Below are 57671 nucleotides of genomic sequence, written 5' to 3'. Positions count from 1 at the left end.
TGTGACCCGTCGCCGAAAACGGCGAACGGCCGAGAACCTCGACGATTTCGCATTCCTCACCGCTTCAGAGGGCGATGGCGAACGGGTAGCGGATTCCGTTCATGTGTCGGCATTGTTGGGCGGTCTGTCGGAGAAGCACCGTGATGTCGTCTTTCTGAAGCACTTCGCGGGGTGCACCTTTGCCGAGATCGGCGAGATCGTCGGGATTCCAAGATTCACCGCGGCCAGCCGCTACCGCTCGGCCATCGGACGACTTAAACAACTTCTGGGGGGTGATCATGACACCCGATGAAAGAGACCCGACGATCAACAGGCTCTTCGAAGGCCTGGAGACGCCGGAGCCGCCTCCGCACCTTCGCGCGCGGGTGCTCGCGGCGGCACGTGATACGGCGACGGGGACGCCGGACGTGTGGAGCAGAATCTGGCATCACCGCGGCCTGCGCCTGGCATGGGCGGCGACAGTGGTTCTGCTCCTTGCAGGGCATCTCCTGACGCTGCCAGGAAACGGCTCGGGAGCACGGCCGATCGATCCGAATCTGATGGTCGAGAACCGGCCCGACGAGTTCCTCGTCGAGTTCCTGCGCCCGGTACGAATCGCCGAAGATGTTCATCCAATGGTCGGTCTGCTCGCCGATGCCGGCGATGCCTCTGATTTCGAGGTGAAAGGAAACCCGTCATGAAATCGATGACCCAAAGATCGAAGATGTGGCCGGTGATGTTGGCCGCGGCCGTCATAGTGATTCTCGCCGGCTCCTTGGGAGCCCGCATCGTCGCCCGGGACGGTAGAACGGCTCCCATGCAGGCCCCGCGGGCCATGGTGCCGGAGGCTGCGCCCTTCGAGGTCGCCGACCTCGAGGTGCCATGCTGGACCTGCCCGGAGAATTCGGACTGGCCCCTGCGTTTCCAGACCGATCTCGACCTCCTGGCGCCTCTGGGCAACGGGACCGCCAATGCCGCCGAGTGGTTCGGCCCCTTCGCCAAGGTGGGCGGATCCCGTGCCGACGAAGGGATCGCCGCCGCCAAGAGGGGCGTCGAGGGTCCGGAATGGCTGGGAAACGTGCTGCCCCCGGACGACCCTCTGTTGCTGGAGGCCGAGCCGTGGTGCGACCAGGCAACCATGAGCTTCTACCCCGACGTCTATCCCCTCGAAGGCTACTCGACGCGGATCACGAATCTGCTCTTCGCAATCAAGCTCGTCCGCTCCTGGGTCGCTCGGGGCGAGGCGGCCGAGGACAGCGAGGCGGCGATGGAGGACTTCAGGCGGGCCATCAGGTTGGGCCGGCTGCTCCGGCAGGAAGACGTGGTCGTGATCTCGGACCTGGTTGGTCTGGCCTGCATCCACATCGCGACGCAAGCGGTTTACGACCGGGCTCTGGAGGACGGAGATCTCGAAACGGCGCTGCTGGCGTCGGTGGTACTCGGCGAGGTGGCGCCGCAAAGGCTCGGGACCAAGCAGCACCTCACCTCGACCGATCTCCTGGACTCCTTTACGCGGAACGATGCGGGAGACATCGTCTTCGAGACGCGACCAGGAAAGCTCGACGCGGTCATCGAAGCCGCGTTGAACGCCCCTGATCGTCGCATGCGGTGCGAAGCGGTGCTCGGCCTCAACATCATCCGCAGTCTCGGATCGCCCGAGGAGCGGGAGCGCGCCTTCGAGGTGCTCGAGGACATCGCCGACGATCGAGACCCGAAGGTCGCCGAGGGTGCACGGTGGAGCCTCGAGCACCCCACCACTGTCGATGTCCTGGAGACATGGGGAGCGGTCCCGCCACGGAAGAAATAGGGCAGCAGGGGATACCCCGGCTCGCCTTCTCATCACCGGGCGCGCGAGTGCCCGGCTTTTCCCCCGACCACCCGCCCGATCCTCGATGCTGGATACTGGATACTCGATCCGCCCTCCCACCCCTTGACAATCTAGCCTGACGACTTATCGATTCGTTGAATCCAACATCCAACATCCAACATCCAACATCCAACATCCAACATCCAACATCCAACATCCAATATCCAATTTCCAACATCTAACATCCAGCATCCAGCATCGAGCATCCGACAATGTCGGATGTCGGGAGATTGAGGTCAACGAATCGCCCTCGCCAGTGCGTCATTACACCAGTGGACGATGAATCACGTCTCGTGCGGCGGGCGATCGACGGTGACCGGGAGGCCTTTTCGGAGTTGGCGGCGGCCCGTTGGTGACGTCTGCTGGCGCTGGCGCGGTCGAGCGTGTCGGGGCCGAGGTGAGTTACACGCCGGCGCGAGAGCAACCGGAATGTGCGTTATTCGTGCCAAAGTCCACGACCCCGATACGCAGAGGATCATCCAGTGCCCTCAAGTATTTGCACATGCGGGCAGCGAGGCGAGGGTGCGCACCGGGCTCGTGATGCCGAGTGGGGAGCCGTCGGTCCTCAGTATGGGCTGTCCGATCGCGGAAGGCGGCAAGGGCGTCAGGTACTCCTGGCCCCTGACCACCGATGGCGAGGTTGTGAGCTCGCACTCCGCCGAGTTCGAGCTGTACCCGTCCACGCACCCGACCGGGAAGACGGCCAAACGAGTTATCCCACCCGCCCACCGACGACCCTGCGGCGTGGACTGGTCAGATCGCCGAATTGGCGGTCGAGCCATTTGGCCAATAGGCCGTGAGGCATGATCAAAACCCTGATTCCATCGAAGTCCGAAGAGCCTTTTTGGAACTTTCTGTGCGCTTTTGTGTCTAAACTGGTGCCATGCGAGCCACAACAGGTTTTTCCAGCTCACGACAGATCGTCCTTTTCACAGCCCTTCTCGTGACCGTGGTTTCGGCCGCATCTCTGCAGCCGGTGACCATGTCCGGAGCCGGTCACGACCAAACACCGGTTACCATCACCGGAGGGGATGATCCAGTGAGCTGGGACAATGTCGACCGCCTGATCTCGGAGCAGAAGTTCGAGGCCGCCTCGGAGGCGGTGGCGGAGATTCTCGAACAGGCCCGGGCGGAAGGCAATGCGCCCGAGTGGACCCGCGCACTGGTCGAGGAGACCAGGCTGCGGATGGCGCTGCACGGTTACGAGACCGCAGTCCGCTATCTGCGCACCGAGGGATGGCCCGAAGACGCCGTGTCGAAGGCGGTTCTCGAGCTCTACTACGCCAACTCCCTCGCCACCTACGCACGTGCCTATTCGTGGGAGATTCGCCAACGAGAACGGGTCGAGACCTCCGGCGAGCTGGACCTCAAGAAATGGGATCTCGAGCAGATCGTCGAGGAGGCGGATAGGGCCTTCCTCTCGGTCTGGTCCGGCCGCGAAGAGTGGGGCAGCGAGTCCATCGGTGAGTTCTCCCGTTACATCCATCAGAACAGCTACCCTCCCCGGATTCGGGGCACGCTGCGGGATGCGGTCACCTACCTGTGGGTGGAGCTGCTGGCCGACACCTCCCTTTGGAGCCCGGTGGAGTCCAACAGCGTCTTTCAGCTCGATACTACAGCCCTTATCGAGGGTGACCCGGAGACGTCGGCCGAACTGGATCTCGCGGATCCTTCGATCCATCCGCTTCTGAAGATCGGTGCCCTGCTCGACGATCTTGAGGCATGGCATTCGGCGCATGGCCGCGCCGAAGCCGCGCTCGAGGCCCGGCTCGAAAGAACACGCAGGCTCCACGCAGGCTTCGAAACCGAGCAGGACAAGTTCGCAGTCCGGCAGCACCTGGAAGGCATTCAGGGCGACTTCGACCGCAGCCTTCCGTGGTGGTCGATGGGCCAGGCGACCCTGGCGAATTTCATTCGCAGCGAGTCGACTCCGGATGCGTTGGTCCGGGCTCGCGAGGTAGCGCTCGCGGGTCGTGATCGGCACCCTCGGAGTGTCGGCGGCCAAAGGTGCAACCACATCGTGGCCTCGATCGAGTCACCATCCTTCGGCCTCGAGGCGATGGCTGTGGACGGCACCGACAGGCGATCTCTCAGGATCAATCATCGGAATGTCGCCAGTCTTCATTTTCGGGCCTGGCGATACGACCTCCGCGAGATGGTGGAAGGCTCCGACGACTACAGCCTGCTGCCGACGTATCGCGAGGCGGAACGGATCATGGGGTCTGAGCACGATGCAGAATGGTCCATCGAGCTGCCGCCGACCCCCGACTATCGGTCGCATATCACCTACGACGTTCCGCAGCTCGACGAGCCGGGGGCCTACCTCCTGGTGGCCTCGATGCGGTCCGACTTCGCCGATCATGCGAACCAGATGCAGGCCGCCAATTTCATCGTTTCGGATCTCGTTCTCATCAGGCGCCACGTTGGGGAGGCGTACGAGATCACGGCTCGTTCGGGGCGGACCGGGCGCGCACTCGAGGACGTCGAGGTGTCGCTCTACCGCTACGATTACCGGCGCGGCCATCGGGAGATCGAACGCAGGCACACTGGTGATGATGGCCGTGTTGCCTTCAATCACCGTCTCTGGGAACGGGAGCAGTACTTCCTCGTGGCGGAGAAGGACGGCCAGATCGCCCTCGACCGAGACCGCATCTACCAGTTTGAAGAAAGCCAGCGTGAGACGACGTCTTCGGTCCTCGTCTTCACGGATCGCTCGGTCTACCGTCCCCGGCAGACGATCTTCTGGAAGGTCGTGGCCTACAGCGGCGGCGGCGAAAATCTCCGTTACGAAACGAGGCCGGGAGCCTCGATCGAGGTTTCGCTGGTGGACGCCAATTACGAAGACGTGGCGACGGTGACGGTGACGACCAACGGGTTCGGGTCCGCGTCCGGGTCGTTCGAAATTCCATCCGGTCGGCTGCTCGGCCAGTGGCAGCTCCGCACTTCCGATGGCGGCCTCTCTCGGTTGCGCGTCGAGGAGTACAAACGGCCCACCTTCGAGGTAGAGATCGCCGATCCCGAACACCCGTTGCGCCTCAACCGGGAAGCCGTGTTGTCGGGTTCCGTTCGCTACTACTTCGGCCTGCCGGTGGTCACGGGCTCGGTGAGCTGGCGGGTGACTCGTGAGCCGCTGTATCCGAGGTGGTGGTACTGGTGGAACCCGTCGCCATCGGCCCAGCGCCAAGTGGTGGCCGCGGGCGAGACGACCCTCGACGAGGATGGCAATTTCCGCGTCAGCTTCGTGCCGGCGGCCGATGAGCGGAAGGCGAAGCGTGGAGTCACCTACCGTTATCGCTTCGCGGTCGACGCCACCGACGAAGGCGGTGAGACCCGCTCGGCAGAGAGGAGCTTTCGACTCGGATTCGTGTCGGTCGAGGCTCGCATCATTTCTGACCTCGGCTTCCTCACCGGTGGAGAGTCCGCGCAGGTCCGCGTCCTGCGGACCGATCTCGACGGTGTTCCGCGCGCTGGTGACGGCAGGTGGCGCTTGGTCGAGCTCGATCAACCGGAGGAGACGCTGACTCCCGCCGACCAGCCCAGGCTGCTACCGGATAACGACGGTGACGTGTACCGGACGGAGGGTGATCTCCTTCGACCTCGCTGGGACCCCGGATACGACCCCGACGCGATCCTCGCCTCGTGGCCGGAGGGTCGCCAGGTGGCGGTGGGCGAGGTTTCGCACAGCGAGGATGGCTCGGCGGAGGTGAAGCTGCCCGGACTGGCGCCGGGCGCCTATCGCCTGGTGTACAGGACGGAGGATGATTTCGGAGCCGAGTTCTCGACAAGCCAGGACCTGGTCGTAGTCGGAACGCGCCGTACACCACTCGCCCTGCCGGCACTGCTGGCGTTCGACAGGACTTCGGTGGGTGTGGGGGAGACTGCTCGCCTCGTGGTCTTCACCGGCCTCAAGGCGCAGGAGATGGTGCTCGAGGTCTTCCGCGACGGTCGCCGGATCGAACGGCGGGCGATCAGCGCGGGCCGCTCGGGTGTCGTCGATTTCCCCATCAGCGCCGAAGACCGGGGCGGATTCGGGGTGGCGCTGACCCTGGTTCGGGATCACCAGCTCATTCGCCGAACCGCGAGGGTTTTCGTGCCCTGGGACGACCGCAGGCTGGATCTCGAGTTCAGCTCCTTCCGCGACACGATGCGCCCGGGCACGAAGGAGAGCTTCACCGTTACCGTGCGTGGTCACGGAGACGAACCGGTGGACGCTGCCGCTGCCGAGCTCCTCGCCTACATGTACGACCGCAGCCTCGACATCTACGGACCCCACAGCCCCCCGAGTCCGCTCTCCCTCTATCCAGCCCGCAACACTGTCGGCAGCCTCTGGGACAACCTCGGCATGGCGCGCCACGCGTGGGCCCACTCGAGTCTGCCCGGCCTCCCCGGATATCCGCATCTGCAGGGCGACAGTCTAGCGACGCTCGACGGCTACGGCATCGGCGGCCCTGGGCGGCGCCAGCGTTTCGCCATGAAGACAGGAGCCGTCGCCGAGTCGCGCATGGAGCTTGCCGACGCCGCGGCGCCAATGGCCGAGGAGCAGGAGGCGAAGGCTGCATTCGTCGGTGGCAGGGGAAGATCCGACCTTGATGAGGCCGAGAACGATGGCGCAGGACCGACGGAAACACCCGCGGCCGAGATTCGCTCGGATTTCTCCGAGACCGCTTTCTGGGAACCGCACCTGAGACTGTCCGAGGACGGCGAGGTGACGGTCTCGTTCGAGGTCCCCGACTCGGTCACCGACTGGAATCTGTGGGTGCACGCAGTCACGACGGATCTGCGCGGCGGATCGGCGAGCCGGCAGGCGGCCAGCGTCAAGGAGCTGATGGTCAGGCCATACCTGCCGCGCTTTCTTCGCGAGGGAGACACCGCGGTGCTCAAAGTGGTGGTCAACAATGCCGGGGAGAGCGCCTTCGACGGTCAGCTCGACCTCGAGATCCGTGACCCCGAAACCGATGAGGACCTGCGCGGCGCGTTCGGCCTGACGGCCGAAGCCTCGACCGGTGTGCCGTTCTCGGTCGATGCGGGCAAGGGAACCGACCTCGGCATTCCCATCACGGTTCCGGCGCGGGTCGGCACGGTCGCCTTCAAAGTGACCGCCCGCGCGGGCGCGTTCTCCGACGGTGAGCTTCGGCCGCTGCCGGTGCTTCCGAGCCGTCTCCACCTCATGCAGTCGCGATTCGCCACGTTGCAGAACGCGGATCGGCGCGAGCTCCACTTCGCCGACATGGCTGCCGACGACGACCCGACCCTGATTCATGACCAGCTCGTGGTGACCGTCAACGCGCAGCTCTTTTACAGCCTGCTCAATGCCCTCCCGTACCTCGTGAGCTACCCCTACGAGTGCACCGAGCAGACCCTCAATCGCTTCCTATCGACCGGTATCGTTGCCAGCCTCTTCGATCGGTACCCGTCGATCGAGGAGATGGCGCAGAAGCTGTCGAGCCGAGACACCCGCTTCGAGACATGGGAGGCGGATGATCCGAACCGCGCGATGGCGTTGGTCGAGACGCCCTGGCTGCAAACGGCTCGCGGCGGTGAGGAGGCGGCGGAGGATCTCATCAACGTGCTCGATCCCCGCATCACACGAGCCCAACGCGACGCCGCCCTCGCCGAGCTCGAGAAGAACCAGACCTCGGCTGGCGGCTTCCCGTGGTGGCCGGGCGGTCCGCCGTCGCCATGGATGACGCTGTACATCCTGCACGGCTTCTCGAAAGGCCTCGAGTTCGGGGTCGACGCACCGGAAGATGTCGTCGTCAGAGCCTGGTCGTACATGCACCGCCATTACATCGACGTGATGGTCGACCGGATGATCGCCAACGACTGCTGCTGGGAGACCATCACATTCCTCAATTACGTGCTCTCGAACTACCCGGACGAGTCGTGGACCGGCGGTGTTTTCACCGCCGACGAGCGCGCCCGCATGCTCGACTTCAGCTTCCGCCACTGGCGGCGGCACTCACCACTGACCAAGGGCTACCTGGCGTTGACCCTCGAACGGGCCGGCCGCCACGATGATGCGGTGCTGGTCTTCGATTCCGTGATGGACGCGGCCAAGACGGATCGCGACCTCGGCACTTTCTGGGCGCCCGAGGACCGCGCCTGGCTCTGGTACAACGATACGATCGAGACCCACGCGTTCGCGCTTCGGACCCTCTCGGAGCTCGAGCCCGACGACGGTCGACGAGACGGCCTCGTCCACTGGCTCCTGCTCAACAAGAAGCTCAATCACTGGAAATCGACCCGGGCCACGGCCGAGGTCCTCTATTCACTGGCTCACTACCTGCGGCAGGAAGAAGCGCTGGCGATTCGTGAGGAGATCGATGTGACGGTCGGACCTCGGTCCGAACATTTCGTGTTCGAACCCGACGAATACACCGGGGCGCATAACAGGGTGATTGTCGCGGGCGAGGATATCGACCCGAATACGATGGCCACGATCGTCGTCGAGAAACCGACCAAGGGCTTCGCCTTTGCCTCGGCAACCTGGCACTTCTCCACCGAAGAGCTTCCCCCGGAAGCGCGTGGAGATCTGTTCGGCGTGACGAGGCAGTTTTTCCGCCGCTTCAACGACGACTCCGGCTGGGTTCTGAGGCCACTCGCCGACGGTGAGCGGATCGAAACTGGCGACCAGATCGAGGTCCACCTCTCGATTCGCGCCAGGCACGCTGCCGAGTACGTCCACCTGCGAGATCCGCGCGGGGCGGGCTTCGAGCCTGAAACGCTGCACTCGCAGTACAAATGGGACCTCGGGATCTCGTGGTACGAGGAGGTGCGGGATTCCGGCACCAACTTCTTCTTCGAGTGGCTGCCGGCCGGGGAGTACACCTTCAAGTACCGCCTGCGCGCCAACATGGCGGGCGCCTTCCGCGTCGGCCCGGCGGTCCTCCAGTCCATGTACGCTCCTGAGTTCACCGCCTACTCCGCCGGCTACCGCCTGGAAGTCGCGGCTCAGTAGACATCCGATTCCGATCCCGTTCCCAATTCCGATCCCGATTCGGCCAGCAAAGCTGGCCATCGTCACGTCACCCCCCGCCCACCCGCCCTCAGAAACTCGCGTCGGCTTGTGCTTCGCACTGCACCGCCGCGATATTCTGAGAGGTGGGAGTGTTTCCCTGGGAAACCCACAGTCAGGAAGAGGATGTCCGGAGTAGGTTTTTTGTGACCTGGCGCCGGAGTCCCTTCCGGTTTTTCAGGGGCCCGGGTCAAAGATCCATTTGGTGAATTCTTGGCGAACTTGGCGTCTTTGCGGTGAAAACGCTGCCCGTTTCGAGAAATCGCTGGTTGAAAGAGGCTGGAGCTTCATACAATCGAGCCCATGGAACCGTTGGCCTCTCGAGGCTCGGACCGATCTGTACTGGCGCCGGCGATCCTGATCGGCGCGGTGGCCGTCTTCGTTCGCGTCTGCAACCTCGGCACGTTTTCGCTGTGGCTGGACGAGGTCAAGACGATGCAGTTCGCTTCGATGCCGATGCTCGAGGCGATCTCTGCCTGCGCGGCGGACGCGGACAATGTCCCGGTCTATGTGATCATCACCCGCCTTTGCCTCCTGCTCGGCCTCGATGACCCGTGGATCCGCCTCGTGCCGATCGCTGCGGGCGTGGCCTCGATCGCCTTGCTGGCCATCTGGACCGACCGTCACTTCAGTCGGACGACGGCCCTCCTGGTGGCGGCCTTTTGCGCCCTCTCTCCCTTTCATATCCGCACCTCGCAGGAGCTTCGCGCCTACCCGTACCTGATCCTGGTCTGCACCGTGACGTTGCTCGTTGTCGACCGACTCCGAGCCGATCCGGGATGGAAGACGACCCTGGGCCTCGCGGCTGTTGTCGCGACCGGCTGCTACACCAGCCTTTCGTATGGTCTGATCCTTTTCCCGATGGCCGGATTGGTGTTTCTGGGTCGAAGCTCCAAGCAGGATGAGGGGACAAATGGTAAGAAGGTCTGCCGCCAGTACGTTATCGGAGTGGCCCTGGGCCTCCTCGCATTCGTGCCGTGGATGGTATGGGTCTGGGCGCGCCTGTCCGAACGCCTGTCGCGGCCTCGGACGACGGACTGGGATCTGCAAGCCATCGCCCAGAGGTGGGAAGCCCTCACCGTCGCGCCTTGGGTTTTCAGTCCCTGGAGCTGGTTCGGCCTCGTCCTCGCGGGATTTTTCGTCTTCGGGCTGATCGTCGCGCTGAAGACCGGCCTCGGACGTTTCGTCTTTCTGCCGGCTCTCGTGGCTCTGGTGGGCTGGGAGCTTTCCCTGGTGGCGATCGAGCATTGGAGTGCGGCCCGCTACGACACCGCTCTCTGGCCGTTCCTTGCGGTTCTGCTGGCTCTCGGTTTCGGCAGATTTCTCTTCGCCTTGCGCTGGAGGTGGCTCGGGTGGGTGGCCTGCCTCGGAATCGCGGCAATGCTGTTGATCCGGGTGGATGCCTATCATCGTCTGGGGCGCCCCCACTGGGATCGTCTTGCTCAGGCCGTCAACGAGGTGAGGAGGCCCGGAGAGCGTGTCACAACGGTCGACCACTTCGCGCGAACCTGCCTCTCGTACTACCTCGATGAGCCCGTTGTGACGATCAACGCCCGGCCCGAAGGGCTGCGCGAACTCGTCAGGACATCGTCTCCTCTTCTGCTGGTGTCCAGTCGCCCCTTGGGTCCAGCCTTCTCGAAGATCCCGGCGTACTACGCCGAGATCGCAGATGTGCGCCGGACGGGACGGTTGTACCGATTCACCAGGTCAGCAGTCGATTCAGACGAGCGTGAAAGGTCGATGGACCGCGATCCCTGGCCGGAACCGCTGGCAGCTCCGATATCGCCGGAGATTGAAAGATTGCCATCAGGCTGCTTTGGCGGACTTTCCCGGCGTCTTGGCGCAACACGGGGGCCCGCTGAGTCGGAGATCGACTTCGCCCCGACGGATCGCCACGCACGGAGATCGGGCTGGGAACAGCCGAAGACACGGGCGAACGGAGTGACGGTTGCCTGGGTTCGCGGGAGAGAAGCGAGCGTCGACATCGGTCTTGGAGAGACCTCTCGGGGACCGATCAGAATTCGCTTGTGGCCGCATCGCGGTCTGTCGGGAGCCCAGTCGGTTCGGGTCCTTCTCAATGGACACGTTCTGGGAGTCCGGCAGCTGACGAGCGCGCCTCAGGTCGTTTCTTTCGAGGTGCCGGATGAAATATGGGCGGAGGGACGGGACCTGCTCGTTCTCCAATTCACGCGAAGTTGCTGCGAGGGCAGAGCGCGTCGCCGATCTGCCGCGGTCGACTGGATCAGGTGGGCTCGGTAGCGCCGTTCTTGATCAACGATCGAGCGCCGAGATAGACCTCGCCCGAAGTCCCGTGAATTGACACGATCTCGCCCTTGCGAATGCGATGGCGAGGCGTGCCATCAGTGTCCAGAATGAGTGCCTCGCGGTTTTCGAGGTCGACCTGGAGACCGGAGGCGCTCATGACGGCGCAGAAGTTCTTGTCCTCGATGCCGTTGGCGGCGACTGCCGCGTGTGACGTCGACCCGCCCTTGGCTGTCAGCAGGCCATCGGCCGAGATGATCATCGGGATCTCTTCGGGCGTCGGGTTCTCCAAGACCATCAGGACGCCGTCGACGTCGTCGCGTTCGGAGATGTCGATTGCTGCCATCTCCTTACGCTCCGCTTCGTCGAAGGCGACCAGGCCGCGGAAACCTCCACCGCGTACGCCGAGACCGCGGGCAGCCGGATCTCCGGGGTCCAGGAATCTGTCGATGGCCTCATCAGCGTATGTTTCCGCAGTGCGGGATTGCAGGACACTGAGAACGCCCTTCTCGACGGTGAACTCGACCTCTTGATCCGTGCCCATGAATCGGCGGAGCCTCGAGCCGACGTGCCGAAGACGCCTGCCGAGCATCGGCATCAACAGATCGAGCTCGTCGATGGTATGGAACGAACCTGAGGAAGTCACGCCGCCTACGAGGTCGTCTCCGGCGGCCGAGAACTTGAACTCCCCTGTGAGTTCGCGGATGCCGAATTCGTTGACGGTCGTTCGCGGGATGACCCCGGTCAGGGATACCAGAGTCTCGTCCATTTCCGGTTGAATCGTATCGTTTCTGCCGTTTCCGAAAGCCATCTCCTGAACGATCGCCGCGGTCTGCCAGGAGTGCGAGATGCCCTTGATGTCCCGGTAACGATTCGCTCGTTCCTTGTCCCAGGAGTCGAACACGGTGATCACCGAATCGACCAATTGCTGCATTGGGCTGGCGAGGACGCGGTCCAGTTCTTCGGAAAACCCGTGATCCCGGAACACCGTTTTGGATGACTCGGCGACCTCCCGCATGGCCTCCCAGGGGAGATCGGTTTTGTACTCGACTCCGTAACGGCGCTTGGCGTCGTCGACCACGTTGAATGTTTCGAGGTCGACCCCCCACATCGCGAGGCCGTAGGAGGCAAGGAAACGGCGGTAGGAATCGTATGCTCGCCATGGTCCGTGCTGGGCCAGAGCCTCCGCGATGCGATCGTTCATTCCAACGAATACAATCGTCGTAAGCATCCCGGGCATGGAGAAGACCGAGCCGCCGCGCACGGCGAGGATCAACGGTTCTCTCTCGTCTCCGAAACGTTTGCCCATTCCCGCCCGCTTCGCGATGTCGTGTTCCAGGATTCGAAGATGGTCGGTGATGTGTTTTTCGAGCCAGGCGCGATTGGTTCGGTGCATACCGGAACGGGGAATGCTTGTCGGCAGGATGAAGCCGTCTCGCGTGGGTAAGCCCAGCTGGTTGACGTACAACAGGCTGCTGCCCTTTCCCCCGTAACGCTCCCGCACGGTGGGCTGGTTGTTGCAGCATTTCATCGCCTCGCTGACCTGATCGCGGTGCGAGATGTGGATGATCGCATGAGAATCGTCGGAGGTTGCGCGAGGTCGTCGAGGCTCAGCCCAGTCGGATGTCTGTTCGCGAATATAGGCGACCGCGATGTCCGAAAAGTGAACAACGCTGTTGAGATCGTGCATGTAACGCTGCATGTTGGCGAGCACGGTGCGCAGGTCTTCCTCGCTGAGCTTCAGGTGATGGGACATCTTTTCGTAGGGTACGGTCACCCGTTGCCGGATCTTGTGGTAGTGGCGGCTGACATACCTGAGGACGTCAAGCAGTTCGTCGGTGGTCCTGTCGGGATTGCTCAGGAGCCCCGCGAGATCGATGAGTTCCCGCGAGTCCAGACCGTCGAACTCCAGGTTGAGGATCGACACACGGATGATTTCGAGGCACTGATCGAGGTCAACCCCGTCGTGCGAGTATCTGGTGGCAACTCGCCGAAGGGCGAGATAGTTCATCTCTTCGAGCAGGCAATCGAGCTGCTGGAGGAAGTATCGTTGAGCCGTGAACCCTCCCGCGTCGATCATCCGCTGGAGGGCGACCCTGAGCTCGCGGACCCGGTTGAAGGTTTCGTATGAAGAGTCCTTCTCGTTGGCGTCAAGAACCGACTCGAGCGTCCCGAAAAGTTCGTCCTGATACGCCCCACGGATTCCACCGACGAAGTCCCCGACACCCTTCCGCACCATCGCTTCGGCACAGTCGGCATCGAAGTCTTCGCCATCCGGTCGCAGCTCGTGCAGCTCGTTGAGGCATTTCTTGAAGGCTTTCGTGACACCTTCAGGCCTCGAAAAGTCGTCGGCCTTTTGCATCAGGATGCGGAGGTGATGGTAGAAGGCCCACCGGTTGCGAGCGTGAATGCCCTTGTCGATCAAAGTTTCGAGTTCGTCCTCGATCGGATTGCCGAACTGGCACCGGGTCAGGTTCTCCGCGTATGCCTCCTGCCACTCACGAATCCTCGCCACCGTCTCCGAGGTACCCAGCAGCCGTCCGAGGTCCTCGACGACCCTGGCGACGATTCTTCGCGGTTCCTCGCGTTCCCTGGCCTCGATGTCGGCATCGGCGGGCGAGGCGAAACCGAGCCTGCGAAGCTCGCCGAACTCTCCGTTATCGAGAAAGTCCAGGTAGGCCTGAGCCAGTAGCAGCGTTCTCTGCCCGAGCGCGTGATGGCTGCTGCGTCGCAACTCGTTGACGATGGCGCTGCCGCGCACCTCGACTTCGGCGAGTCGAATGGTGTCGTTCCAGAGCTGATCGATCAGGTTGGGTTTGCCAATCACGGCGGTAAGATTCCGAACAACGGTTCGGGTGAGGCCGGGGAGGCTTCGGCACAACCAACCGTTGATGAACCGCAGAAGCTCGGTGTTGAGGTTGTTGACCTCGGGCTGGAGATTCTTCGCGCCGAGGAAGGTCTTGACCGAAAGGTTGCAGAGCCGCGTCACGAGATGTCGGAGCAGATGGAGCGCTTCGTCGCGATTGCTGGCCTCATTGACATTCTTGAGGAGCAACGCAATGTCGCGTATGCGGGTGATACGAGGTTCGGCGATGTGTTCGGGGTCGAAGGTGAAGAGGAGCTTCTCGAGGTCGATCGGTTCCGCTTCCCCTCCGGCGAGCTCCTCGAACATCGCATCCGTGTAGATCGTCCCGTCCGGGAACTTCCATACCGAATGCGTCTCGGAGGCGTCGCCGGTGACAGAGTGCAGCAAAAGCGTGTCTCCGAACAGGTATGGTACCCGTAGAGACCCGTTGTGTTTGAACACACGGTTGTTGACGATGCCGAACTTGCCGAGACGATCGGCAAGCTCGGCACGGGTCCGCTGATAGGCGCTGAGGATCTTCTTGACGTCGACGCTCGTGTCCTGGTCGACGCAGGCACGCCACAGATCTCGGTCGAACGATTTCAGGACTTCTGCGTCCGCCTGGGTAAAGCCCTTCGGAAGATCTGTTTCGATACCCGTCGCGGTCGGCCGAGAGATCGGTTTTGAAACGGCCGAGACCTCGGCAGCGTCGCCTGTGGATTCGAGACGCGAATCAGTTTCGACGGTTGCTTCAGGTTGTTCGATCCGCCTGCCGAGCGAGAGCGCTTCAGCTTCGGAGTAGAGTCCGGTGTGGCGACGCAACACCTCGAACAGCAGTTCGTCCCGCTCGTCGAGGATCTTGTTCACCTGTTGAAGCGCGTGGACGTAATCGGCGAAGGCGCTGCCGTTGACCTGGACTCCGTACGAATCCGCCAGCTCGGCGATGATATCGAGCATCTCTTCTCGAAGGAGCTCATAGAGTTCTTTGCCCTGGACATGAGCCAGTGCCCGGGCCAGGGCGAGCGATGCCGACAGCATGGCGTTCATGCCGAGGTTTTGCTTCCGCTGCATGACGTGGATCACGTCGGGCGGGTTTGCCGAATCGTCGAGCTTTCCGCGGCGCCGGGCTGTCGAGAGCTCCAGGCCGAGAAGTTCGGAATCGATTTTTTTGAGATCGAGGGTGGCCACATCGAGGTGTTCGAAATGGGGTGCGATGACCTGACGAACGTTGTCGACCGCGGTGAGGCAGCCCTTTCCCCCATACCGCTCGGTTCGCTCGAAGAGATCTGCAAGCTCGTCGTCCTCGGTCGCACGTACCCTGGCCTCGTCGATCTCTCTTTTGAATGAGAAAACCCCTGGTTCCACCTGGTTGAAAAACTCGTGAAATCTTTCGACGAGTTCACGGTGCTCCGCCTTCTCGACCAGGGAATCAACGAGGTGAATCGCCTCACCAGAGCCCGCAGAGGTGCCGAGCGGCGTCGAGCCCCGAAATTTCAGCACAATGCCTGATGTCGGCACCACCAGCTCGAGGGTCACGCCAACCGTCGGGATTCCGGCGTTGGTCGGTTCTTCGTAGGCGCGCATCGTCTGGACGACTGCCGTTTCGCCGCCGTGCAGGGCCTGATCGGATCCGGACTGCTCCGCCACCTTGAGCATCTGCTCTGTGACGGCCTGATATTTGACGAGCCGCTCGGTATTTGCTCCACCACCCGCCTTGAGGCCGAGTGAGTTGACAGCCAGGGCGATCTGCGCCTCCATGTCGTCGTTCGGGCTCTTGGACCGGTGGGAGACCACGAGATCCATTCCCTTGCCCAACGCCACCAGCATGGCCAGGATCGTCTCGTACAGCGATCCAATCTGGTTGGCCTTGATCAGGGCGGCGTTGATGAGCCCCTGGGAGGAGGCCGTCTCAATGGTCTGGTCATTGGTTGTGACCAGATCATCGCCGATGACGAAGACCGCGCCTCCGAGCTTCTCGAGGAGGAGGCTCCAGCCTTCGAAGTCATCTTCCGAAAAACCATCCTCGATTGACAGGAGTGGGATCTCGAACTCCTCGATCGCCCGGAGATAGATGTCGAGGACCTGGTTCCTGTCCATGACGACCTTCGCCTTGTCCCGCCAAAAGAGGTACATGCCGACGGCGTCGGGCATGTCGAACTCGGTTCGATAGGCGATTTCGAGCTCGCTCAGTGCCGGATCGAGGGCGATCGCGACATCGGTCCCGGGCTGGCATCCGCATTCGGCGATTGCCTGCTTCATCATCGACCACAACCGCACCTCGGGGAGCGGAAAATCGCCCCGTTCGATATATGGTGCAAGCCCTCCCTCGAGGCCGATGCCCATCACCCGGCAGCCCTCTTCCTTCTCGATGATTTCCTTGAGGCGGTTCTGCAGGCGTACGGTCAATTCCTGAGCGTCCTGGTAGTCCCTGGCGTTGAGGATCAGGAACATGGCCTCCTGCATGCTGATGTTCGACTCGGGGTATTCCTTCTCCGTGTGGCGCCCTCCCATGCCGCAGTTTCGAAACTGCCAGGGAGCCGAGACCGGTCCGAGCCGCGGATGGACAGCCTCCTGAATCCGCTCAGCCACCATCCTGCGCTTCTGTTCGGGACACATCGCGAGCCATCCCGAGATCTCGGAAATCGTGCTCGCCTTCTCATGGGCCAGCCGTTCACGTTCCCTGAATTCTACGTACTTGCCGGGGTCAGCAAGCCGAAAGTCGAGGAAGGTCACAAGACCGATCCCGAGGAACAGTCGGCCGGCGTAAATCGCTGCCGTCTGGTCGGCAATGAGCCCGATGCCGAGCAGGACCGCGGCCAGCGGCAGGGCCACGATGGCGACGTCGCGGCTGGCTCGGGGTCCGGCCGCCGCAACCGCAAGGTTGTATGGAGCATCCGGGTAGTAATTCAAGCCCTCTTTCTTGATCCCGGGCGCCCGTCCGTAGGGAATCCTCAGGAACATCTCGGCCAGGAAAAACGCGCGCCCGACCAAGGGTCCGCCGAGCCTCTCCTGCGCCTCGACCGCGACCGACTCGTTCAGCGCGCTGAGGCGGGCGGCGGCAAGGAAATGGCCGAGCTCATGGAGGGCGATTCCGACGTGGAAGGTGATGCCCATGAACAGGGCGGACACCAGGGTCTCCCAGCTCGCGAAGATGAAACGCAAGACGTCGGTCTTGAAGATCTCGGCGGCGGGTAGGGCGAGAACGGACGAGATAAACGCGACGTGGAACGAAACCAGGATGTGGTTGGCGATGACCCAACCCTCCTGAAGCCAGGATTTCGGCGAACCGTTCTGTGAATGCACAGCCCATCCTAACCCGGCATCTCGGGTTTTTTCTACCGTCGCCCGACAAGTTGGATTCTTGCTGCTATTCGGGATCTCAATATCGCCAGCTCTGGAGATCCGCCCCCTCTGGCGCGGACTGTTGGATCCGCTCCAGAATCCTCGGCAGGTACATCGTGTTGTAGCGCAGCCGGGAGATGTGGTTCGGATTCGACTGATCGCCGTTCCAACAGTGCTCCGCGCGGTCTCCATAGTCGATGAAACCGTCGTAGTAGGGATCGGAGGTGGATTCGAGGAACTCCTCGGTCAGGTAGACGGCGTTATTGAGGTAGTAGTTGTCCATATCGCCGGCGAATATGTGGATCTTGCCGACGAGCCGGGGTCCGATCTCGGCCCAGTCGCGCTCGAGGATGTGGCGCAGGTCGAAATGTTCTCGCCAGTATTTCGCCACCTCGGGATTGATGGCCCCGGTTTGCTTGTCCCAGAGGCGATCGGGATACCCGTCGTCTCCGACCGGTGAGTACACCGCTTCCCAGATGTCGAACTGCTGGCCGGATCGATTCTTGGTCCCCAGCGCCAGCTCCCACAGTCCGTCGTCCTGCATCGTCGCGGTGACATGGCCGAGCCAGTCGCGGCGGCTCGGGCGCTCGAGTCGACGGAAGGGGCCCTCGACGAAATAGGCGTTCGAATCGTTGTAGATGTCGAGCAGCAGGAATGCCCTGAAATCGATCGGGTCGGGACAGGCGGCGAATGCGCCGTTGTACTCGTCCGGGTAAAAGACCTGGGCTGCGAGGCTCTCCCAGCCGCCGGTCGAACCCCCGTAGAGGAAGCGCGACCAGGGCTCGCCGAGGCCGCGGAATCGATTCTCTATATACGGAATCAACTCGTAGGTAATGGCGTCGCCGTAGGGCCCGAGGTTGGCCGAATTGACCGCGTAGGAGTCGTCGTAATAGGGGTTCGCATGCTGAATCTCGATCACCAGATACCGCGGGAAACCGGGGCTGGTCCATTTCTGGAAAAAAGCATAGCTCTCCTCTTGGCGGATGCGGTTGTAACAGTCGACGCGAAACCGCTCCGAGTACTCGCAGTCGATCTGTTCGTCGGGTGGCTCGGTGCGGAAGTCACCAAAATCGCTCGGGAAATGGCCGTGGAAGATCATCAACGGATAACGCGCCTCGGGGTGTTCGTCGTACCCGTGTGGCAGGAGTACGTGAGCCCCGAGAAACATCGGCCGGCCCCAGAAGTCGGTCAGCAGCTTGCTCTGAATCCGTACGTGCTTGACGTACTCCGTGTCCCCGGGCGGGTCGATGGGCGGGATCATCTGGTCGAGGTTGATTCGGACGACCATGTCGCTGCCCGGATCGAAGCGGATCTCTTTTGGCAGACTGAAAATGTTGCCCGGTGCGCGATTCCACTGTTGCCCTTCACCACGGTCCATCGGCAACTTGACGGTGTGCCCGTCTGCGCGGTGGAAGGTCTCGTATCGGTGGATGATCGCCTGAACCGTGTATGTTCCCGAGGGAACGCCATTCAGGGTCTCGATCGGGTAGCCGAGGACTGATCCGTCGATTCGAATTGGCGTTTCGGCTGCCAGTCGGTCGACATCGACCCCGAACAGCTGAATCGCGTTCACTCCAGGCCGCACCTGGAAACGGGGCTCTTCAGCCCCGTCAGTCGTCAACATCAAGATCACGCGGCCGGAGATCGCTTCGGCTTCGATCTCGGAGGGCACCGTCATTTCGAACTCGAACGATGCCACTGGCCCCGCCGTATATGCCGCGAGGGCTCCAAGAACGAAGATCACGAGTTTCTTTTTCACTGTTTCCTCCGGTTTGACCCCGTGGTACCGCTTTCTGGCGGGCTTCCATCGTGCTGTGTGTTTTCGGATCAGATCCAATCTCGACCGCTGGCATCCTTGTACATTTCTTCGATGATGTCGGCGTACTTGGCGAGAAGAACGCGGCGCTTGAGTTTCAGTGTCGGCGTCAGTTCGCCCGCTTCCTGGCTGAATTCGTCCGGGATCAGGGTGAATTTCCGGATCGTTTCGTAGCGCGAGAACGAACTCATTTTGCCCTCGACGGCTTGACTGTAGAGAGCGATGACCTTCGGCTCTCGGCATAACGCCGATAGGTCTCCTTCGATCCCATGTTCCCGAGCCCACGACTCGAGGACCTCGGCCTGAGGCACGATGATTGCGCTGATGAAGTTGCAATTGTCGCCGATGACCATCGCCTGGGCGATGAGTTCGTGAGTTTTGAGTGCGTTCTCGAGCGGCTGAGGCGCGACGTTTTTCCCCCCTGCGGTGACGATGAGCTCTTTGATGCGATCGGTAATGAAGAGAAACCCGTCGGCGTCCAAGTGGCCGACATCCCCGGTGTGCAGCCAACCATTGGCGTCGATGGTCTCAATGGTGGCCTCGGGTTTGCGCCAGTACTCCTGCATGACGATGTCCCCGCGGACGCAGATTTCACCATCGTCGGTGATCTTGAGCTCGACCCCTGGGCCCGGCTTGCCGACACTGCCGTATCGCAGATCACCTCTCCTTCCTCCGGTCGCCGCGCCCGTCAGTTCTGTCATGCCCCACGCCTCGAGGATCCGGATGCCAATGGCATCGAAGAACTCAGCAAGACCTTTTGCCAGCGGGGCCCCGGTCGAGACGTAATAGTCGATGTTCCCCCCGGTTGCCGCGTGGATCTTCGCAAACACGAGCTTTGAAGCGATCTGGTGTTGCAATGCGAGAATAGGCCCGGGGCCGCCCGACTTTTCGGCTTCGCTGTGTCGACGACCGATGCCGATCGCCCAGCTGAAGAGGGCCCGCTTGGCGGCCGGGCCGTGCTGGACGCCGGCGTGTATCCGGCCGTGGATCTTTTCGTAGACGCGAGGCACGGCAACGATATGGGTAGGGCGGAACTCACGCAGGTTTTCGCCCAGAGCCTCGAGGCTCTCCGCGTAACCGATGTTGAAGCCGTGGAGCAGCGCAAACGAATCCACCACCCGCTGCAGAATGTGCGAGAGCGGCAAGAACGAGAGTAGGGAGTCCCCCTCCTTGCCTTCGAAGAACGGCCAGATGACCTCGAACTCGGCCATGAAATTGTGGTGGGTGAGGGCAACGCCCTTGGGGTCGCCAGTGGTTCCCGACGTGTAGACAATAGTTGCCAGGTCTTCTGGTTTCACCCGGCCTGCCATCTCGGCGAATTCCTCACGGGAGTGGCCGTCACCGAGTATTTTGAGCGTGTCGAGGCTGATGACGACGTCGTTCTCTTCCAGATCCTGCGGATAGAACACGACGACCTTCTCGATCGAGGGCACCCGATTGCGAATCGAGAGAACGGTCGAAAGGTGGTCCATTGAGGACACAAACACAACCTTCACCTCGGCATCGTGCAGGATGTAGGCGATCTGCTGGTCAATCAACGTCGTGTACAGCGGCACGCCGACGAAGCCGGCCGCCATGGCCCCGAAATCTGTTGTGGCCCACTCCGGTCGGTTTTCGGACAGAATCGCGACGCGGGAACCGGCCCCCAAGCCGAGGCTGGAAAGTCCAAATGCCGTCCTTGCAGCCTGTTCCAGCGCCCAATCGAAGGAGAAGTCCTGCCAGGATCCGTCCCGTTTGACCGTGAAGGCAGTTTTCTCGCCCCGACGCACGACGATCTCGAGGAAACACTCCGTGAGCGTGGCTCCCATTTCCCCTCCTCCCTGCGAGTGGCGTGGGTGATTGTACTTCCGGCAAACCGTAGCGGCAACGAGAACTCGTAGCGGATTCAGCCGTACTTACTCGGTGACTGCGTAGGTGAAGAATGCGCGGCCCGGCATGAGGTGGTGCCGGGGGTTGGTGTCGGTGACCTTGAGATGAAAATGGAAATAGATGTCAACACGGACATGTCCAGACCGCTCACCGAGTGCGAGCGCGATCTCATCGAGGCTTTGCTTGGAGCGGTACGGTCAGGAGTCGGTCGGTATATCGGCCAGCTTGACTCCGTCGAGGTGGTTGGCGGGTGTGGGTGTGGATGTCCGAGCATCAACTTCGCCGTCAACTCGGAGATTCCGGAATGCGGAGTGTCGCCACTGATCCTCGCGGATGCAGAATCGCCCGAGGGAGTGGCGGTTGGTGTGATCTTGTGGGTGAGGTCGGGGCGATTGAGCGGCCTCGAGGTCCACCCGTGGGACGGAACCGTGTCGTTCCGGCTTCCTCATCCGGAATCTCTGCACAACCTCAGGACCGGCACCGAGTGAACGGGTGACTTCGAAAGGCGTGATACCTTCATCTGTGATGACCGGAGATCGGTTGGAGGGATTCTCACGCGACGTCCTGTCAGGGCTCGAGCTCTCTTGAGAGCATGGAGGATTCATGAGTGACAGAGCCGGGAAGGGATGCGGCTGTTGTGGAGGCGGAATCATCGGTAGCATCGGTGCGGTGCTCGCGGCGTTGTTGAGCTGGAGCGTCAATCACAGTGTGCTGTGGGCTTTGCTCCACGCCTTTCTCAGCTGGTTCTACGTGATCTACCACTGGATTGCGTATGGCAAGGTGCTTCCCTGAGGTCGCCGGGACCTTCGCGAAGGTGGGTGTTATCGGCGACTAGTTGACGACCCCTGACTCACCGAAGTTCTGTTCCGCATACTCGAGCACCCGGTCATAATTCTCGTAGTCCTGGCAGTGACCCTGCAAGAGGTTGAAAATATCGGTCGCCTTGTCGATCTCTCCGGTATCTCCGTACGCGACCATCAGCTGTTCCAGAGATTCGCAGTCGAAGCGGCGCAGGAACCCCGAAGCCTCCGAAAAAACGACTGCGTATCCGGGTTGGTTGGTCCAGCTCAGGCAGAGCGCCAGGAAGGTGTAGATATTTCCGATGTAGGTCTCGTCGTATACCTCGTGCATGTAGGGCAGACAGCGGAAGAAGTAGGGAATCGCCTCTCCGTAATCGGCATCATCGAAGAGAATCACGCCGAGGGTGTAACAGGATTGGCAGTAGACACTCAGAACGTCATCGAAGGAAGCCAGGTAAGGTTCGTATGACGTGACCGACTCTTCGAGCACAGTCCTAGCACTGTCGATTTCCTCGAGATCGTAGTGGATCGTACCGATCAGACCGAGCAGGAAATTTCGCCAGTTCACCTCGTTCTCGCTGGCGAGGAGCTTTTCCAAATCGGAAATATCGCTGTGGTCCGCAGTTCGTTCGTCCATCCTCTCGATGGCACGTTCTATGCCTGCTGCGACCTTGCCACTTTCGTCGGTGCCGGTGTACCACTCTGGGATCTGCATTCTCGAACCCCTCCGCCGGGCGAAGAGTGTAGCTCGAACCCGAGTGAATCACCACCCGGATTCTGAGATATAATCTCGGTCAGTCATGAGCTGCAAGAAGGGTGAATCCAAGGTCAAGCCGAAACCGGGCCGCTACAAGTGCAAGGACTGCGGCGCGGTCGCCAAAAAGAAGAAGAAGAAAGACCTTTGCGAGCCGAAGAAGATCAAATAGGCGACCGCGGAGTCCGAAGGCAGTATTCGACTCGAACGCGACGTGTTGCTAGGCCGCATTATTCATGAAGTCTCTACTGCGGCCGGCGATGAACCGTACCCAGCGATGTCCGCTCGCCTCGGGTTGCTCGACGTACTGTCAAGTACGCCTCCGCGCCCCTCGGGTCTCAGCTGCTCTCCTCACAGTCCACCCTTCCTCCGTCACTCTTTTCACCAAAAGGGCTCGACTCTCCGGGTAGCTTCGGGCATTCTTGTGAAGGTCCATCCTTCTCCTCCGTTCTGTAGGTTTTCCCACCCACAGCATGACGGAAGAGTCCCGGATGGACCACTCCTTTTAGTGAACAACCTCGTGAGACGCCACAGCTAGGGCACGAAAAAAGCGCCCATGCCCCCGTATCGCCGACTGATTCGACCACCCTTCGGTATGGCATGGGCGCCGAATTGAACGCTCAGTATACGATACCCGGAGCCTCGCGCAAGGGAGCGCGATATGATCATCTGAGAAGTGCGAACGGAGTCCTGTCAGGACGTCCGGACCGCGACTGGAAATGGGAGAGAATGAATAACAACAAGGTGGAAGTCCGGTTTCAGGGCACGGTCCATAAAGTCGATGCGGGCATCCGCACCGACGATTTCCTGCGTCTGGTGAGCGGAGACATCCCCGACACGGTGCTTTCGGCGCTGGTCAACCGGCGGCAGGTGATGCTCGACTTCCCCCTGCGCGGAGAGGTGGATCTCGAGCTGGTTTGTTTTGGCGATCGCGAAGGTGAGTCGGTCTACAAACGGTCAGTGAGCCTGATGTTCTACGAGGCCTGCCAGCAGGTGCTTCCAGAGGCGCGCACTGTGATCGGCCAGTCCCTCGGAAACTGTTATCACTACCGGGTTCGGGGTGAGCACCCTGACCTGGAGGAAATGGCCACTGCAATCGAAAATGGAATGAACGAGCTGCTCCGCGAGCGTCGTCCTTTTCAACGCAATACAGTGACCATCGAGGAGGCGGAGAAGTACTTTCGCGTCAACGGATGCGAGGATAAGTTGCTCCTTCTCGCGACTCGCAGATCATCCACCGTCCACGTCATCAGCTGCGGTGATTTCATCGATCTCGCCCATGGACCCTATGCGCCCCACACCGGCTGTTGCCCGACGTTCGGCGTCATGCCTTTCGAGGGCGGCCTCTTGCTGCGGTTTCCGAGGCGGGCAGACCGCAGCCAGCTCCCGCGGTTCACACCGAGGCCCCTGCTGTACAACACCTATGTCGAAACCCAGAGTTGGCAGGAACTCCTTGGAGTCCAGAACGTCGGGCAGCTCAATCGACTGTGCCTCGACGACGACAGCGGTCAGATCATCCGAATTGCCGAAGGTCTGCACGAAAAGAAGATCGCCCACATCGCAGACCAGATCCTGACGCGGGAGCCTCGAGTTCGACTGATCACGATCGCCGGGCCGTCGGCGTCCGGGAAAACGACCTTTTCGAAGCGGTTGGGAATTCAACTGTGGGTGAATGGGATCGACATGGTGACCCTTTCTCTCGACAACTACTATGTCGATCGGATTGATACGCCTCGAAACGAGCAGGGTCAGCCTGACTTCGAGGTGCTTGACGCGATCGACCTCGACCTGTTTCATCGTCAGCTCTCGCAGCTTCTAGCTGGCAAAGAGGTCCTCACGCCTCGGTTCGACTTCGTTACGGGTCAACGAAAACCCGAGTCGGATTGGGTGCCCATGAAGCTCGAGGACCACCAGGTGCTCTCGATAGAGGGCATCCACGGGCTCAACGATCGACTGACGAAAACGGTTCCGCGAGACGAGAAGTACCGGATCTTCATCTCGGCTCTGTCCCAGCTCGCGATCGATGATCACAACCGCATCTTCACAGCCGACGCCCGGCTGGTTCGGCGTATCGTGCGTGACCACCTCTTTCGCGGGTTCGACGCGGAACGAACGATCGATCTGTGGGAGCGTGTTCGCCGCGGGGAGGGCACGTGGATCTTTCCGTTTCAGGAGCAGGCTGACGTGATGTTCAACTCGGCCCTGGTCTACGAACCGGCGGTGCTCAAGACCTACGCGGAGAGATTCCTGCTGCACGTGCCCAGGACCTGCTCCGCGTACACGGAGGCCTACCGCCTGCTCAAGCATCTGTCGATGTTTGTGCCGATCTTCCCCGACGAGGTGCCGCAGACGTCGATCCTGCGGGAGTTCATCGGCGGTTCCTCCTTCGAGTACTGAGCGTGGATCTCGTAGATCGGGCTGCAGCTGTCATCAATATTCTCGAGGCCCAGTACCCGGATGCCAATATCGAGCTCGATCACGGTTCACCCTGGGAGCTTCTGGTCGCCACCGTTCTCTCCGCCCAATGCACCGATGTTCGAGTCAATCAGGTGACCCCGGAACTCTTTACGCGTTGGCCAGGACCGCGGGAGCTGGCGACAGCAGATCAGGAGAGCGTGGAGTCCGTTATCAGGTCGACAGGTATGTTTCGGCAGAAGGCATCTTCGCTGCGGGCGGCGGCGCAGGCGGTGGCTTCCGATCACGGTGGTCAGGTTCCGTCAATTTTCGAGGCGCTGGTGGCTCTGCCTGGCGTCGGCCCGAAAACCGCAAAAGTCGTTCTCGGCAAGGGCTTCGGCATTCCGGCCGGCGTGACGGTTGATACCCACGTGAGGCGCTTGACACGACGTCTCGGTCTGACCAGCCTGGAGGATCCCGAGAAGATCGCGGCCGAGCTCGAAGCGTTGTTGCCGCGGGAGGAGTGGATCGATTTCTCGACCCGGCTGATACTGCACGGTCGCCGCGTCTGCACGGCGCGCTCACCGAGCTGCGATTCGTGTGTGCTCTCGGAGGTATGCCCGAAGATCGACGTGTGATCGGCCATACGAGTTCCCCCATCCACCCACCCACGGCCCGACGGCCCACACCTCCAATGACTCCGGACCATGGTTTGGTGGAGCCGTATTTCCGTATAGCCGTAAACCGGCTCAGCCCGGTCGGGTGCGCCACCTCCGATGCATCCACACCCACTGCTCGGGGTGGGCTCGCACCTGGCGTTCGATGGCCGCTGTGGCGGTGGCGGTCAGCTCCTCGACGCGGTCTTCGAGTGACCCGCTATCGGGCATCGGTAGGGGAGGGTGGATCTCAGCCCTGTGGGTTCCGCCCGGACGCCGGTGGATGAAGCTGGGGAGGACGGGGCATTCCCTCCGGATGGCCAACATGGCGAGCCCCGACGGCGTCCACGCGGGTTGGTCGAAGAACGGAACGAAGACGCCGGGGATGTCGCGGATGTCCTGGTCGATGAGAAGGCCTGGGACCTGATTTGCAGACAGGGCACGCACGAGCTGTCGCCCGGCGGCCGGCCCGCGGGGGATGATCCTGGTTCCAAAGCGGCTTCGCATGGCGGTCACCAGTCGGTCGAGGCGTGGGTCGTCAAGCTGACGTACGGCGGAGAGTAGCGGAATGCCTGCGATCGGAAGACGCGCGCTGAGAAGCTCCCAGTTTCCACAGTGTGCAGTTGCGATCATCGCGCCACCGTCTTCTTCGAGAGCTGTGAAGACGTGCTCCTCCCCCGTCAGCTCGCAGAGGGAAATGACGTCATCCGATCCAGCGTGCCACATCCTGGCCACCTCAGCGAGCATGAGGCCGAAGTGCCGGACACACCCACGCATGATGGCGACACGTTGACTTTTCTCCAGGTCGGGAAAGGCGATCTCGAGATGGATCTCGATTCGCCGGCGTGAACGGGGGAGCATTCTGAAGGCTGCCTCGCTGAGGACACGACCCATCGGTCTGGAAATTGTCAGCGGCAGAGACCCGCCGACCGCGACGAAGCTCCGGAGAGATCCGTAGAGCGCAAAATCTTTGACCGACGATGGCATGCATGGAGTTTAGCTGAGCTGAAGACTCAGATCTGAGTTTAGAGTTCGGAGTTGAGAGTTGAGAGGTAAGAGTTGAGAGGTCGCGCCGCGGCTTTCTGTCTACCGGGTCGGTGGAGAAAACTCTCAACTCTGAATTCTCAACTCAACCTCGTTGATTATCCGTTCCATGCCTCGATGCGGGTGATGGTGGCCGAGCGGTCGTCGATCTCGACCGTATCGCCGGGTGTCTTGCCCATCATCCGCTGAGCGAGCTCCGATCCGTTGGCGAAAATGCGGCGGTCGAGGTCTGTGTCCCAGGCCCCGAGGATCGTGATCGGCTCCAACGCAGTGCCGTCATCGTCTTCGACGTGGACCACAGTGCCGATGTTGACGGACGATGTGTCGGCCGCCCCCGGTTCGAGAATTCGGACAACAGCCAGCTCCTCCTGAAGCTTGGCCGCGCGCGCCGACTGGAGTTCCTGCCTGTCGCGAAGCATGTGGTATTCGAAATTCTCGCGGAGGTCTCCTTCGGCGGCAGCTGCATTTATGCCCTTGAGGGTCTTGGGGATCTCCACTTCGAGCAGCGTGCGGAGCTCCTCCTGCTTTTCTTCAACCGCCGAGCGGGTTGCAGCCAGCACCGGTCGCTGATTGGCTTCAACGTCCTGCCGTTGGTGCTGAGCAGCCTGTTCGACCAGCCCTTGCCGCTGTGGTTCGACCGAATCGATTCGAGAAATTCTCTGGCTGAACCGCGAGGCCTGTTGTTGATTGGCCGACTCCATCAACAGGCGGATTGCCACCTTGCCACCGTCGAGCAGCCCTTTCGCCCGGTTGCGATACGACGCGAACTCTTTGCGAGTCAGCGTGTCTGGGAGCTTTTCCAACAGCGACGGCGTGGTTCGCGTTCTGATCGAAGATGGACAATCGTCCTCCGACATCGTTTCGCAGGCCCAGATGAACTGTGCTGGATGGTTGTTGTGGTTGCGAAAAATCGCTTCAAGAGATTGATCTGCCCGGTCGGTGTATCCGGCGGATTCGAGTTTTGTCGTGATTTCGCTGAGAAGCTGACCGGCCTCTTCATGAAGGAGCCATTCCGCCCAGACCGCCGGCCAGCCGTCGGGGTAGTGCTCCGCGATGGCGGCGAGAGCTTCCGCCCTCGAGGCCCTGTCGGGGATGCCGGACAGGAGGGTCAGCCCCTCGACTCGGTCGACGAGGTCACGCCTACAGGCCTCGGCGGCGTCGGCACCGCCGGGCAGATTCGCGAGAACACCGGCCGTTTGCCAGGCAATTCCGGGAGCGTCCAACGCAAGATTGGCGAGAGATTCTTCGAGGATTTCGGCGGCTGCGGCAGCGGTATCGCGCCCACGTTCAGCAAGCCGGCGAGCAATCGCCAGCCGGTCTCCGGCTTCGGCTGCGCGTAGCTCCTCGAGAAGTGTTTCGTCGGCGCTCTCAGCACTTTGGCTGACCGTGTATCGAAGTCGAGAACCGGAGCCCGACGAAAGCACCCGTGGGTTCTTCCTGGCCTTCGTCCACCACGAGGTCCATTGTGCCGGTGGCAGCAGACCGTCGAGCGCACCTTTGATCGCACCGACATCTGACGGTTCGCCCAGACTTTCGAGGATTTCGGCAAGCGATTCACCCGGAGAGTCCTTCACGAACTTTGCGAGGTCGTCCTGGGCTTCGATCTTTCGTCTTCTGAAATCACCTTCAGGAAGGGGCCGCAGATGGCGCCTGGCGGCGCCGAACGGAATCGACACCGGCCGTGATCCCCCCAGATCAACCTTGATGTTCTCCAGCTGGAGGTTGAGGTCGACAACTCGTCCGACTCCTTGGCCGACGACTTCGACTACGGTACCGAGATCATGGTCGAGCCAACATTCCGCAGCCTCGAGAACTTCGTTCGGTCGACGCGCCGAGACCATCGGGTGGTGTTCGAGGACCGAGTCAACTGAAGGACTTTCTGCTCGTGCCCTCGCAAAAGCCGCGACCATTCTCTCGGTCAGTTCGGTGGGTGGCTTCGGGCTCGCTAGGCGAACCAGCTCTCTGAGGGCAGCGAGGGCTTCCGATGGATCCGCACTTTCTTCGAGCGCGTCTGCAAGCAGCTCGAGGAGTGTGCGCGCGAGGTTCTTTCGCTCTGCCTTCCAGGTCAAGCGTCGAACCTCGAGGAGTTCGGCAGTCGGAATCGGTTTCGCTTCCAGCGCTTCAAGCCACATCTCTTCGACGCGGTCCCAGTCCTCTCGCTCGAGCGCCTCTGCGAACTCGGGTCTGATCTCGATCGTTTCAGTCATCGACAATCCTTCACCCGTATCGGGCTGCGAATTGTAGCAGCGAACTCCGGGGCGTGAAAAGGGAAGTGCAGCCATGTCCGCGCATCTCAACGGGCGTGCCCGTTCCGGTGGCGAGCTGGAAGACGGATCGAATCCTGGAAGGAGGGGTTCTCAGCTCTTGGCCTGCGAGGTAGGTATTCGGAGGACGTCACCCGGGTATATGCGGGAGGTGCTGAGTCCGTTGACGCGCTGCAACTCGGAGATCGACACCCCGAAACGCTGCGCGATGTCGGAGAGAGTGTCACCCTTCTTGACCCTGTAGGTGCCGTCTTCAGTAGTCGCGCGAGCGCGGTCGGTTGGTTTGGCTGGTGCCGGGATTCGCAACCTCTTGCCGGGATAGATGCGAGACGAACTGAGACCGTTGATTTGTTTGAGGGCACTCACCGACACGGCGTATTCTCGGGCGATGTCGTACAGGGTGTCACCTTCACGGACGGTATGGGTCACTCCGCTGTCGGTCACGGACTGTGTCCGGGCGGCGCGCGATGATCCGGCCGAACTGCCGGGGATGACTAGGAGCTGACCCGGCCTGATGACGTCCTGGCGTGAGAGACCGTTTGCCGCACAGAGGCTATCGACCGAGACCGAGAAACCACGGGCGATGTGCGATAGGGTGTCATTCTTCTGCACGCGGTAGACGCCGTCCCGAGCCATTCGCCGAGGCTGGGGGTCTGCAACCGGTTCTCCACGTCCGAATCTGGGCACGATCAACGTCTGCCCGGGCCGGATGAGGCTCCCGCGCAGGGCATTGGCTTGGCGGATTGCACTGACGCTCGATCCATACCTGCGGGCGATTGCGTACAGGCTGTCACCGCTGCGGACCGTGTGTATCATGCGCGGCGCCCACTCGTCACGCGGTGTCGATGCGAGCACCGCCTCGGCTGCGGTTGCAGTACCGATTGGCAGACGAAGGGTCGTCGAGCTTCGCGCCGGCGTCAGATCCCGACGGATCGCCGGATTGAGCTCGCGCAGGTCGGCGAGCGGGATCCCCGACTCTTTGGCGAGGAACTGGAGGTCGAGAGCGTCGGGAACCTGGATCGAATCAAAGTCCCATGGTTTTTCGGTCGGCGCGGTGAAACCGTACTTTTCCGGATGTTTGGCGACAATCACTGAAGCGATGAACGCCGGCACGTAGTTCCGGGTCTCCCGAGGCAGGTATCGGCGCAGGGCCCAAAAGTCGCGGCTGCCTGAGCGCCGGATTGCACGGCGGACGTTTCCGGCTCCGGAATTGTACGCCGCCAGAGCGAGATACCAGTCGTCGAACTGACGATAAAGATCCGAGAGAAAGGCTACTGCGGCATCTGTGGACCGCTCCGGATCGCGCCGCTCATCGACCAGGGAACCGACGTCGAGCCCGTAGTGACGGCCAGTCGACGAGATGAACTGCCACATCCCGTGGGCCCTGGCGCGAGAATAGGCCTTGACCGAAAACGCGGACTCGATCAACGGCAGATAGGAGAGATCCTGCGGAAGTCCGGCGTCGGCGAAGCGGGCGCGGATCATCGGTAGGTAGGTTCCGGCACGAGCGAGACCTGCTTCGATGCGTCGGTTATATTCAGTGGCAGCGGTCATCGCCTCGAGATAGCGGTCGACAGTCGAGTTCCGCTCGAGGGGGAAATCGCTCGGCGGAAGCAAGCTGTCCATAACGGTTTCGGTGATCACGTCGACATCGAGGTCGGCGTCGATCGGCGGCAGCAAGACATACTCTTCCCCCTCGATACCGGCGAACTCATCTTCTGCGGGTTGAAGTGCCGCTTCGATTTCGTCGGCCTCATTGATGAGGTCGGCCACGAAATCGAGGTAACTGGATCCGATCGGATAACCGGATGGCAGATCCAGCACGAGGCAGATCGCATCGTCGGCCAGCGCGACAGCCGATTCTCCCTCCCCTCCGGCCTTGAGCCGTTGCGCCTCCGCCATCAAATTATCGGCGAAATCGCGAGTCGACTCCTCCCACAGACGATAGGACGCGGCGGTTTCAGCCTCTGCTGGATGCGACTCGAGGTCAGGGGAGCTCTGTGTCGTGGAGCTGCACGAGATCAGCAATGCCGCCGCCACCATTGTGCACAGGAGTCGGCAGCTTGAAGCCGAGAGCCCTCGATTCAACGAAGGTTCTCCAGATCCAGAGAAAACCGAAGACGTATCTTCCTGAGCGCAGCAGCATCTTCGATATCGACGGACACCGGATCGAAGGTGTGAATGATTTCACCCCCTCCATCCTGGATCCTGATCGCGATCTGCATGCCGCGCATGTTCTTGAATATGTCCGAGTTCAGGCTCTGCTCGACCTTGCGGCGCAACTCGCGAGAATTACCCAAATCTCCGGAAATCAGGGAATCGAGGTCGAGATCCGGTGTCGACCTGTCGAATTTTCGGTCGCCACCACCCATCGTGGCCTGTTTCCTCAGACTGTCGAGCTCTGCGAGGATGTCCATTTGGTTGGAGACCTGCACTCGCTTGACGTCCGGAGGCGCGGTCGGTTCATCAGTAGCTTCCGCGTCGAAGGAAACATCGATGATCTCGACGGTTTCGTCTTCCTCTTCCTCGAGCACCTCGTCCGCAGATTCCGGTTCCGGTGACTGTTCCTGCGGTACATCGTCAGGAGGAGGTGGCTCGGCCTGGACCGCGACCTCGGCGTGTTCGTCAGACGTCTCTGCGGGCGGGCGTACCTCTGTCGGGATGGCAGGGGCTTCGTCGCCGGGTGGCTGCACGGTTCCCTCTTTGTCTTCCGTTTCGGCGGCGGCCACTTCAACGGCCACGGCCTCCTCTTCTATCGCTGCGGAATCCTCGTCGCCAACCCCTTCTTCAGCGGCTCGAGCGAGGGACCTGGCCGAGATCGTTTGTGCGGGCTGTGGTGCGCGGACGGGTCGAACCGTCGGCCCGGAAATCGTGGTCTTCGCGGTCGAATCGTCGGGCGCCGTCATCCGGACTTTGAGCTTCTTCAGCGTGAGCTTCGTGACGTCCTTAAGAGTTTCGATGACCCCGTCACCATTCACTGCGGAAGCCTCGTGGAAATTGAAGGTCCCGTCGGGATTGAGGTCAGAGTTGAGCTCGTCGATCGTGAGAATATTGCCAAGGTCCCGCTTGTTGTATTGGAGGACAAGCGGGAGATCTGAGATCTCGAGTCCGAACTCCTTGAGGTTGTCGACCAGGCTTTCGAAACTTTCGATGTTCGCGTCGCGCATCGGGCGCTGCGAATCGGCAACGAATACCAGGCCGTCAACACCTTTCAACACGAGTTTTCGAGTCGTGTTGTAAAAGACCTGACCCGGTACGGTGTACAGCTGGAGGCGTGTCTTGAAGCCGCCGATGGTTCCGACCTCGATGGGCAACAGGTCGAAGAACAGAGTGCGGTCGGATTCGGTTTCGAGCGAGACCATTTCGCCGCGAGATCCCGGTGCTGTTTTGGCGTAAATGTAGCTGAGATTTGACGTTTTGCCGCACAGACCAGGACCGTAATACACGATCTTGGCGGCCATCTGCATTGTTGCCCAGTTGAAGAAAACCATGCCGTTGTTGCGATCCTGTCCGCAAATTCCAAGCTAACACAATGCCCTGCAACGGTCAATCATCACAGTCGGTTGCGAATTCGGAGAGTGTTTTCGGACAGGTTCGACCGGTGGTCCTGGCGAGGTCTCGTGGATACCAGCGATGCTACAATAAGGCGGGCCGTTCCAAGTGTCTCTCGCGTGCAAAAGGTGACCGACTGGCAACCGAGAGTGGATGGTGGAGCGGCCGCAGATTGAGGTGATATCTGACATGCAGCTGAGCAAGAGAGCCCTGTCTGTTCTCTGTGCGGTGGTGGAGCTTCACATCCGCACGGGCGAACCAGTCGCCTCGAAAGAGGTGGCTCGGCACTCGGGGCTCGGTCTATCTCCTGCAACCATTCGAAACGTGATGGCCGAACTGGAGGAGCACGGCATGTTGTCCCGAGCTCACAGCTCGGCGGGACGCGTTCCCTCCGATCAGGGGTACCGACGCTACGTCGACAGCATGCCGCGCCGGAGCGCTCCGACGCCTTTGGTGTGTCGAGAGCTCGAAGAGCGTATGACGGCAATGCGAAGAGAGCTGGTCGAGGATATCGAGTGGGTCGCACAACTGATTGCGGGAGCCACGAGTGAAGCTGGAATGGCGGTGCGGCCAATGAGTGAGGGACCGATTCTTGAAGCCGTCTCGCTGGTCAAGCTCGACCCGAACCGCGTTTTGGCTGTAATCGTGATGGACGATGGTGCAGTCGAGAAACGAGTACTTGAGATCGATGGCGATCGAACCCGTGAACAACTGCAGACTTTCTCGAATTTTCTCACGAGAAACCTTGCGGGGCTACCGCTGAGGAAAATCGAGGCGAATTTCGAGGATATCTGCGTGAACGAACTGGGGAACGCCTCGCGGGATCTGCAGCTCGAGACGCAAGAAATCGCGCGACAACTGTTTTCGAGCGAGGAACGAGACGTGGAGGTGTGGGTGGCAGGAACCGAGAACCTGCTGGCCATGTCCGATTTTGGAGACGTCGAGCGAGTTCGATCACTACTGTCGACCCTTCATGACCGGACACGGATAGCGAAGGAATTTCGAAGAGCCTTCGCCCGTGGTCGGACCCAGATTTTGATCGGAACGGAATCAGAGGCTACGGCCTCCGGCAGTCTGGGAATGGTGGCAACGTTGTTCTTCAGAGACAACCGCAGAGCCGGCGCGGTGGGCGTGGTGGGCCCGAGGCGTATGGACTACCAGAAGATCGTTCCGGTTGTCGAATATGTTGGAGACACGTTGACACAGATGCTGGAAACACCTGGAGCGAGTGATGCCTGACGACAGAAAATTGCCGAATGACGATGGTCTGCCGACTGAAGAGGTCGAAATTGAGTTCCTCGACGATGAAGTTGAAGGTGAAGTGATCGAGGAAGAACCGACAGGTGTCGAACCGGTATCGAAGGAGACTCAGGAAGACGAGGCCGCGAGTCTGAAAGCGGAACTCGACCAGGTGAGAGACATCTATCTTCGAAAACTCGCGGAGTTTGACAATTTCAGAAAGCGTGTCGATCGCGAGCGCGAGGACTACAGGCAGGCGGGGGTCGAAGCAATGGTGCGCGACCTGCTGCCGGTACTCGACAATTTCGAACGAGCGCTTGAGCATGCGGAGGATGACAGCGGCGCCCTTCTCCAGGGAGTCGAAATGATCTCCAGGCAGCTTTGGGACACTCTCGAACGCCGTGGAGTCAAAGAGATCAATCCGGTTGGCGAAGAGTTCGATCCGGAACTTCACGAAGCGGTCCAGCGTGTGGAGGACGACAAGCTGCAACCTGGATCCGTGGCCTGGGTCATGCTCAAGGGTTACGCGATGGGTGATCGGCTCATCCGGCCGGCAATGGTCGGGGTGGCGGTCGAGCCGGGAAGTGATTCGGACGGTGGTGGAGGCGGGCCGTGAGCAAGATCATAGGCATCGATCTCGGCACCACCAACTGTTGCGCTGCGGTTGTCGACGTCACGAAGCCGGTCGTGATACCGAATAGAGAAGGGGCGAGGACCACGCCTTCGGTGGTCGCGTTCACGGCGTCGGGCGAGCGGCTCGTCGGGCAGATCGCACGCCGCCAGGCGATGACGAATCCGCAGAACACAGCCTACGCGGTCAAACGACTCATAGGGCGCCGTTACGACTCCGAGGAGGTACGGTGGGCGAGGACCCTCGTTCCCTACGAGGTGGTCGAGGCCGAGAATGGGGACGTGAGTTTGGAGATTCTGGGTCGAGCCTACAGCCCGCCCGAGATTTCGTCCTTCATCCTTCGCGAGATTAGAGAATTTGCCGAGGAGTTTCTGGGCGAAGAGATCTCCCAGGCCATTATCACCGTTCCCGCCTATTTCGACGACAGCCAGCGACAGGCAACCAAAGATGCCGGCACCATCGCCGGGCTCGAGGTGCTGCGTATCATCAACGAGCCGACTGCGGCTTCCCTCGCATATGGTTTTGGCAAGGACAAGAATGAGACGATCGCCGTCTACGATCTCGGTGGAGGAACGTTTGATATCTCGATTCTCGAGATCGGTGACGGGATCTACGAGGTCAAATCGACGGCGGGAGACACCTTCCTCGGCGGCGAAGATTTTGACTCGAGAGTGATGGAACACCTGCTGCAAGAGTTCAAGAACGAGACCGGCCTCGATCTGTCGGAAGACATGATGGCGATGCAACGGATCAAAGAGGCTGCCGAGGCGGCCAAATGTGAGCTCTCGAGCAGCGAGGAGACGGAGATCTCACTCCCGTTCATCGCTGCCGACCACACTGGCCCGAAGCACCTTCAGGTTCGGCTTTCTGAGAGCCAGCTCGAGGGCCTGGTCGCTGATCTGGTCGAGCGGACTCTCGAGCCATGCAGGAATGCCCTTGAAGCGGCACGCCTCGAACCGGAAGATATCGAGGAGATCATCCTGGTTGGTGGCCAAACCCGTATGCCGCTCGTCCAAAAAACGGTAACCGAGTTCTTCAAGCGCCCTCCGAACCAGGACATCAACCCGGATGAGGTCGTAGGGATCGGTGCGGCCATTCAGGCGGGCATTCTCCAGGGTGAGGTCAAGGACCTGATCCTGCTCGATGTCACACCGCTTTCTCTGGGCATCGAGACTCACGGTGGGTTGTTCACCAAGATCATCGAACGAAACTCGACGGTGCCGACCAAAAAGTCGATGATATTTACGACCGTCGGCGACAACCAGACGACGGTGAACGTGCACGTGCTCCAGGGTGAGCGCGGCATTTCCAGCGAGAATCGATCCCTCGGTCGATTCGATTTGGTGGGAATTCCGCCCGCCCCGCGTGGCGTGCCGCAGATCGAGGTGACTTTTTCGATCGATTCGAATGGAATTGTCAACGTCGGAGCCCGAGATCTGGCAACCGGCAAGGAACAGAGCATCGAGGTCAACCCGGCGGGCGGGCTCTCCAAGGCTGAAATCGACGCCTTGATTGCAGAGGCCGACAAATTTCGCAAGGACGATCAGGAGCACCGCGAAATCCGTGAGCAGCAGAACCGGCTCGAGGGTCTCCTGTACACCAACGAACGCGTGGTGAAAGAATTTGGCGCGGGTTTGAGCGGGGACGACCGTGAACAGGTGCGGTCAACCCTCAACCGGGCGAGGAAGGCCCTGACGAGCGAGGAACGGTCGGTTCTCGAGGAAGCCATCTATGCGGTCCAGGATGCCGCCCAGGTATTGACCCAGGTCATCATGCTCGACCCGGTTGCCGCTCTCGGTGGGAGCCTCAAGATGAACCCTGACGCGCCCGGTGGAAAAGCCGCCGGAGACGAACCCGAAAGCGAGCCTCAAGAGTAGATGCCAGCAGGTACCCGGCGAGATTATTACGATATTCTCGGTCTCGGCCGAGATGCGTCGTCATCGGAAATCAAGGCGGCCTACCGCAGGCTTGCCGTGAAATACCATCCTGATCGCAATCCGGATGATCCTGGCGCCGAGGAGAAATTCAAGGAGGCGTCCGAAGCGTACGCGGTGCTGTCCGACGGTGACAAACGGTCGCGATACGACAGGTTCGGTCACCAGGGTCTCGGAGGTGAGGGTTTCACGGGATTCGATCCCAACGCGTTTGGTGACTTCGCCGATATTCTCGGGGATCTTTTTGGCTTCGGGGACATCTTCGGGTCGCGGCGCCGCGGGGGCGGCACACGTCCGCGACGCGGCCACGACCTCCAGTACACCCTCAAACTCAGCCTGGAGGAAGCGGCCACCGGAGTCGAACGATCGATCCGCGTTCCGAGATCGAAGACCTGCGACCACTGCTCGGGCTCCGGATCCGAACCGGGAACCAACCCTGAAACATGCGGCACCTGCCACGGCTCAGGCCAGGTAGCTTTCCGGCGCGGTTTCCTGTCGGTCGCTCAGACCTGCCCGACATGTAACGGCAGACGGCAGGTCATTCGTGACCCCTGTAACGAGTGCAGGGGGACCGGGCTCACCGAAGAAGAGGCGGTGCTGAAGGTGACGGTACCGGCTGGCGTGGACACGGGAATGCGGCTTCGGCTCGCCGGTGAAGGCGAGAGCGGCTCCCTTGGAGGTCCGGCAGGCGATCTCTTTGTGGTCATGGCGATCGAGGAGCATGAGCTTTTCCAGCGAGACGGCACCGATCTTCATTTGGAGCTTCCCGTCTCTGCGTTCCAGGCGATGCTCGGAGCCAAGGTGCCGATGACGACCATCCTCGGCGAGGAGAGGGAAATCGACATTCGTCCTGGTTCTCAACCGGGTGAGGTCATTAGAGTTGGTGGCTCCGGGATGCCTCACGTCAACGGGCGCCGCCGTGGCGATCTCCACGTCCACCTGCGGGTTGTTGTTCCTTCAAAGCTGAACAGCGAACAGCGAAAGCTCGTCCGCCGGGTGGCGGACCTCGGTGGAGGTCTTGAGCCCGAAGTCGATCGTGGTTTCTTCGAGCGCCTGAAACGAGCATTTGGCGGCGGCGAATAGCCGGTAGGCACCTTCGTGAATGATCGCGGCTAAACTGGGCTGGCGATCGGACCATGTCCAGAATGAAACAGCGAATCGAAGATTTCATTTGCATCCGCTGCCGGATTCGTCCGGAGCTCGAAGAAGAGCTGGCAGAGGTTTTCGCGCCCTGGGGCGTCCTCGGTGCGGAAATTGGCGAGGTTACCGATCAGGGAGTTGATATTGCAGTGTTTCTTGACTGTACGGAAGCGGAGGGGGGCGGTGAGGAGCTATGCCGGGAGCTGAGTAATCGTGGCGCGGAGGGCATTGAGTTAGGCCGGCTCGATTCCAGAGATTGGCTCGCAGAATATCGCAGCCGGGTTTCGCCGTTCGCGGTTGGAGGTCGTTGGTGGATCGACCCCCACCCGGATTGCCCGACGCCCGCCCCCCAACACAGGTTTCGACTGGTCATCGAGCCGCGAATGGCGTTCGGGACTGGCTCTCACGAATCGACACGAGCCATCCTTGAAATTCTCGAAGACATAAACGTTGGCGGTCAACGAGTGCTCGACGTCGGTACCGGTTCGGGAATCCTCGCTCTCGCTGCCGAGAAGCTAGGGGCGGCGTTTGTGGTAGGTCTCGATATCGATCCGACAGCTGTCTGGGTTGCGTCGGAGATCGTCTCCCAGCAGGATTGGCCGTCTCGAGTGAAGCTCCTACTTGGATCCGTTGATTGCCTGCGAGAGGAACAGTTCGACGTCGTGCTTTGCAACATGATCACCTCCGAGTTTCTGCCACTCGCGCTGAATCTTCGGAGGAGAATCCATTCGAACGGTATGGTCGTGTTTTCCGGCCTGCTTCGCACGGAGATCGAGGCGGTTTCTGCCGCACTCATGTCCGATGGGCTGGAGGTCGTTGATACCCATGAGCTCGGGCAATGGGCGGCACTCACCACCAAGTCAGCGGCCGTCCCATGAAGAAACATCCCTGGATTCTCACATCGCCCGGGATGATCGAGGTCGGCGAATTCGTCGTCCTCGACCCTGGCGAGGCGCGTCACGTGACCGGTTCGCTGAGAAGGCGAGTTGGCGACGAGATCGTCTTGGCGGATGGCCGGGGCCACATTGCGTTGGCGCGCCTCACAACGGTAGAGAGGGGAAAGGTCGAAGCCGAGATCCTCGCCGCACATCGGGAACCCGAACCGATATCAGAGGGAGTGACGGTGGCACTCGCGATGGTCGGCGGCCAGCAGATGGACTGGGCGGTGCAAAAGGCCGTCGAGGTCGGGGTGCGGCGGTTCGTGCCGCTGGCGACAGAGCGGTCACAACTACGAAAGCGGGAGGGACACGGCCGGATGAATCACTGGCAAAGGGTGTCGCGCCAGGCCTTGAAACAATGCCAGCGGCCCTGGGCGATGGAGATAGGGCAGGTAGTGACCCTTCCAGAATTCGTCGAGAATCACCGCGCGGGAGGGGTAGTGGCTGACCGCGCAGGGCGCGCGTTTGATGAGCTTCCGGACGCATCAGGAAACGCTTTGGTCGTAGGGCCTGAAGGCGGGTTTTCGGAAATCGAAGGCATTATCTTCGATCGAAACGGTTGGACGCGGTTACGCCTTGGGCTGCATATTCTACGCTCGGAAACGGCTGCGATTGTCGGTGGGGCGATGATGGTTGCCCGCGAAGGACAATTGAGAGTTGACAGTTGAGAGTTACGCACGCCCTTCGGGCGTCGTGACTCCCCGCCATCAGCAAGTGGCCGTGGGACCTCTCGCCCCACCTCTCCGGCCCGACCTGGGCAGGGTCTGCGACCCCCTCGGCAATGGCTACAAATCGCTGCTGTCGGTGAGTTGAGAGTCTGCCCTTGCCTTGCCGGTTTGTGGGTTAGACTCGTTTCATGAGTGAAGCACCGATATGGATCGATTCTCACGCGCATTTGACGATGTTCGAGCCGGAAGAACTGCAAGGACTCCTTGACCGGGCAGCCAAAAACAACGTTCATGGTGTCCTCACCCCGGCGACTTGCGTAGAAGATCTCGAACCGACGCTCGCCCTGGCCGAGCAACATGCCGAGAGGATAGTCGCGGCTGTGGGTGTTCATCCTCACGAAGCGGCCTCCCTGAATGCTTCGTTGAAACGTCGAATCACGTCCGCATGCTCGCGGCCCGGTGTAGTTGCCGTTGGCGAGATCGGGCTCGACTACCACTACATGAATTCTCCGCGGGAAAATCAGATTGCCGCGTTCGCGTGGCAGCTCGATCTGGCCATCGAGGTCGATCTCCCGGTGGTCGTGCACAATCGCGAATCCTGGACGGACTTGTTCGAAATGCTGAACGAACGCAACGGCCGGATTCGGGGTGTGTGCCATTCATTCACCGAAAGCCCGGAACGGGCACTCCGCGTTCTCGAGCTGGGCCTCTGGATAGGCATCTCCGGGATGGTGACCTTCAAGGCGGCTGATAATATCAGGGAGATGGTGGCAGTTCTCGAGGCCGAACGCGTACTCGTTGAGACCGACAGCCCCTTTCTCGCCCCGGTGCCCCATCGAGGTCGCCGCAACGAGCCGGCCTTCGTGTCCTACGTCGGCGAAAGACTGGCAGAGGAATGGAAAAAGCCGGTCGAGGAAGTCGCTTTAACCTCCTCGACCGGCTTTCGTCGACTCTTTGGCGTTGGCGATGACTGGCCTGGTTGAGGTCGATCGCCGCCGCTGAGGTCTATCAGATCTTTTTCGGCCGTCGACCGCGACGTCGTTGGACGTTCTTCAGGCTGATCGTCAACATCTTCGAATCGGGGTCGAGGCCAACGTCGAATCGCTGTGCCTCGTCAAAAGAGAGCCCGTATAAATCGAAAAACTGTGGCGCTTTGAGGCTCACCGACCGACGCCGACGCGACAACTTCAACGCGCCGTCTTCATTCTCGTTGGTAGTGATCGCCACGCCCACCATTTTTCGCGTTTTGTCGAAATAAAGCACTGCATATGGTGCCGAATCCAGGCCAAACGCTTCGACGGCCGCGGCATCGAATGAGATCAAACCGCTTGGGCGAATCGTCGCTCTTGGCCGGAGGCCAGAGGTTTGGGGCGGGATGTATTTTTCGAACGCCATCGAGCACCTCCTTAGGAGATTAGGGCCAGAATATGGTTTTTCGACGTGAGAGTCAACAGTTTTTTCGAGGAAATTGGCGATTATTTCGCATCTCGATAGGTACACTTTGGGGTGACAACTCTGAAGATATTGTGGATTTCCAATGCGTGAGCAGATTGCTTGCAGACTCCGATATTGTCAAAAAAATCATCTGGGGATTGCTTTTGACTAACCGTTGAATAGATGGATCATAAATTGTCAGAAATCGCCAATGTCATATTTAAATGTTGTAATAAAAGCATTTAGCAAGATTCTGTGAAATTTTCGATTGGGCAGTTGACTTCGTGATTGGTCGCTCGATAGGGCTCCCGTTGATCGCTGATTGGAGAAATGTTCAAAAGTGAGAGGACGACCTAAAACCATAGCCCCTCTGTATCGAATTGGCCGAAGGGATGAAGCCTAGCTGTTGAATTCATCGGGAGATAGTCAAAAGGAAAGCTGATGGGCAAGGCAATACAGAAATCGATCCGTGGACGGTGCCTTTATGAGGGATGGCCAGATTCAGACGGGCAGAAGACGTGTGAAGTGTGTTGGAGGTTTGGCGTCATGATCAGGCGTGTAGCGGTTGAAGATTGCCGAGCGTTTGCTCCTGTAGATCCGGACGGCGATGTTCAAAGGATAGGGTAACGAGGCTGAGCGCGTTCAACGCCGAAATGGCGACCGTCTCGCGCACCAACTGGTTCTGTTTGGCGGATTTGCAGGCGGATCCTCGCTCGAGACAATTGCACGACATTCTGGCGAGCTATGGGTGCGAGTATTCGCGCGGACGTTGCGTTCGTGCTACGGTCGGATTCGCTGTCGGTTGGTGCTGGCGGTGAAATCTCCGGAGGTGGTATCTCAATTGACCGATTGTATCTTTGTTGGGACGCTGATATTCGGGAAAGGATTGATCGCGATAGGTGATCGGGCCCGGCGGAAGAAATGGCTGATGTGAGGTTGCAGCCCGTCCATCGATCAACGATCGAGGATCGGATTGCGCCTCCACCGCCGATCCCTCCGGCAGGCGGTTGATGCGGATTTCAGTTGTTATCCCGACCTACAACCGGCTCGCTGAGCTGCAAAAGGTGGTTACCGCCCTGCACGACCAGTGGTGTCCTCCACACGTCGAGCTGGAGGTCATCGTGGTCGACGACGGTTCCTCGGATGGTACGGAAAGTTGGCTGCAATTCCTGAGCGATACCACGGATGTCCATACCATTCGGCAGCCGAACTCGGGCCCAGCGGTCGCCAGAAACCGAGGAGTCGAGGCAGCCACAGGTGACCTGGTTTGCTTTCTCGGAGACGATACCCATCCGCAAGCGGGTTGGCTGGCCACTCACATCGAAGAGCACCGGCTATTTGGCGAAAACTCGCTGCTGGCCGTGCTCGGCTACACCTCTTTTGCGCCCGACATCGATAGCCCGTTCCTGCGTTTCATCAATGAGTACGGAGCTCAGTTCGGTTATCTCCTGATCGAAGAGCCGTCCGACGTCCCGTTCAACTTTTTCTATACATCGAACATCTCGGTGCCGCGATGCCTGCTGATCGAGGCCGGAGGTTTCCGAGAGGATTTCCCTGCAGCCGCGTGGGAGGACATCGAGTTCGCATATCGTGCGGTCCGCAACGGCCTGAGAATCAGGTACAACCCCAGAGCGCGCACCGTCCACAGCCACTGTATTCAGCCGCGGACGTTTTGTAGCCGCCAGAGGACATCAGGTCGATCCGCAAGGATTTTTGCCGAGCTGCATCCCGAGCTCGGTGATTTTCTAGGGTTGCATCGTTGGCATCGAAAGGCGTTCTTCGGTCGTCAGCGACGCGTTTGCTGGCGCCGTCTGATAGAACTCGGTGAAAGGCACGAAGGCGTTCTGCCTCGAGCCATCTATCAAAAATTCCTCGACGAATGCTATCGGGAGGGTCTGGCAGAGGGATTGCATTAACTGCGACAAGAGGAGGTGGTCCATGAAGTCACGAAGATTTCTGGAAGCGCTCGTCGCGCTCCTCGTTGCCGTGGTTGGCACGGTTGGCGCCAACTCTGCCGAGCGACCCGCCAATATTTCCTCGGAGGCGATCGACCCGAGCACGGTGATGCTCCCCTGCACTCCGGTTGGGACCTACTGGACCGGTCCTCCCGTTCCTGAGAACCTGCCGCCCGGACCGGGTCTGGCAGTCGTTTCGCTCGATATTCGTCCGAAATCCGCGAGGGTCCACCTCGACGGACGTTTTGTGGGTCGGGCGAAATATTTCGATGGATGGCCAGGCTATCTTTACCTCGAGCCCGGAAAATACAGGCTCGAAATACGGTACGAAGGCTACAGCACTGTCGCTGTCGATCTGGACGCGACAGCCGGATGTCGTTTCGATCTCAAACATCGGCTGGAGCGGGGGAAGTCCGCAGCTGATGAACGTGAGAAGACCTTCGGCAAGGGCAAGCCGTTTCAGCGTGTATTTGCACCGAAATCCGACTCGCCCCCGGAAATCGTTCCGAGGAGGGATTCTGCTCCCGATCCCAAACTCAGACGAGACCTCGATCTTTCGGCGGAGACGATCGGCGAGCCCGACCTTGCGATTGGCGCGTCCCTGCGGTTGCACGTCAGTCCAGATTCCGCCTCCGTCTTGATTGATGGTGTATTTGTGGCGACGGCCAGAGAGTTGCAGTCGATGGAGAAACCGTTGGCGACCGGCGCTGGCGCTCACAGATTGGTGGTGCGCGCGCCCGGGCATGTCGAGTTTGTGAGGGACGTTTCACTCGAGCCGGGTGAGGTGCTTGAGTTGGAAATCTCGTTGTCCGAAGAATGAGCGCAAAAGCACACTCATGCCCGGATGCCGGGCCGGACTTTTTGTGGCTGCTGGCGGTAGGAGATGCGGTAACTTCAACTGTACCGGGGACTAGACTGGACAATGAGACGACCCGATGGTACGATGAATTATCAACTGAGAATGGGAGGGGTCCGGGGACGCTGACCACCTTGAAACCAACCTTTAAAAGGCCAACCTTTTAGGCCAGCCAAGTTTTCCTATCGTCTTGATCCTACCTTTTTGGCTGAACCGACCCTCCCGCTTCAATATCAGCCCGGCCGAGCGCGGCCGGGTTTTTTTACTGCAATTCTGTCCACGTCGCACGGCAAGGTGGACAGGATTGCGCTAGCTCGGTTCGGTCGATCCGCCGTCAACCAGAGTGCCTGGATCGATACCGATTGACTTCAGGGCGGCGGCCCAGCGCTCTTCGACAGGAACATCGAAGAGGATCGAGGTGTCGAGCGGAGCGACAACCCAGGAGTTTTCCTCGATCTCTCGCTCCAGCTGGCCCGGATGCCATCCCGCATAACCGAGTAGCAGGAAATATCGGGTGCCGTCGGTACGGCGGGTCAGGCGAGCCAGCGTTTCGGTGTTGCCGGAGAGGACGATCGAGTCGGAGACGGTGATTTCGTCATCTCCTGCCTCATGCAGGCCCCGTTCGAAGAGAACGAATCCGTGGTTCGGTTGCACCGGTCCTCCCCCCAACACTCCCGGCAGCTCGCCGGGCGCGACTTCCTCTCCAAGCTCCTCCAGGATCTCCTGAAGGTCGATATCAAGGGAGCGGTTGACGACCAGGCCGAACGCCCCCTCATCGTTCGAGTGCACGCCGAGCAGCACCACGGACTGCCAGAAATTCGGATCGGCGAGATTCGGCATGGCGATGAGCAGGTGGCCTGCAAGAGACTGGGTGGGTTCGTTCATTCCGCTATCCTACCAGCGGATTCCAGGTTCAGACGCTCTAGCCGAATCATTTTGATCATTGCCGAGCCTTCGGAGGTTCCCTTCGGTCGCGGGTCGCGGGGCAGGCCGAAATCGACGATTATCCGAGAGCCCGAACGTTCCCAGGTCATCGAAATGCCTTCCTCTGATGGGGGGCTGGACTGGTCAGGCGCTCCCCACGCAGCGATGGCGGCGGCAGGCGTTGCCATCCAGGTCAGATCATCACCAAGGCGGAGCCGATATGGCGTGTACCGGAGCAGGTTTTCGGCCTGGACGACAACTTCCTCGAGCTGCTGATTGGCGTCGAAGACGAACCCCCAAATGAGAGCCGGACCGGCGGCCGCGGTCAGCGTGGAAGCACTCGGGTCCGAGGAACGTGCGCCGGTCGTTTCGACGACGGTGGCCCGGTCATCGCCGAGCTGGACTCCCAGGATCTGCGCCGCATCAGTGTTGATTTCGAGAGGTACCGTGAATTCCTCGATGATGGCCTGGACATCCGGATCGGCTGCGAATCGACGTTCGCCTGGGAGTGTCATCACCAAATACAGGTCGCGAGCACCGCTGTCGAGGATCGCCCTCAGAATCTCATAGGCCTGGTCCCGGTCGTCAAGCAGGTAGGAGGTCGCCAGGAGGTAGATCGCGGATTCGACTCTCGTCGGGAAAAGACGCACCGCCTGCCGGAAGGCGCTGTGGGCCTCCTGGTACCGCCCCAGATGAAAGAATGCTCGGCCCGATTCGGCTGCGACGATGTACTGAATCTCCGGTTCCCGGACCGATCGGAACGGCACGAGAAGCTCGATCGCCTCTTCGTAATGGTGTTCGACGGCGGCCTGACGGGCGCGTTCGAGGGTGGCCTCGAAGTCCTCTGCGACGACCGCGCCGCCAATCAGAAGGCTGGCTGATAGCGCAGCGAGTTGCCTCGAGATCCTCACGGCCACAACCTATCCCGGATCGCCGCCGCAGTCCATGACCACGCTCACGCGTTGGATGGTGGGGATTGGGGTTTGGAGAGGTGAAAGGTAGAATTCCCGGGTAACCATGAACGAGGAGATCCGAATATCCCGGCCGGACGAACCTTTTGGGCAGGCCAATCTGGAGAAACTGCAGACCAGCCTAGGAAGTTGTCCGGATCTCGCCTTCGCCTACCTGGCAGAAGTCGAGGTGCCCGAGAGCGGCCACGGCCCAGGGCTGGTGCTATTCGCGTGGCTGAATCCGGCGGCCCTCGGGTCCTTGCGAGCCGCCCTCAACCTGGTTTCGGAAACCGTCGCCGGGGCGATACCGAGAGAGCGCTATCTCGACGTCGTGATTCTCAATTCCGCGCCCGAACTGCTCCCCGAATTGGAACAGGAAGACTGCCTGCTCGTCGAGGTGATCGCGGAGGAAAGGCGGAGCGCCCTGGAGGCCGTCAATTCGTGAGGTCGGCTACGGACGTGGTGGTGGCCGAACCCCTTGCCTTGGTGTTCGGGCCGCCCCTACAATGGGCGCTGCAGACGAGGAGACCACCGATGGAGATTGAACGGTCTGAAGAGAACGGCGTCACCGTGGTCGAAGTCCGCGGGGTCATCAACTTTGGAGAGTCCGCGCGGCAATTCTCCTCCTACCTCAAGGAGCTCCTGGACTCGGGAGTGCCTGCGGTGCTGGTGGACATGTCCGGGATCGACAACGTCGATTCAACCGGTCTAGGAGAGCTCGTGGGTTATCTGCAGCGATTCGAGAAGGAGGGCAGGCGGATGGCGCTTCTCAGGCCTCATAGCAGAATTCTCAGCCTCCTGCGCTTGACGAGACTCGACGAGATATTTTCGATTTTTGAAGATCGGGACGAGGCGATCAGGGATCTCCAGGCGTCAAACTGATATCTCGTGAAGCCACCCGAAAGGGTCATCTTGGGTGGCAGTCTGAATACCGACCAAGGCGTCATAGAGGTTCTGCCATCTCTCGTCGAAGCCAAAGTCCCAGCTTCGTTCACCGTCGACGATTCGTGAAACCCAGCACAGAACCGCAGCAGTGCCACAGCAGGCAGCGGCCGAAATGTCGTCGAGCTCGTCGATCGAGATTTTCCGTTCCTCGGTAGGCCAGCCGAAAATTTCGGAAGCGATCTTCATCAGCGACATGCGGGTGACTGAGCGCAGGATGCTCGGGGAATCCGGGGTGATGAGTGCATCGTTCTTGAAAGCTAGGAAGTTGGCGGCTCCGATCTCTTCGATGAATCGGTGTTCGATCGGATCGAGGTAAATGGCGTCGACGAAGCCGCGTTCTTTCGCCTCCGACCCCGGATAAAACGAGGCTGCATAGTTGCCACCCGCCTTGATGTGTCCGGTTCCGTGCGGGGCCGCGCGATCATAGCGGCTGACCATGAACGATTTACCCTGCTCGGATCCGAATCCGCCCTTATAGTACGGCCCGACTGGGGTGACGAAAACGCGGAAGACATAGTCTTTTGCCGGCTTGACGCCGACGTTGTCACCGATCCCCGCGTAGAACGGCCGCAGGTAGAGAGCCGCGCCGCTGCCGTGCGGCGGAACATACGGGTGATTTGCCGCAACTACCTCCTCGATTCCGCGAAGGAACAGCTCTTCCGGGACCTCCGGGCCCTTGAGGTAGCGTGCACCCTCGTTGAGCCGGCGAGAGTTGTCCGCCGGACGAAACGCAAAGATCCTTCCGTCAGCGGCCCGCTGTACCTTCATGCCCTCGAAGAGTTGTTGGCCGTAGTGAAGGCATTGGCTACCTTCGGGGACGTGCATCGTGTTGTCTTCGACGATTCCTCGGACGCGCCAGATCCCGTGTTCGAAAACAGCCTCGAAACGGTAGGGGCAAGCGAGGTAGTCGAAACCGAGACTCGAGAATTCGAGGTCGGCCGTGTCACGCTCTCCCGAGAAGTAGTACCGCGGTTTGGCCATTCAATCCTCCATTCTGGGGACACATCGATGATTTGTGAGTTCGTCGCGGCGACTGCTGCGATCGCCGGGCGCCGACACCCGGGGGACAGGATACCCGTTCCGGAGGTCTTTGCGCTACCGGCCGGTCCTACGTTCAAATGGCCAGAGCACACGAAAGTTGGACCAATCTCGTCTGCTGAGCAAGAATAAGTGCCACCGGATTTGGATAGAGTGTCATCGACAGGAGACAAAAAGGGTTGGTGGTCCGGACGAGATTGTGTAACGATTTGGCATCGACCTTGCATTACACAGAGTCGGAAATGAAAGGGGAAACCATGAAATCGATATCAATCAGATCCAAGTCCTTAGTTGCGGCTCTGGCGATTGCCAGCCTGGCCATGATTCTCACCAGCTGCTCCTCCACCGTCCCCACGGATACCCCGGGTGTCGAGCGGATGGGCCGCTACGTGCTCAAGCAATACGGACCGGAGCTCTGGACTGTGCTCGGCTACAGGTTCGCCAACTCCCAGATCGGTGATGAGTGGATGATTCTCGAGGTCGGTCTGAGTTCGCCGAACGGTCAGAGCGCAAAGGTGACCCGTGACGATGTGTTCCTCCGTGCCCCGGATGGAACCCGGGTGCGGCTGGCGACCCAGAGTGAGTTCAACGAGGTGTACGGCTCGCTGCGGCCGGTCATTTCCAAGGCAAACGTCAACCGGGACCCGCTCGACTACTTTCCGCCGAGCCGCGAAGAGTGTTTCGTTCAGTTCTTTGTCGAGCCGGGCGGTGGTGTCTCGTTCGACGAGGTGACCGTGTCTGACCGACGCGGTTGCTTCGGGCGCTTGTTCTTCAACGTCAAAGGTGGAATCCAGGCGGGGAGATGGGTCCTCGGAATCGACCAGAAGGAGAGCGAGATCCGGATCCCGTTCGAGCTCGGGGAATAGAACTCGCCCTTTTGATTACTCTGAAAAGGAGAAAAGGGGGTGTTTTCCCCTTTTCCCCTCTACTTTCCCGCATCGCGAACGACTCGAAACTTGGGCGGGCTAGGGGAACAGCCCCCTGTGCTTGTAGACCGCCGCGATCTTGTTGATCGCGCTGATCATCGAGGCGGTCCGGAGATCGATACCCTGATGGCGTTCGCTGAGTTCACGGATCTCGTTGTAAGCCTTGATCATGGTTTCTTCGAGGCCCGAGTTGACGAGGTCGATCTCGTCCGGTCCGCGAGCGAAATCGTTGATTTCGGATTCGCTGAATGACGAGCCGGTGGCCTGTTCGATGGCGGCGAGGAACTGTCTCGCCGCTTTTTCTTCGAATCGCTTTTCCATCCGACCGAGGCGGACGTGCTGGAGGTTTTTGAGCCACTCGAAGTAGGAGACAGTCACCCCCCCCGCGTTGATGTAGGCGTCCGGGATCACCATGACCCCGCGCTCGTGCAGATACTCGCTCGCTTCGGACGTCACCGGGCCGTTGGCGGCCTCGGCAATGATCTTGGCCTTGATCTGTGGAGCGTTGTCCATTGTAATTGCGTGTTCGAGCGCGGCCGGCACCAGGATGTCGCATTCGAGCTCGAGGCCCTGGTCCCGTTGGTCGAGATCCTGGGCTCCCGGAAACCCGAGCAGGGCGCCAGTTTCCCGGCGATGCGCCATGACCTCCTCCACACGCATGCCGCCGGGTGCCGATATGGCACCCTCGTACTCGATCAAACCGACAATTTTTGCGCCGCCCTCTTCCTGCAGGAACTTGGCGGCGTGGTAGCCGACGTTGCCGAGACCCTGTACGACGACCCTCTTGCCCTCCAGCCCCGGGATGAGATCGAGCGGCCGCATGTCGCGGCCCCGGCTGCAGATTTCGCGAAGGGCGTAGAAGACCCCACGACCGGTGGCTTCGGTGCGACCCTGGATGCCTCCCTGCTGGATGGGTTTTGCAGTGACGCATCCGAGGCCGTTGATGTCCTGGGGGGCGAGCGTAATGTAGGTGTCGGCGATCCAGCCCATCTCCCGGGAGCTGGTGGCGTAGTCGGGAGACGGCACGTCGAGTCCCGGACCGATGAAGTTCTTTTTGAACAGCTCGAAGGTAAAGCGGCGGGTGATCCGCTCGAGCTCGTCCTCAGAATACTCGTGGGCCGATATCTTGATCCCGCCCTTTGCTCCGCCGAAGGGTACGTCGACGATCGCGCACTTGTAGGTCATGAGCGCCGCCAACGCCTTGATCTCGTCCTCGTTGACCATCGCGGCGTAGCGGACACCTCCCTTCGTAGGCAGCATGTGATGGCTGTGCTCGGCCCTCCAGGCATGCAGTACCTCGATCTTGCCGCTGTCGCGTTCGATCGGGAACGTGAAGCGGATCACGTTATTGATCTCTTTGATCTGGCTGAGCATGCCAGGTGAGTGGCCGGTCAGTGCCGCCGCGCGATCGAAATTGACGTTCACCTGGCTGTAAAAACCGGTAGGAGCGTTCATTTCAGTCCTCCGTAATCTGCGCTCGAAGGAAGAATCATAGCAGGCGGAAGGACGGGACGGACTCGATCAAATCCTCTCTTCGAGCACCGTGATCCCATCGACAATCCTGCAGGAATGAACCGCGAAGGCATCGGCGTATTCGGGGTGGCTTCGCCGATAGCCTGTGCATACGGCTTCTTCGAGGGTCCCCACGCAGTCTGTGCGGACGAGGGCGCCGGCGGCGCCTTTGTCTCCGCCGCCGAGCATGCGTTCACCGAGCACGCCGGGGACGGTGCGCGCGATATCGCACATGGTTTCCAACTCCGGACCGGAAATCCTGTAGAGATCTCTCAATCCGATACCGTCCTCGCGAAAGACCCGTCCGACCGACTCGATGTCTCCGGCCTTCCAGGCGTCGAGCATGGTCTCGAATCGTTGCTGAGCCTCGAAGATGTAGGTCAATCGATCGCAGTGGTCTGGGTGGGTATTTCCGTACATGTCGAGGATTCGCTGGTAGAGATCGGGGGACTTCACGTCAGCGAGGAGGGTAATCGCGAACTCAGGACCGAGCATTTCGGCGAACTCGTCGCATTCCGCACGGCGGACCGAGTAGGTCGATTTCTCCAGGCCCGGCCGCACAGTGCCCGTGTCGAGCCCGACGATTCGAAAATCTTCTGTGTCTTCGCCCAAGGGCAGGTAGCTGATTGATCGATCTCGGGGGATGTAATGAGTTCCCATGCCCTCCTTGGCGAAGAGGATCATGACCTGGTCGAGCTGACCGCACGGTGAACCGATGTAATCGGTTTCGACGGCCTGCGCGAGGTCAACGATGCGAAGGGGATCGTCGATCTTGACGTGGTTGATGTCGAGCAGCGTCAAAATGAGGTTCAGGGTGACCGACGCGGAGCGCGACATTCCGCCGCCGGGGATGTTGCCGTACAGCACGATATCGGCGCCGTTCGACAGCTCGATGGCCTCGCGCCTGAGAACATGGTCCACACCGAAGGGGAAGCGGCCCCAGGTGTCCGCTATCTCGGGGGCCCGTGGTTCAGGCACCACCCCTGGAGTGAACGAGATAATCCCGTCTCCCGGGAAGTTGCCGCTCAGCAGGCGCACCCGCCCGCTGTCATTGGGCTTGAAGGCCAGCCAGATGAAGCGGTCGGTGCCAACGCCGAAGAGCTCTGTGCCGTTGTAATCGCCGTGCTCGACGCCGAAGCAGAAGCGGGAGGACGAACGGCGCACCAGACCTCCTTCGATGTCCAGGCCCGATTCAGAGGCGAGACGCCGAAGTTCGGCGATTGCGAACCTATCAACGTCTGTGGGTGTCATTCCACTCTCCAACTTCCTACCAGAAGATGACGTACAGGGTCAGCGTCAACAGGACCACCGCGATGCCGAAGACCTTGGTTCGGGGATCGGTCCTCATGTCCATGGTCGGGTTGACGGGCAAGGTGACCGGTTCGGGCAACGGTTTGACAAGAGTCATGATCGCCAGCACCGCGAGGATCACGAAGAAGCAGATCGCCATGCGGTTGAGGAATGCGATGTCCGGGGCGAAGTACTTGAGCGCCCCGTAGAGAATCGGATTGATGATCAGCCCGACGGTACCGCAGGCGCGAGGCGCCCGGTGCACGAGTACCCCGAAGAGGAAGATCGACAGGATGCCGGGGCTGATGAAGCCCTGGAACTCCTGGATGAAGGTGAAAATCCCGCCGAATTTCGGGTTGTCCAACCTCGGTGCAATCAGTATCGCGATGAAGACAAAGGCGACAACGCAGATGCGACCGACCGACACGAGCTCAAACTGAGAGGCTTCCTTCTTGACCTTCCGATAGATATCCATTGCGAAAATCGTCGATGACGAGTTAAGCATCGATGCCAGCGAGCTCACCACTGCGCCGAAGATTGCCGCCAGTACAAATCCCTTGAGGCCGATGCCGGACGGCAGAAGGTTCTTGATGAGGACCGGAAAGGCGGCGTCGTAGTCGCGCAACACCAGCTCGTGGACCGCACCGCCCACCTCGCCGCCGCTCATCCGGCCGAGGAGATCCCCGTTGGCCTCGACAATGCTGGCGGGATCAGGTGCGGTTGCCGGTTCGCCGGTGCCGAGTTGGCCCGCGTTGTAGGAAATGATGCGCATTGCGTCAGCCGGGTGGCTTTCGGCAAAGGTCTCGGTGAACCGGAAGACCGTGATTTCGTCGGGTGCCTTCGTTCGTGCATCCTCGAGTCGTCTGTCGATGGCCTTGATGTCGTTGACGAAGAGCGCTTCTTTGGCGTCCGGTTTGACCTCGTCGGAGAGCTGTACATAGAGATCCGGAGCGAATGTGGCGATAGCCTTGGCGTTCTTCACCACTGCCGCCGTCTCCAGATCCGAGGTGAAGAGGTTGTAGGCGAGGATGCCTGGAATGACGACGATGAAGGGAATCAGTAGCTTGAGGAAGGCGGCGAAGACGACGCCCCGCTGACCTTCGGCGAGCGACTTCGAACCGAGGGTTCGCTGGGTGATGTACTGGTTGAGGCCCCAGTAGAAGAAGTTCGGGATCCACAATCCGACGACCAGGGCCGTCCACGGAACCTCGGGATCTTCCGGGGGCCGTACCATGTGGAGCTTCCCGACCTCCCAGTTTCCTGCATTGAGCAGCTGAAGGCGCTCGATCGCTCCGGCGTCGGTCAGTTGGGCAGGGTTCACGGAAGTCGTCGCTGTCGCAGCCAGCGCGGTGGGATCCGCGTGTCCGAGCAGGCGCACGGCGAGGTAGGCGATGATCGACCCGCCTACGATCAGCGCCGTGCCCTGTATGAGATCGGCCCAGGCACAGGCCTTGAGACCCCCGGCGAACACGTAGACCGCCGCCAGGCAACCGATGATCCAACAGCCGACCGTTATGCTCCCGAGATCAAGCCCGAAGAGCGCCTGACCCTGGAAGTTGACGGTGATCACCTTGGCTCCGGAGTAGATCACCGATGCGGTCGGTACGCCGACGAGGATGACCAGAGTAGAGATGGCCATCACCATGCGGGCGAAAGGGTTGTAGCGGTACTCGAGGAACTCGGGGATGGTGTAGATGCCGCTCCTCAGAAAGGTCGGCACGAAGAGGAAGGCCACGACCACCAGGGTGATGGCCGCCATCCACTCGTAGCTGGCGATTGCCATGCCCAGCCAGTCGGCCGCCTTGCCGCTCATACCGACGAACTGCTCGGTCGAGATGTTGGCGGCGATCAGGGAGAAGCCGACCAGCCACCAGGTGAGACCGCGCCCGGCGAGGAAGTAATCCCGGGCGCCGTGCTCACCACGGGTCTCCTCGCCCCGGCTCTGCCAGAGGCCGACTCCGATGACCACGACCACGAAGATGACGAAGACCAGAATATCGATGATGCCGACGCCCATGGTGTCTCCCTCTGAGCGAGTTTCACGTGCCTGATGATCGGTGGTTCGGGGTCGACGCCTTCATGCCGCCGGCATGGGTCGAGGAGAGGAATTCGACCGCCCGTTCGTCCGGCGGAACGCCGGACCGCGTTTTCGCAAATTGATCGGTCAAACGATTCTCATCCACCGCGAATGCAGTCCTCCCGAATTCGTCGTGGCGACGTCAACGGTATACGCTTTACCGGCAGGATGGCAACGAGCACTTCCGGCCCGGTTCCTGGATGGTACGGGCTCGAGGGCGATATCATTCGGCGAACGCGCAATCGGGAGGTTCAATGCACACCAGGAAGATCACCTTTGATAATGCGTCGGGCCATCAGTTGGCGGCGTTGCTCGACATGCCGGCCGAGGGAGAACCGGTCGCCTATGTTCTCTTCGCCCACTGTTTCACGTGTTCCAAGGACTACAAGGGCGTGGTGCGAATCTCGAAGGCACTCGCCGCCCAAGGGTTCGGTGTTCTGCGCTTTGATTTCACCGGCCTCGGCGAGAGCGAGGGTGACTTCGCGGAGACCACGTTTTCTTCGAATGTCGATGATCTGGTCGCAGCGGCCGAATTCATGGGCGGGGAGCTGGAGGCTCCGAAAGTTCTTGTTGGTCATTCGCTCGGCGGTGCGGCCGCGATTCTCGCTGCGCACCGAATCTCGTCGGTGGTGGCGGTGGCGACACTTGCAGCGCCCGCCAATTTGAACATTCTCGCTGGCCGGCTCCGGTCCCAAACAGGGGATTTGGAAGGTACGGGCGAGGCGGTGGTCGTGATTGGGGGACGATCGATCCGAATCGGTAAAGACCTGGTTGACGACCTCGAGACGGTCAATATGAGAGAAGCCGTCTCGAGAATGGGCAAGGCTTTGCTGATATGCCACTCTCCGGCGGATCGGACGGTTGACATCGAGAGTGCGGTCGAGATCTTCTCTGCCGCTCAGCATCCGAAAAGCTTTCTCTCGGTCGGTGATGCCGACCATCTTTGCAGCAACCCAGAGGATGGGCGCTATATCGGCACGATGTTGGCTACCTGGGCTACGAGGGCCATCAGCCCGAGTTGATCATCGCAACAATCGGATGATCGCAACGATTTGCGCGGTCCTACGGCTGTGCCGGAGCGTTCGCCTCGGGATCGACCAGATTCACGATCTCGGCCTTGTCACCGAGAGTCTTGACGAGCTCGCCGACGGCCTGGCCGGTCTTCTGCTGGATCAGCAGGCCCCGAACCTGTTCCGCAACCTCGTCGTACGTCAGGGTCCTCGCGGGGCGCTTCTCCTCCGCCTTGATGACGTGGAAGCCGAAGTTGGTGCGGACCACGGGAGAGATACCACCAATTTCCAGAGCGAATGCCGCGTTCGCGAACTGGGGCGCGATCTGGCCCTGTGCTATGAATCCGAGATCGCCACCCTCTGACGCCCTTGGTCCCTCCGAGAGCTCGCGCGCGAGCTCGGCAAAATCCTCGCCGGCGACAGCGCGCTTGCGGGCGTCTTCAGCCTTGGCCCGGGTCGCGGCGGCGGTGTCGGTGTCAGCAGTCAGAGGCGCATTGAAAAGAATGTGGCGTACGTGGACCTGTTCCGGGGCCTGGAAGAGTTCCTGGTTCTCGTCATAGAACGCACGGGTCTCCTCGTCAGACACCTGGATCGTCGGGCTGATCTGCTTTTCGATCAACGAGCGTGTGAGCTCCAGATCGCGAAGAAAGCTCACGAATCCGTCGTGATCCATGCCGAAGGTAGCGAGGTTCGACTCGAGTGACTCACGACCCCCGGCCTGTTGCTCGACCGCCTGGGTCATCTGCGCCAGCCGGAGTTCGTTGGGCTGCACGTTGGTGCGGCGTGCTTCCTGGGCGAGCAACGTTTGCTCGACCACACGTTGGGTCGCTGCCTGGACGAGAGCCTGCTCGTCCTCGACGTTCTCCTTACCGCCGACCTGGGCAGCGATGTTCTGCATGGTCATGCTGATCTCGGCGGCGTAGACTTTTTCACCGTTGACCTCGAGCACCGCGGGGTTGACGTTTCCGGCAGGCGTCGCCGCTTCCTGCGCGACCGCCGGCAGGTGCGCGGCGATCAGGGCAATCACAAGGGTGGATGCAATCTGAAAATAGTTTTTCATTGGGGACCTTTCTGTGCTGAGCAGCGATGCTCCGCGCTCGGCGAGGGCGAAGCATACCATTGATTACGCCGTGATGCGGGCCAAAAAGGTTCCCCGGTTCCCCCTGGCAACGATTTCGGCGTGGCAGTCGGCCGCCGCGGCCCACTCGACAAGAGTCACGGGGTCGACAAATAACCATCGGTAGGGCTCACCCTCGAAGCCCTCGTAAGACAGGCGGTACTCAACCTCGCCCGGGTACGGTCCGCCGGAACGCCATACGTCGATTTCCTCCTCGAATCGAGCGGGCATGACGAGGCCGAGATCTGCCGTGTCGAAGATGACCTGGCCACCATCTTCGAGGTGGCGGCGGGCGCGATCGAAAAATTCGGTGAGGCCGCCAAGGGTCCCTACCAGACCGATCCCGTGCATGAGCAGCAGAATCGTGCCGAATTCTTCCCCGGCGACGGCATCCAGGTTTCCGTGTCGGGCGTCCTCGACTCCTCGTTCGCGCATCACGTGGACCGCTTCCGGTGACACATCGACCGCCGTCACCTCGAGGCCACGTCGTTGCAGCTCGAGAGCGTGCCTTCCTGCGCCGGCACCGAGATCCAGCGTCCGTCCATGGCAAAGGCCGAGGGCCGCGCGCTCGATCTCCGGCAGTGGTTGGCGGTCCGGGCGGTAGAACTCGGCGACCGGCGTGATCTCGTCGTGCCAGAGATCGGTATGGACGATGATTCGGGCATCCGTGGCGCCCCTGTGGAAATCGAGCAGAGCGCGCCCGAGCGGTCCCCATTGGTTGCCGAATGGTTGTGTTTCAGTCAGGGCTGCGGCCACGTTTCGAGCTCGAGATCCACCGGATTCATCACCCGCAGGACCGGAAGCAGGCCCACCGTCTCATCCCAGTACGGCGTGCGCTGATACCACCACATGTAACGAGCGCGCGGGTTGGCGGCAAAATCTGGATTTTCGAGAGCATTTTCCCACTCGAGGCGAATCTGCCCGTCGGCCAACATGTCGCGTGCGAGCTCTTCGAGAACATCGCTGCCGATATAGATTTTGCGCTCGAAGAGCGACGAGATAGCTCCCCAGCGAACCAGCGAGTCCGGCGCCTCTGGCTCGAAGAGCTGCACCGCGACCTCGAAAGCGGGCTGATTGGCCGGGATCCATAAGCTGCCCGCTTCGATGCGACGGCGCTCGGTCTGCCGGCTAACACTGAAATCCTCGACCATGACGACGCCCTGGTAAGAGGAAGTGGCGAACTCTGGGTTCGAGAGACGCACGGTTTCTACGTCGAGCTCGACATCGCTGGCGATTCGCTGTGCTCGAAGACCGTGCCCCCGTATTACCTCCTCGATCTGTGGCCAGCCGCCGAGCACGATATACCCGCGCGGTCGCGGCAAGGTCACTTCTGCGACCGGAAGGTGGCGCCACTCGATCTCGACTTCGTGAAGCTTCCCAGGGTGGTACTGCAGGCGAGTTCCGCCAGTGACCATCGAGTCTACGACTTGCCAGTCGTAGGCCGGCCACCTGATTTTCTCGCCGTTCTCGGCAACGCCCCAAGTCACGATCACTTTGGAAGGCTTGGCGTCGGCGGCGCCTTTTGCGACCGTCGCAGCGTCCGCCGTTTGGGCTGCCCGAACCAGGTCGTCGCCAGATGCGCCTACCTCCACGATCAAAGCATCGATGAATGCCCGATTTGCCAGCACCCTGTCCTTGAAAGGCTTGTGAGCGTGCATCTCTATCAGGATCGATACCCGGTTGCGGAGGGGAAAGTAGCCGGATGAATACCGGGGTTGCGCGACATCCCAGATCATCCCTGCACTTGGGTCTGAACGGGACACATGGCTGACGTACGGCCCATTCGGATAGCCGTCGGTTTCGATCTTGGCCCATACCTTCGGCAGATGGCTGTCGACCCAGGCATCGACGGGCGCCGCGAGCTGTGGTGCCTCGGCGACCAGCCAGGTCAGGACCCAGGCGTGGTCAGAACCGTTGGTGACGTGGTTGTCAACGTGGAGATGGGGATTCCAGGTGGCGACCAGCTTCGCCAGAGCTTTTGCCTCGGGGCTCACCAGGCGCAGGAAATCGCGGTTGAGATTGATGCCGCTCGCGTTCGCCCTGTAGCCCATGCCCTCGACCGGACCGTTCTGGTTCGATCGATTGTAGGGCGAGACATGTTCGTGACCGTCGGCGTTATAGATGGGAGCAAAGAGGGTGACAGCAGCCTTGGCCAGCTCCGGCCTCCGCCCAAGGGCGATGTCGCGGAGCACCATCAGGGTGGCGTCCTTGCCGTCCACCTCACCGGCGTGAATGCAGCTCTGGATGAGCAGGATCGGCTTTCCGGTAGCTGCGGCCGTTTCAGGGGTAAATGCGCCGTCCGACGAGACGATCACCAGCGGAAGCGGTCTGCCCTGGCCGGTTCGGCCGAAATCGGTAACCCGGATCCATTCGGGTGCGGCTAATTCCAATCGACGGAGATAGTCCATCGTCTGGTCGTAGCTCGAGGTAGCACGGAACTCGCTCTTCTCGGCGACTGTGAGCCAGTCATCGGAGAAATCGTCTTCCGCAATCGCTGAAGTTGCTGTAAGCAGACACAAGGCGCAAACGGTGGTAATTTTCATGGTCATCACTCTAGCGAATCCTGACCTGGACTATCCGACGAATATCCGCGAGGCTAGCGCTGCTCTCGAGCCTGCGGCATCTCAG

Annotated in this window: 40 protein-coding genes and 1 pseudogene (1 of these 41 running past the window's edge); 22 read left to right on the top strand and 19 right to left on the bottom strand. The window is 60.7% G+C overall.

Annotation, left to right across the window (positions count from 1 at the left end; all coding sequences use genetic code 11):
• From LJE93_02400 to LJE93_02380, 5 genes are all read left to right on the top strand, one after another.
• On the top strand, window positions 1-292 hold part of the coding region annotated (locus LJE93_02400) for a sigma-70 family RNA polymerase sigma factor (GenBank protein MCG6947752.1) (this coding region is incomplete at its 5' end). The annotated region extends 146 nt beyond the left edge of the window; 292 of 438 annotated nt are visible.
• Window positions 279-680, top strand: coding sequence for a hypothetical protein (locus LJE93_02395; GenBank protein ID MCG6947751.1), 402 nt, complete (start codon window positions 279-281; stop codon window positions 678-680). The genes LJE93_02400 and LJE93_02395, both read left to right, overlap by 14 nt.
• Window positions 677-1786, top strand: coding sequence for a hypothetical protein (locus tag LJE93_02390; GenBank protein MCG6947750.1), 1110 nt, complete (start codon window positions 677-679; stop codon window positions 1784-1786). The genes LJE93_02395 and LJE93_02390 overlap by 4 nt, the downstream gene beginning before the upstream one ends.
• Before the next feature lie 943 nt (window positions 1787-2729).
• Entirely contained in the window at window positions 2730-8804 is a 6075-nt protein-coding gene (locus tag LJE93_02385) for a hypothetical protein (protein MCG6947749.1), read from the top strand.
• A 360-nt stretch (window positions 8805-9164) separates the two neighbouring features.
• Window positions 9165-11120 carry a glycosyltransferase family 39 protein gene (locus tag LJE93_02380; protein MCG6947748.1) on the top strand — a complete coding sequence of 652 codons (1956 nt, stop codon included), beginning with the start codon at window positions 9165-9167 and terminating at the stop codon, window positions 11118-11120.
• Here LJE93_02380 and LJE93_02375 read toward each other — a convergent pair.
• From LJE93_02375 to LJE93_02365, 3 genes are all read right to left on the bottom strand, one after another.
• On the bottom strand, window positions 11104-17271 hold the full coding sequence (locus LJE93_02375; protein MCG6947747.1) for a hypothetical protein: 6168 nt from the start codon (window positions 17269-17271) through the stop codon (window positions 11104-11106). The two genes, LJE93_02380 and LJE93_02375, sit on opposite strands and share 17 nt — an antisense overlap.
• Window positions 17272-17347: 76 nt before the next feature.
• Window positions 17348-19069: a hypothetical protein gene (locus tag LJE93_02370; GenBank protein MCG6947746.1), complete on the bottom strand. Its 1722-nt coding sequence runs from the start codon at window positions 19067-19069 to the stop codon at window positions 17348-17350.
• Between the two features lie 68 nt (window positions 19070-19137).
• Window positions 19138-20934 (bottom strand): long-chain fatty acid--CoA ligase, encoded by a 1797-nt coding sequence (locus LJE93_02365; GenBank protein ID MCG6947745.1) that lies wholly within the window; start codon window positions 20932-20934, stop codon window positions 19138-19140.
• A 165-nt stretch (window positions 20935-21099) separates the two neighbouring features.
• On the opposite strand from LJE93_02365, the gene LJE93_02360 reads away from it, so the two are divergent.
• Window positions 21100-21483 carry a hypothetical protein gene (locus LJE93_02360; protein MCG6947744.1) on the top strand — a complete coding sequence of 128 codons (384 nt, stop codon included), beginning with the start codon at window positions 21100-21102 and terminating at the stop codon, window positions 21481-21483.
• 115 nt (window positions 21484-21598) lie between these two features.
• Window positions 21599-21787 (top strand): hypothetical protein, encoded by a 189-nt coding sequence (locus LJE93_02355; GenBank protein ID MCG6947743.1) that lies wholly within the window; start codon window positions 21599-21601, stop codon window positions 21785-21787.
• Window positions 21788-21826: 39 nt separating this feature from the next.
• Here LJE93_02355 and LJE93_02350 read toward each other — a convergent pair whose 3' ends face one another.
• Together LJE93_02350 and LJE93_02345 are read right to left on the bottom strand one after the other, a co-directional pair.
• Entirely contained in the window at window positions 21827-22510 is a 684-nt protein-coding gene (locus LJE93_02350) for a hypothetical protein (protein MCG6947742.1), read from the bottom strand.
• 349 nt (window positions 22511-22859) lie between these two features.
• Entirely contained in the window at window positions 22860-22985 is a 126-nt protein-coding gene (locus LJE93_02345) for a hypothetical protein (protein MCG6947741.1), read from the bottom strand.
• Between the two features lie 293 nt (window positions 22986-23278).
• Between LJE93_02345 and LJE93_02340 the strand changes: the two genes are divergently transcribed.
• Both LJE93_02340 and nth read left to right on the top strand, forming a co-directional pair.
• A complete protein-coding gene (locus tag LJE93_02340) occupies window positions 23279-24946 on the top strand; it encodes a nucleoside kinase (GenBank protein ID MCG6947740.1) in 1668 nt (555 codons plus the stop codon).
• A gap of 2 nt (window positions 24947-24948) precedes the next feature.
• A complete protein-coding gene (nth, locus tag LJE93_02335; GenBank protein MCG6947739.1) occupies window positions 24949-25581 on the top strand; it encodes an endonuclease III in 633 nt (210 codons plus the stop codon).
• A 111-nt stretch (window positions 25582-25692) separates the two neighbouring features.
• Here nth and LJE93_02330 read toward each other — a convergent pair whose 3' ends face one another.
• The 4 genes and pseudogenes from LJE93_02330 to LJE93_02315 all read right to left on the bottom strand — a co-directional run bounded on the left by LJE93_02330 (window position 25693) and on the right by LJE93_02315 (window position 32398).
• Window positions 25693-26586, bottom strand: a complete 894-nt coding sequence (locus tag LJE93_02330) for a hypothetical protein (protein ID MCG6947738.1) — start codon at window positions 26584-26586, stop codon at window positions 25693-25695.
• Between the two features lie 155 nt (window positions 26587-26741).
• Entirely contained in the window at window positions 26742-28850 is a 2109-nt protein-coding gene (locus LJE93_02325) for a GreA/GreB family elongation factor (protein ID MCG6947737.1), read from the bottom strand.
• Between the two features lie 150 nt (window positions 28851-29000).
• A complete protein-coding gene (locus LJE93_02320) occupies window positions 29001-30995 on the bottom strand; it encodes a LysM peptidoglycan-binding domain-containing protein (protein MCG6947736.1) in 1995 nt (664 codons plus the stop codon).
• A gap of 824 nt (window positions 30996-31819) precedes the next feature.
• A pseudogene (locus tag LJE93_02315) lies at window positions 31820-32398 on the bottom strand (gliding-motility protein MglA).
• Between the two features lie 250 nt (window positions 32399-32648).
• Here LJE93_02315 and hrcA point away from each other — a divergent pair.
• The 7 genes from hrcA (at window position 32649) to LJE93_02280 (ending at window position 39992) form a co-directional block, all read left to right on the top strand.
• Window positions 32649-33698: a heat-inducible transcriptional repressor HrcA gene (hrcA, locus tag LJE93_02310; GenBank protein MCG6947735.1), complete on the top strand. Its 1050-nt coding sequence runs from the start codon at window positions 32649-32651 to the stop codon at window positions 33696-33698.
• Window positions 33691-34314 carry a nucleotide exchange factor GrpE gene (grpE, locus tag LJE93_02305; GenBank protein ID MCG6947734.1) on the top strand — a complete coding sequence of 208 codons (624 nt, stop codon included), beginning with the start codon at window positions 33691-33693 and terminating at the stop codon, window positions 34312-34314. Before hrcA ends, grpE begins: the two co-directional genes overlap by 8 nt.
• Window positions 34311-36206 carry a molecular chaperone DnaK gene (gene dnaK / locus LJE93_02300; protein MCG6947733.1) on the top strand — a complete coding sequence of 632 codons (1896 nt, stop codon included), beginning with the start codon at window positions 34311-34313 and terminating at the stop codon, window positions 36204-36206. The genes grpE and dnaK overlap by 4 nt, the downstream gene beginning before the upstream one ends.
• Complete coding sequence (dnaJ, locus tag LJE93_02295) at window positions 36207-37346, top strand: molecular chaperone DnaJ (protein ID MCG6947732.1); 1140 nt, start codon at window positions 36207-36209, stop codon at window positions 37344-37346. It begins immediately after the preceding gene.
• 62 nt (window positions 37347-37408) lie between these two features.
• Window positions 37409-38281, top strand: a complete 873-nt coding sequence (locus LJE93_02290) for a 50S ribosomal protein L11 methyltransferase (GenBank protein ID MCG6947731.1) — start codon at window positions 37409-37411, stop codon at window positions 38279-38281.
• Window positions 38278-39009: a 16S rRNA (uracil(1498)-N(3))-methyltransferase gene (locus LJE93_02285; GenBank protein ID MCG6947730.1), complete on the top strand. Its 732-nt coding sequence runs from the start codon at window positions 38278-38280 to the stop codon at window positions 39007-39009. The genes LJE93_02290 and LJE93_02285 overlap by 4 nt, the downstream gene beginning before the upstream one ends.
• 188 nt (window positions 39010-39197) lie before the next feature.
• Window positions 39198-39992, top strand: coding sequence for a TatD family hydrolase (locus LJE93_02280; GenBank protein ID MCG6947729.1), 795 nt, complete (start codon window positions 39198-39200; stop codon window positions 39990-39992).
• Between the two features lie 25 nt (window positions 39993-40017).
• On the opposite strand, the gene LJE93_02275 is transcribed toward LJE93_02280, so the two are convergent.
• Window positions 40018-40404: a hypothetical protein gene (locus tag LJE93_02275; protein MCG6947728.1), complete on the bottom strand. Its 387-nt coding sequence runs from the start codon at window positions 40402-40404 to the stop codon at window positions 40018-40020.
• A gap of 1049 nt (window positions 40405-41453) precedes the next feature.
• Here LJE93_02275 and LJE93_02270 point away from each other — a divergent pair.
• Together LJE93_02270 and LJE93_02265 are read left to right on the top strand one after the other, a co-directional pair.
• Window positions 41454-42359 (top strand): glycosyltransferase family 2 protein, encoded by a 906-nt coding sequence (locus tag LJE93_02270; GenBank protein MCG6947727.1) that lies wholly within the window; start codon window positions 41454-41456, stop codon window positions 42357-42359.
• 22 nt (window positions 42360-42381) lie between these two features.
• Entirely contained in the window at window positions 42382-43218 is an 837-nt protein-coding gene (locus LJE93_02265; GenBank protein MCG6947726.1) for a PEGA domain-containing protein, read from the top strand.
• A 345-nt stretch (window positions 43219-43563) separates the two neighbouring features.
• On the opposite strand, the gene LJE93_02260 is transcribed toward LJE93_02265, so the two are convergent.
• Window positions 43564-44139: a YqgE/AlgH family protein gene (locus tag LJE93_02260; protein MCG6947725.1), complete on the bottom strand. Its 576-nt coding sequence runs from the start codon at window positions 44137-44139 to the stop codon at window positions 43564-43566.
• A complete protein-coding gene (locus tag LJE93_02255; protein ID MCG6947724.1) occupies window positions 44136-45089 on the bottom strand; it encodes a tetratricopeptide repeat protein in 954 nt (317 codons plus the stop codon). The genes LJE93_02260 and LJE93_02255 overlap by 4 nt, the downstream gene beginning before the upstream one ends.
• 106 nt (window positions 45090-45195) lie before the next feature.
• Here LJE93_02255 and LJE93_02250 point away from each other — a divergent pair, with 106 nt between their 5' ends.
• Both LJE93_02250 and LJE93_02245 read left to right on the top strand, forming a co-directional pair.
• Window positions 45196-45573: a hypothetical protein gene (locus LJE93_02250; GenBank protein MCG6947723.1), complete on the top strand. Its 378-nt coding sequence runs from the start codon at window positions 45196-45198 to the stop codon at window positions 45571-45573.
• Window positions 45574-45662: 89 nt separating this feature from the next.
• Window positions 45663-46010: an STAS domain-containing protein gene (locus LJE93_02245; protein MCG6947722.1), complete on the top strand. Its 348-nt coding sequence runs from the start codon at window positions 45663-45665 to the stop codon at window positions 46008-46010.
• Here LJE93_02245 and LJE93_02240 read toward each other — a convergent pair.
• Window positions 46002-47054 (bottom strand): branched-chain amino acid aminotransferase, encoded by a 1053-nt coding sequence (locus tag LJE93_02240; protein ID MCG6947721.1) that lies wholly within the window; start codon window positions 47052-47054, stop codon window positions 46002-46004. The two genes, LJE93_02245 and LJE93_02240, sit on opposite strands and share 9 nt — an antisense overlap.
• A gap of 314 nt (window positions 47055-47368) precedes the next feature.
• Here LJE93_02240 and LJE93_02235 point away from each other — a divergent pair, with 314 nt between their 5' ends.
• A complete protein-coding gene (locus tag LJE93_02235) occupies window positions 47369-47977 on the top strand; it encodes a hypothetical protein (GenBank protein MCG6947720.1) in 609 nt (202 codons plus the stop codon).
• Window positions 47978-48076: 99 nt separating this feature from the next.
• Here the strand turns inward: LJE93_02235 and LJE93_02230 are convergent, their stop codons facing one another.
• From LJE93_02230 to LJE93_02220, 3 genes are all read right to left on the bottom strand, one after another.
• Window positions 48077-49492 (bottom strand): Glu/Leu/Phe/Val dehydrogenase, encoded by a 1416-nt coding sequence (locus tag LJE93_02230; protein ID MCG6947719.1) that lies wholly within the window; start codon window positions 49490-49492, stop codon window positions 48077-48079.
• Between the two features lie 66 nt (window positions 49493-49558).
• Window positions 49559-50800, bottom strand: a complete 1242-nt coding sequence (locus LJE93_02225) for a hypothetical protein (protein MCG6947718.1) — start codon at window positions 50798-50800, stop codon at window positions 49559-49561.
• 16 nt (window positions 50801-50816) lie between these two features.
• A complete protein-coding gene (locus LJE93_02220; protein MCG6947717.1) occupies window positions 50817-52856 on the bottom strand; it encodes a sodium/solute symporter in 2040 nt (679 codons plus the stop codon).
• 314 nt (window positions 52857-53170) lie between these two features.
• On the opposite strand from LJE93_02220, the gene LJE93_02215 reads away from it, so the two are divergent.
• A complete protein-coding gene (locus LJE93_02215; GenBank protein MCG6947716.1) occupies window positions 53171-53938 on the top strand; it encodes an alpha/beta hydrolase in 768 nt (255 codons plus the stop codon).
• A gap of 40 nt (window positions 53939-53978) precedes the next feature.
• On the opposite strand, the gene LJE93_02210 is transcribed toward LJE93_02215, so the two are convergent.
• From LJE93_02210 to LJE93_02200, 3 genes are all read right to left on the bottom strand, one after another.
• Window positions 53979-54986, bottom strand: coding sequence for a peptidylprolyl isomerase (locus tag LJE93_02210; protein MCG6947715.1), 1008 nt, complete (start codon window positions 54984-54986; stop codon window positions 53979-53981).
• A 63-nt stretch (window positions 54987-55049) separates the two neighbouring features.
• Entirely contained in the window at window positions 55050-55799 is a 750-nt protein-coding gene (locus LJE93_02205) for a class I SAM-dependent methyltransferase (GenBank protein ID MCG6947714.1), read from the bottom strand.
• A complete protein-coding gene (locus LJE93_02200) occupies window positions 55784-57586 on the bottom strand; it encodes a M14 family metallopeptidase (protein MCG6947713.1) in 1803 nt (600 codons plus the stop codon). Before LJE93_02200 ends, LJE93_02205 begins: the two co-directional genes overlap by 16 nt.
• Window positions 57587-57671 lie beyond the last annotated feature (85 nt).

The organism is Acidobacteriota bacterium (genome assembly GCA_022340665.1).
In the GTDB taxonomy this organism is placed as follows: domain Bacteria; phylum Acidobacteriota; class Thermoanaerobaculia; order Thermoanaerobaculales; family Sulfomarinibacteraceae; genus Sulfomarinibacter.
The sequence above is the reverse complement of the archived record's forward strand: the minus strand, read 5'-3'. Positions and strand labels throughout refer to the sequence as shown.

What these genes read in the sequence shown, in the direction of transcription:
- grpE (MCG6947734.1), top strand. Translation starts at nt 33,691, where the DNA reads ATGCCTGACGACAGAAAATTGCCGAATGACGATGGTCTGCCGACTGAA.
- LJE93_02225 (MCG6947718.1), bottom strand. Translation starts at nt 50,800, where the DNA reads ATGACACCCACAGACGTTGATAGGTTCGCAATCGCCGAACTTCGGCGT.
- LJE93_02330 (MCG6947738.1), bottom strand. Translation starts at nt 26,586, where the DNA reads ATGCCATCGTCGGTCAAAGATTTTGCGCTCTACGGATCTCTCCGGAGC.
- LJE93_02285 (MCG6947730.1), top strand. Translation starts at nt 38,278, where the DNA reads ATGAAGAAACATCCCTGGATTCTCACATCGCCCGGGATGATCGAGGTC.
- LJE93_02220 (MCG6947717.1), bottom strand. Translation starts at nt 52,856, where the DNA reads ATGGGCGTCGGCATCATCGATATTCTGGTCTTCGTCATCTTCGTGGTC.
- LJE93_02250 (MCG6947723.1), top strand. Translation starts at nt 45,196, where the DNA reads ATGAACGAGGAGATCCGAATATCCCGGCCGGACGAACCTTTTGGGCAG.
- LJE93_02260 (MCG6947725.1), bottom strand. Translation starts at nt 44,139, where the DNA reads ATGAACGAACCCACCCAGTCTCTTGCAGGCCACCTGCTCATCGCCATG.
- dnaJ (MCG6947732.1), top strand. Translation starts at nt 36,207, where the DNA reads ATGCCAGCAGGTACCCGGCGAGATTATTACGATATTCTCGGTCTCGGC.
- LJE93_02280 (MCG6947729.1), top strand. Translation starts at nt 39,198, where the DNA reads ATGAGTGAAGCACCGATATGGATCGATTCTCACGCGCATTTGACGATG.
- LJE93_02340 (MCG6947740.1), top strand. Translation starts at nt 23,279, where the DNA reads ATGAATAACAACAAGGTGGAAGTCCGGTTTCAGGGCACGGTCCATAAA.
- LJE93_02395 (MCG6947751.1), top strand. Translation starts at nt 279, where the DNA reads ATGACACCCGATGAAAGAGACCCGACGATCAACAGGCTCTTCGAAGGC.
- LJE93_02355 (MCG6947743.1), top strand. Translation starts at nt 21,599, where the DNA reads ATGAGTGACAGAGCCGGGAAGGGATGCGGCTGTTGTGGAGGCGGAATC.
- LJE93_02265 (MCG6947726.1), top strand. Translation starts at nt 42,382, where the DNA reads ATGAAGTCACGAAGATTTCTGGAAGCGCTCGTCGCGCTCCTCGTTGCC.
- LJE93_02390 (MCG6947750.1), top strand. Translation starts at nt 677, where the DNA reads ATGAAATCGATGACCCAAAGATCGAAGATGTGGCCGGTGATGTTGGCC.
- LJE93_02245 (MCG6947722.1), top strand. Translation starts at nt 45,663, where the DNA reads ATGGAGATTGAACGGTCTGAAGAGAACGGCGTCACCGTGGTCGAAGTC.
- LJE93_02240 (MCG6947721.1), bottom strand. Translation starts at nt 47,054, where the DNA reads ATGGCCAAACCGCGGTACTACTTCTCGGGAGAGCGTGACACGGCCGAC.
- LJE93_02360 (MCG6947744.1), top strand. Translation starts at nt 21,100, where the DNA reads ATGAAAATGGAAATAGATGTCAACACGGACATGTCCAGACCGCTCACC.
- LJE93_02350 (MCG6947742.1), bottom strand. Translation starts at nt 22,510, where the DNA reads ATGCAGATCCCAGAGTGGTACACCGGCACCGACGAAAGTGGCAAGGTC.
- LJE93_02275 (MCG6947728.1), bottom strand. Translation starts at nt 40,404, where the DNA reads ATGGCGTTCGAAAAATACATCCCGCCCCAAACCTCTGGCCTCCGGCCA.
- LJE93_02270 (MCG6947727.1), top strand. Translation starts at nt 41,454, where the DNA reads ATGCGGATTTCAGTTGTTATCCCGACCTACAACCGGCTCGCTGAGCTG.
- LJE93_02345 (MCG6947741.1), bottom strand. Translation starts at nt 22,985, where the DNA reads ATGGACCTTCACAAGAATGCCCGAAGCTACCCGGAGAGTCGAGCCCTT.
- LJE93_02215 (MCG6947716.1), top strand. Translation starts at nt 53,171, where the DNA reads ATGCACACCAGGAAGATCACCTTTGATAATGCGTCGGGCCATCAGTTG.
- hrcA (MCG6947735.1), top strand. Translation starts at nt 32,649, where the DNA reads ATGCAGCTGAGCAAGAGAGCCCTGTCTGTTCTCTGTGCGGTGGTGGAG.
- LJE93_02235 (MCG6947720.1), top strand. Translation starts at nt 47,369, where the DNA reads ATGAAATCGATATCAATCAGATCCAAGTCCTTAGTTGCGGCTCTGGCG.
- LJE93_02385 (MCG6947749.1), top strand. Translation starts at nt 2,730, where the DNA reads ATGCGAGCCACAACAGGTTTTTCCAGCTCACGACAGATCGTCCTTTTC.
- LJE93_02290 (MCG6947731.1), top strand. Translation starts at nt 37,409, where the DNA reads ATGAAACAGCGAATCGAAGATTTCATTTGCATCCGCTGCCGGATTCGT.
- LJE93_02210 (MCG6947715.1), bottom strand. Translation starts at nt 54,986, where the DNA reads ATGAAAAACTATTTTCAGATTGCATCCACCCTTGTGATTGCCCTGATC.
- LJE93_02365 (MCG6947745.1), bottom strand. Translation starts at nt 20,934, where the DNA reads ATGGGAGCCACGCTCACGGAGTGTTTCCTCGAGATCGTCGTGCGTCGG.
- LJE93_02380 (MCG6947748.1), top strand. Translation starts at nt 9,165, where the DNA reads ATGGAACCGTTGGCCTCTCGAGGCTCGGACCGATCTGTACTGGCGCCG.
- LJE93_02230 (MCG6947719.1), bottom strand. Translation starts at nt 49,492, where the DNA reads ATGAACGCTCCTACCGGTTTTTACAGCCAGGTGAACGTCAATTTCGAT.
- LJE93_02325 (MCG6947737.1), bottom strand. Translation starts at nt 28,850, where the DNA reads ATGACTGAAACGATCGAGATCAGACCCGAGTTCGCAGAGGCGCTCGAG.
- LJE93_02200 (MCG6947713.1), bottom strand. Translation starts at nt 57,586, where the DNA reads ATGAAAATTACCACCGTTTGCGCCTTGTGTCTGCTTACAGCAACTTCA.